58 protein-coding genes, 2 tRNA genes and 1 rRNA gene are annotated in these 57,248 nt (G+C 40.5%); 3 read left to right on the forward strand and 58 right to left on the reverse strand.

Going from position 1 to position 57,248, the window contains the following annotated elements; genetic code table 11:
• Positions 1–424: 424 nt before the first annotated feature.
• From lysS to spoIIE, 16 genes are all read right to left on the reverse strand, one after another.
• On the reverse strand, positions 425–1,924 hold the full coding sequence (gene lysS, locus ACQKKK_RS23825; RefSeq protein WP_427619630.1) for a lysine--tRNA ligase: 1,500 nt from the start codon (positions 1,922–1,924) through the stop codon (positions 425–427).
• Positions 1,925–2,111: 187 nt separating this feature from the next.
• A complete protein-coding gene (gene dusB / locus ACQKKK_RS23830; protein WP_427619631.1) occupies positions 2,112–3,110 on the reverse strand; it encodes a tRNA dihydrouridine synthase DusB in 999 nt (332 codons plus the stop codon).
• A gap of 23 nt (positions 3,111–3,133) precedes the next feature.
• Positions 3,134–3,346 (reverse strand): helix-turn-helix domain-containing protein, encoded by a 213-nt coding sequence (locus ACQKKK_RS23835; protein WP_285769338.1) that lies wholly within the window; start codon positions 3,344–3,346, stop codon positions 3,134–3,136.
• Positions 3,298–3,825, reverse strand: a complete 528-nt coding sequence (folK, locus tag ACQKKK_RS23840) for a 2-amino-4-hydroxy-6-hydroxymethyldihydropteridine diphosphokinase (protein WP_427619632.1) — start codon at positions 3,823–3,825, stop codon at positions 3,298–3,300. Before folK ends, ACQKKK_RS23835 begins: the two co-directional genes overlap by 49 nt.
• A 2-nt stretch (positions 3,826–3,827) precedes the next feature.
• Positions 3,828–4,187, reverse strand: coding sequence for a dihydroneopterin aldolase (folB, locus tag ACQKKK_RS23845; RefSeq protein WP_230301900.1), 360 nt, complete (start codon positions 4,185–4,187; stop codon positions 3,828–3,830).
• A gap of 1 nt (position 4,188) precedes the next feature.
• Positions 4,189–5,025 (reverse strand): dihydropteroate synthase, encoded by an 837-nt coding sequence (gene folP / locus ACQKKK_RS23850; protein WP_427619633.1) that lies wholly within the window; start codon positions 5,023–5,025, stop codon positions 4,189–4,191.
• Positions 5,026–5,186: 161 nt separating this feature from the next.
• Positions 5,187–6,113: a cysteine synthase A gene (cysK, locus tag ACQKKK_RS23855; protein WP_061440348.1), complete on the reverse strand. Its 927-nt coding sequence runs from the start codon at positions 6,111–6,113 to the stop codon at positions 5,187–5,189.
• Between the two features lie 128 nt (positions 6,114–6,241).
• Complete coding sequence (locus ACQKKK_RS23860) at positions 6,242–7,138, reverse strand: peptidyl-prolyl cis-trans isomerase (protein ID WP_427619634.1); 897 nt, start codon at positions 7,136–7,138, stop codon at positions 6,242–6,244.
• Between the two features lie 19 nt (positions 7,139–7,157).
• Entirely contained in the window at positions 7,158–8,039 is an 882-nt protein-coding gene (gene hslO / locus ACQKKK_RS23865; protein WP_427619635.1) for an Hsp33 family molecular chaperone HslO, read from the reverse strand.
• A gap of 27 nt (positions 8,040–8,066) precedes the next feature.
• Positions 8,067–8,846 carry a type III pantothenate kinase gene (locus ACQKKK_RS23870; RefSeq protein WP_061440345.1) on the reverse strand — a complete coding sequence of 260 codons (780 nt, stop codon included), beginning with the start codon at positions 8,844–8,846 and terminating at the stop codon, positions 8,067–8,069.
• A gap of 179 nt (positions 8,847–9,025) precedes the next feature.
• Entirely contained in the window at positions 9,026–11,086 is a 2,061-nt protein-coding gene (gene ftsH / locus ACQKKK_RS23875) for an ATP-dependent zinc metalloprotease FtsH (RefSeq protein ID WP_427619636.1), read from the reverse strand.
• A 117-nt stretch (positions 11,087–11,203) separates the two neighbouring features.
• Entirely contained in the window at positions 11,204–11,743 is a 540-nt protein-coding gene (gene hpt, locus ACQKKK_RS23880; RefSeq protein WP_061465930.1) for a hypoxanthine phosphoribosyltransferase, read from the reverse strand.
• A 32-nt stretch (positions 11,744–11,775) separates the two neighbouring features.
• Complete coding sequence (gene tilS, locus ACQKKK_RS23885) at positions 11,776–13,170, reverse strand: tRNA lysidine(34) synthetase TilS (RefSeq protein ID WP_427619637.1); 1,395 nt, start codon at positions 13,168–13,170, stop codon at positions 11,776–11,778.
• Positions 13,171–13,261: 91 nt separating this feature from the next.
• On the reverse strand, positions 13,262–14,260 hold the full coding sequence (locus ACQKKK_RS23890; protein ID WP_427619638.1) for a protein kinase domain-containing protein: 999 nt from the start codon (positions 14,258–14,260) through the stop codon (positions 13,262–13,264).
• Entirely contained in the window at positions 14,226–14,963 is a 738-nt protein-coding gene (locus ACQKKK_RS23895; protein WP_377401794.1) for a VWA domain-containing protein, read from the reverse strand. The genes ACQKKK_RS23890 and ACQKKK_RS23895 overlap by 35 nt, the downstream gene beginning before the upstream one ends.
• A 191-nt stretch (positions 14,964–15,154) precedes the next feature.
• Positions 15,155–17,629: a stage II sporulation protein E gene (spoIIE, locus tag ACQKKK_RS23900; RefSeq protein ID WP_427619639.1), complete on the reverse strand. Its 2,475-nt coding sequence runs from the start codon at positions 17,627–17,629 to the stop codon at positions 15,155–15,157.
• A 326-nt stretch (positions 17,630–17,955) separates the two neighbouring features.
• Between spoIIE and ACQKKK_RS23905 the strand changes: the two genes are divergently transcribed.
• Both ACQKKK_RS23905 and ACQKKK_RS23910 read left to right on the forward strand, forming a co-directional pair.
• Positions 17,956–18,029: transfer RNA gene (locus ACQKKK_RS23905), tRNA-Met, on the forward strand.
• A 20-nt stretch (positions 18,030–18,049) separates the two neighbouring features.
• Positions 18,050–18,121 (forward strand) — tRNA-Glu (locus ACQKKK_RS23910).
• A 199-nt stretch (positions 18,122–18,320) separates the two neighbouring features.
• On the opposite strand, the gene ACQKKK_RS23915 is transcribed toward ACQKKK_RS23910, so the two are convergent.
• The 30 genes from ACQKKK_RS23915 to metG form a co-directional block, all read right to left on the reverse strand.
• On the reverse strand, positions 18,321–18,776 hold the full coding sequence (locus ACQKKK_RS23915; protein ID WP_427619640.1) for a S1 domain-containing RNA-binding protein: 456 nt from the start codon (positions 18,774–18,776) through the stop codon (positions 18,321–18,323).
• Positions 18,777–18,856: 80 nt separating this feature from the next.
• The gene (locus tag ACQKKK_RS23920) at positions 18,857–19,243 is read right to left on the reverse strand and encodes an FtsB family cell division protein (RefSeq protein WP_427619641.1); all 387 of its coding nucleotides are present in this window, start codon (positions 19,241–19,243) and stop codon (positions 18,857–18,859) included.
• Between the two features lie 13 nt (positions 19,244–19,256).
• A complete protein-coding gene (yabQ, locus tag ACQKKK_RS23925) occupies positions 19,257–19,889 on the reverse strand; it encodes a spore cortex biosynthesis protein YabQ (RefSeq protein WP_427619642.1) in 633 nt (210 codons plus the stop codon).
• Positions 19,886–20,194, reverse strand: a complete 309-nt coding sequence (yabP, locus tag ACQKKK_RS23930) for a sporulation protein YabP (protein WP_053348985.1) — start codon at positions 20,192–20,194, stop codon at positions 19,886–19,888. The genes yabQ and yabP overlap by 4 nt, the downstream gene beginning before the upstream one ends.
• 76 nt (positions 20,195–20,270) lie before the next feature.
• The gene (locus ACQKKK_RS23935) at positions 20,271–20,534 is read right to left on the reverse strand and encodes an RNA-binding S4 domain-containing protein (protein ID WP_061465928.1); all 264 of its coding nucleotides are present in this window, start codon (positions 20,532–20,534) and stop codon (positions 20,271–20,273) included.
• A gap of 23 nt (positions 20,535–20,557) precedes the next feature.
• Positions 20,558–22,030: a nucleoside triphosphate pyrophosphohydrolase gene (mazG, locus tag ACQKKK_RS23940; protein ID WP_427619643.1), complete on the reverse strand. Its 1,473-nt coding sequence runs from the start codon at positions 22,028–22,030 to the stop codon at positions 20,558–20,560.
• Positions 22,023–23,642, reverse strand: coding sequence for a putative polysaccharide biosynthesis protein (locus ACQKKK_RS23945; RefSeq protein ID WP_427619644.1), 1,620 nt, complete (start codon positions 23,640–23,642; stop codon positions 22,023–22,025). The genes mazG and ACQKKK_RS23945 overlap by 8 nt, the downstream gene beginning before the upstream one ends.
• Positions 23,643–23,857: 215 nt before the next feature.
• The gene (gene spoVT, locus ACQKKK_RS23950) at positions 23,858–24,394 is read right to left on the reverse strand and encodes a stage V sporulation protein T (RefSeq protein ID WP_061144055.1); all 537 of its coding nucleotides are present in this window, start codon (positions 24,392–24,394) and stop codon (positions 23,858–23,860) included.
• 190 nt (positions 24,395–24,584) lie between these two features.
• Positions 24,585–28,121 (reverse strand): transcription-repair coupling factor, encoded by a 3,537-nt coding sequence (gene mfd / locus ACQKKK_RS23955; protein WP_427619645.1) that lies wholly within the window; start codon positions 28,119–28,121, stop codon positions 24,585–24,587.
• Between the two features lie 168 nt (positions 28,122–28,289).
• Positions 28,290–28,520 carry an anti-sigma-F factor Fin family protein gene (locus ACQKKK_RS23960; protein ID WP_061440335.1) on the reverse strand — a complete coding sequence of 77 codons (231 nt, stop codon included), beginning with the start codon at positions 28,518–28,520 and terminating at the stop codon, positions 28,290–28,292.
• A 103-nt stretch (positions 28,521–28,623) separates the two neighbouring features.
• Positions 28,624–29,184 carry an aminoacyl-tRNA hydrolase gene (pth, locus tag ACQKKK_RS23965; protein ID WP_427619646.1) on the reverse strand — a complete coding sequence of 187 codons (561 nt, stop codon included), beginning with the start codon at positions 29,182–29,184 and terminating at the stop codon, positions 28,624–28,626.
• 260 nt (positions 29,185–29,444) lie between these two features.
• Positions 29,445–30,083, reverse strand: coding sequence for a 50S ribosomal protein L25/general stress protein Ctc (locus tag ACQKKK_RS23970; RefSeq protein WP_427619647.1), 639 nt, complete (start codon positions 30,081–30,083; stop codon positions 29,445–29,447).
• Between the two features lie 173 nt (positions 30,084–30,256).
• On the reverse strand, positions 30,257–31,009 hold the full coding sequence (locus ACQKKK_RS23975; RefSeq protein ID WP_427619648.1) for an ATP-binding cassette domain-containing protein: 753 nt from the start codon (positions 31,007–31,009) through the stop codon (positions 30,257–30,259).
• A gap of 13 nt (positions 31,010–31,022) precedes the next feature.
• Positions 31,023–31,802 (reverse strand): aliphatic sulfonate ABC transporter permease SsuC, encoded by a 780-nt coding sequence (ssuC, locus tag ACQKKK_RS23980; RefSeq protein ID WP_427619649.1) that lies wholly within the window; start codon positions 31,800–31,802, stop codon positions 31,023–31,025.
• The gene (gene ssuD / locus ACQKKK_RS23985; protein WP_427619650.1) at positions 31,771–32,943 is read right to left on the reverse strand and encodes an FMNH2-dependent alkanesulfonate monooxygenase; all 1,173 of its coding nucleotides are present in this window, start codon (positions 32,941–32,943) and stop codon (positions 31,771–31,773) included. The genes ssuC and ssuD overlap by 32 nt, the downstream gene beginning before the upstream one ends.
• Positions 32,944–32,956: 13 nt before the next feature.
• Positions 32,957–33,934 (reverse strand): sulfonate ABC transporter substrate-binding protein, encoded by a 978-nt coding sequence (locus tag ACQKKK_RS23990; RefSeq protein ID WP_427619651.1) that lies wholly within the window; start codon positions 33,932–33,934, stop codon positions 32,957–32,959.
• Between the two features lie 309 nt (positions 33,935–34,243).
• On the reverse strand, positions 34,244–35,197 hold the full coding sequence (locus ACQKKK_RS23995; protein ID WP_057276495.1) for a ribose-phosphate diphosphokinase: 954 nt from the start codon (positions 35,195–35,197) through the stop codon (positions 34,244–34,246).
• A gap of 15 nt (positions 35,198–35,212) precedes the next feature.
• On the reverse strand, positions 35,213–36,586 hold the full coding sequence (glmU, locus tag ACQKKK_RS24000) for a bifunctional UDP-N-acetylglucosamine diphosphorylase/glucosamine-1-phosphate N-acetyltransferase GlmU (RefSeq protein ID WP_427619652.1): 1,374 nt from the start codon (positions 36,584–36,586) through the stop codon (positions 35,213–35,215).
• Between the two features lie 634 nt (positions 36,587–37,220).
• Entirely contained in the window at positions 37,221–37,517 is a 297-nt protein-coding gene (spoVG, locus tag ACQKKK_RS24005) for a septation regulator SpoVG (protein WP_034316332.1), read from the reverse strand.
• 197 nt (positions 37,518–37,714) lie between these two features.
• A complete protein-coding gene (locus ACQKKK_RS24010) occupies positions 37,715–38,089 on the reverse strand; it encodes a RidA family protein (protein WP_061440329.1) in 375 nt (124 codons plus the stop codon).
• 13 nt (positions 38,090–38,102) lie between these two features.
• A complete protein-coding gene (gene purR, locus ACQKKK_RS24015; RefSeq protein ID WP_427619653.1) occupies positions 38,103–38,924 on the reverse strand; it encodes a pur operon repressor in 822 nt (273 codons plus the stop codon).
• Between the two features lie 61 nt (positions 38,925–38,985).
• Positions 38,986–39,855, reverse strand: a complete 870-nt coding sequence (ispE, locus tag ACQKKK_RS24020) for a 4-(cytidine 5'-diphospho)-2-C-methyl-D-erythritol kinase (RefSeq protein WP_427619654.1) — start codon at positions 39,853–39,855, stop codon at positions 38,986–38,988.
• Positions 39,856–40,174: 319 nt separating this feature from the next.
• Complete coding sequence (locus ACQKKK_RS24025; RefSeq protein ID WP_034316340.1) at positions 40,175–40,351, reverse strand: small, acid-soluble spore protein, alpha/beta type; 177 nt, start codon at positions 40,349–40,351, stop codon at positions 40,175–40,177.
• 151 nt (positions 40,352–40,502) lie between these two features.
• Positions 40,503–40,754 (reverse strand): biofilm formation stimulator Veg, encoded by a 252-nt coding sequence (veg, locus tag ACQKKK_RS24030; protein ID WP_034316343.1) that lies wholly within the window; start codon positions 40,752–40,754, stop codon positions 40,503–40,505.
• Between the two features lie 313 nt (positions 40,755–41,067).
• A complete protein-coding gene (yabG, locus tag ACQKKK_RS24035) occupies positions 41,068–41,946 on the reverse strand; it encodes a sporulation peptidase YabG (RefSeq protein ID WP_427619655.1) in 879 nt (292 codons plus the stop codon).
• Between the two features lie 200 nt (positions 41,947–42,146).
• On the reverse strand, positions 42,147–43,025 hold the full coding sequence (rsmA, locus tag ACQKKK_RS24040) for a 16S rRNA (adenine(1518)-N(6)/adenine(1519)-N(6))-dimethyltransferase RsmA (protein ID WP_427619656.1): 879 nt from the start codon (positions 43,023–43,025) through the stop codon (positions 42,147–42,149).
• Entirely contained in the window at positions 43,018–43,581 is a 564-nt protein-coding gene (rnmV, locus tag ACQKKK_RS24045) for a ribonuclease M5 (RefSeq protein ID WP_427619657.1), read from the reverse strand. Before rnmV ends, rsmA begins: the two co-directional genes overlap by 8 nt.
• A gap of 256 nt (positions 43,582–43,837) precedes the next feature.
• Positions 43,838–44,992, reverse strand: coding sequence for a ubiquitin-like domain-containing protein (locus ACQKKK_RS24050; RefSeq protein ID WP_427619658.1), 1,155 nt, complete (start codon positions 44,990–44,992; stop codon positions 43,838–43,840).
• 278 nt (positions 44,993–45,270) lie between these two features.
• Positions 45,271–46,038: a TatD family hydrolase gene (locus ACQKKK_RS24055; protein WP_427619659.1), complete on the reverse strand. Its 768-nt coding sequence runs from the start codon at positions 46,036–46,038 to the stop codon at positions 45,271–45,273.
• A 210-nt stretch (positions 46,039–46,248) separates the two neighbouring features.
• Positions 46,249–48,210: a methionine--tRNA ligase gene (metG, locus tag ACQKKK_RS24060; RefSeq protein ID WP_427619660.1), complete on the reverse strand. Its 1,962-nt coding sequence runs from the start codon at positions 48,208–48,210 to the stop codon at positions 46,249–46,251.
• A gap of 635 nt (positions 48,211–48,845) precedes the next feature.
• Between metG and ACQKKK_RS24065 the strand changes: the two genes are divergently transcribed.
• On the forward strand, positions 48,846–49,130 hold the full coding sequence (locus tag ACQKKK_RS24065) for an AbrB/MazE/SpoVT family DNA-binding domain-containing protein (protein ID WP_427619661.1): 285 nt from the start codon (positions 48,846–48,848) through the stop codon (positions 49,128–49,130).
• Between the two features lie 62 nt (positions 49,131–49,192).
• Here the strand turns inward: ACQKKK_RS24065 and rsmI are convergent, their stop codons facing one another.
• From rsmI to rrf, 12 genes are all read right to left on the reverse strand, one after another.
• Complete coding sequence (gene rsmI, locus ACQKKK_RS24070) at positions 49,193–50,074, reverse strand: 16S rRNA (cytidine(1402)-2'-O)-methyltransferase (protein ID WP_427619662.1); 882 nt, start codon at positions 50,072–50,074, stop codon at positions 49,193–49,195.
• A 1-nt stretch (position 50,075) separates the two neighbouring features.
• Positions 50,076–50,336: a GIY-YIG nuclease family protein gene (locus ACQKKK_RS24075; protein WP_251436717.1), complete on the reverse strand. Its 261-nt coding sequence runs from the start codon at positions 50,334–50,336 to the stop codon at positions 50,076–50,078.
• Positions 50,323–51,066, reverse strand: a complete 744-nt coding sequence (locus ACQKKK_RS24080; RefSeq protein WP_427619663.1) for a tRNA1(Val) (adenine(37)-N6)-methyltransferase — start codon at positions 51,064–51,066, stop codon at positions 50,323–50,325. The genes ACQKKK_RS24075 and ACQKKK_RS24080 overlap by 14 nt, the downstream gene beginning before the upstream one ends.
• Positions 51,067–51,244: 178 nt before the next feature.
• A complete protein-coding gene (yabA, locus tag ACQKKK_RS24085) occupies positions 51,245–51,619 on the reverse strand; it encodes a DNA replication initiation control protein YabA (protein ID WP_427619664.1) in 375 nt (124 codons plus the stop codon).
• 14 nt (positions 51,620–51,633) lie between these two features.
• On the reverse strand, positions 51,634–52,464 hold the full coding sequence (locus tag ACQKKK_RS24090; protein WP_061440314.1) for a PSP1 domain-containing protein: 831 nt from the start codon (positions 52,462–52,464) through the stop codon (positions 51,634–51,636).
• A gap of 1 nt (position 52,465) precedes the next feature.
• Entirely contained in the window at positions 52,466–53,470 is a 1,005-nt protein-coding gene (gene holB, locus ACQKKK_RS24095) for a DNA polymerase III subunit delta' (protein ID WP_427619665.1), read from the reverse strand.
• An 8-nt stretch (positions 53,471–53,478) separates the two neighbouring features.
• Complete coding sequence (locus ACQKKK_RS24100; RefSeq protein WP_318686181.1) at positions 53,479–53,919, reverse strand: YaaR family protein; 441 nt, start codon at positions 53,917–53,919, stop codon at positions 53,479–53,481.
• Between the two features lie 24 nt (positions 53,920–53,943).
• On the reverse strand, positions 53,944–54,273 hold the full coding sequence (locus tag ACQKKK_RS24105) for a cyclic-di-AMP receptor (RefSeq protein WP_061440312.1): 330 nt from the start codon (positions 54,271–54,273) through the stop codon (positions 53,944–53,946).
• Between the two features lie 101 nt (positions 54,274–54,374).
• Positions 54,375–55,016, reverse strand: coding sequence for a dTMP kinase (tmk, locus tag ACQKKK_RS24110; RefSeq protein WP_427619666.1), 642 nt, complete (start codon positions 55,014–55,016; stop codon positions 54,375–54,377).
• Positions 55,017–55,055: 39 nt separating this feature from the next.
• The gene (locus ACQKKK_RS24115; RefSeq protein WP_427619667.1) at positions 55,056–56,510 is read right to left on the reverse strand and encodes an aminotransferase class I/II-fold pyridoxal phosphate-dependent enzyme; all 1,455 of its coding nucleotides are present in this window, start codon (positions 56,508–56,510) and stop codon (positions 55,056–55,058) included.
• 236 nt (positions 56,511–56,746) lie between these two features.
• Complete coding sequence (locus ACQKKK_RS24120; RefSeq protein WP_427619668.1) at positions 56,747–56,965, reverse strand: sigma factor G inhibitor Gin; 219 nt, start codon at positions 56,963–56,965, stop codon at positions 56,747–56,749.
• A 207-nt stretch (positions 56,966–57,172) separates the two neighbouring features.
• Positions 57,173–57,248: ribosomal RNA gene (gene rrf, locus ACQKKK_RS24125) — 5S ribosomal RNA — on the reverse strand; the annotation flags it as partial.

Raw genomic sequence — 57,248 nt, forward strand, 5'->3', positions numbered from 1 at the left:
AAATGTTTGACTTGCTCATTTTGCTTTTTTAATAGTGTGTGCTCACTTAAAATTTAACGTTGGCGCTTTGTTTTGTTCAGTTTTCAAAGAGCAATGTCTTTCGGAACAGCTTATTAATAATAACATCTTCATCACTCTGAGTCAACAACTTTTTAAAACTTTTTTTAAGTTTGTAATCCGTTTGCAACTCGTTCGTAACGACAGATATAAATATAACACCATTACGTTAACTGCGCAATACCTTTTATAAAGTTTTTTTGAGATAATGTTGTTTTTCTTTCCAACCCTAGAATCCAATCAATTAAAAGACATGAAATTATAATAAAAAAACAAAAACCGAATTGAACTTACCGGGATCATGAGCTACGCTCCAGAATCCCAGCCGTCCGAATTCGGCCCTGTAATCATTAATTACCTTATATTATTAGCGATGTCTCATTAACGGGAATAACAGCACATCACGTATAGAAGGAGAATTGGTCAATAGCATAACCAAACGGTCAACACCAATTCCCAATCCGCCAGTTGGCGGCATTCCGTATTCTAAAGCCTCCAAGAAATCTTCATCCATTTCGTGAGCCTCATCATTACCTTGCTCTCGCTCTTTTAATTGTGCTTCAAAGCGTTGACGTTGATCAATAGGGTCATTAAGTTCAGTGAAGGCATTTGCATGCTCCCTACCCACAATGAATAACTCAAAACGATCGGTAAAACGGGAATCTTCCGGATTTTTCTTTGCTAACGGAGAGATTTCCACTGGATGTCCATAAATGAATGTAGGTTGAATTAACCTTTCTTCAACCTTCTGTTCAAAGAACTCATTCACAATATGACCAAATTCCATGGATTCCTTAACTTCAATTCCGTTTTCTTTAGCAAGCTGTTGGGCTTCTTCTTTACTCATTTCAGTCCAGAAGTCCACACCTGTATATTCTTTTACAGCATCAACCATGTGAAGTCGTTTCCATTCCGGTTTTAACTCTATTTCATACTCCCCATACTGGATGGAAGTCGTCCCCAGAACTTCTTGAGCTATATGGGCAATCAGATTTTCCGTTAAACTCATGATATCTTGGTAATCCGCATATGCCTCGTATAATTCAATCAATGTGAATTCCGGATTGTGTCTTGTAGATACTCCTTCATTCCTGAAAACCCGGCCTATTTCATAAACTTTCTCTAATCCGCCAACGATTAAGCGTTTTAGATGAAGCTCGATGGCAATCCTTAAATTCAAAGACATATCCAATGCATTATGATGAGTAAGGAAAGGGCGTGCAGCAGCTCCACCAGCAACAGAGTGTAATAGAGGCGTCTCTACTTCAAGGTATCCATGATCATCAAGATATCGTCTCATGGCCTGTACAATACGACTGCGCATGATCAACGTGTTTTTACTTTCCTCATTTGTAATTAAATCAACGTAACGTTTCCGATAACGCTCTTCAACATCCTTTAAACCATGAAATTTATCAGGTAATGGGCGAAGCGCTTTAGCAAGGAACACATATTCTTTAGCTTTAATGGAAAGTTCCCCGACTTTCGTTTTGAAAATTACACCAGTGACCCCTACGATATCACCCAGATCCGTTTGGTTGAAAATTTGGTAAGCATCTTCACCTATTTTATCTAAACGGACGTAGATTTGGATTTGACCGCTTATATCCTGAATATGGGCAAATCCCGCTTTCCCTTTTCCACGCTTAGTCATTACCCGGCCAGCGATCGTAACTTCAATTTCTTTTTCTTCAAGATCTTCTTTTTCTAATTCCCCATAAGCACTAACTATCTCTTGAGTGTTATGTGTGCGCTCGAATCTGCTTCCAAATGGGTCTTGTCCATTATCAATCATGGCCTGCATTTTATCGCGTCTCACTTGCAGTTGGTCATTCAATTCTTCATGACTCACGAAAATCATCTCCATCTTTATTAATAAAAGCTTTATATAATTTATCAGAAATTCTTTTGCATACGTATTTATTCTTACATAAAGTACAGGAATTCAACAGCTTTTTATCTTAAAAACTTCTTTATGTATATATAAAAACTGCCAGGTTTAATGGCAGTTTAAGATATGCGTATTATAGGAAAATAGGAAGGCGAAGTCAACATCAGACCATTTGAATGTTCATTTCCTTCGCTTCAATATCATCGACCATCCCATAAAGAAGGCTCACGACATCTTCCCTTGTTTCACAATCGTTAATCCCTTTACGTGCCTTGGCATTCCCTTTAACACCTTTTAGGTACCAAGAAGCATGCTTACGCATTTCACGGACAGCGACGTTTTCGTTTTTCAGTGCAATCAGGCGATCCATGTGAAGTACGCAAACATCCATCTTTTCACGAACTGTAGGTTCATCCATTAATTGACCGGTCTCCAAATACTTCACCGTCCGGTAAATCATCCACGGGTTACCTAGAGCTGCACGGCCGATCATGACACCGTCGACTCCGGTTTCCTTCAACATACGTTCAGCATCCTGTGGCGTTTCCACATCTCCATTCCCGATAAGGGGAATATTGAGCGATTTCTTTACTTCACGAATGATGTCCCAATTAGCTTTTCCTTCATACATTTGAACCCGGGTTCTCCCATGCATGGAAACGGCTTTACCACCCGCGCGTTCAACTGCCTGAGCATTTTCAATCGCAAACACATGCTCTTCATCCCAGCCAATGCGCATTTTCACGGTTACAGGCTTTTCGACAGCATCAACAACCGAGGCGACCATCTCATAAATTTTATTCGGGTCGAGAAGCCATTTCGCCCCTGCATCACATTTCGTGATTTTCGGGACAGGGCAGCCCATGTTGATATCAATGATGTCGGCATTTGTATTCTTATCTACAAATTGAGCAGCTTCGACCAAAGATTTCTTTTCACTGCCAAATATTTGCAAACTTAACGGTTTTTCTCTTTCATCTATATAAAGCATATTCATCGTTTTGGCATTTTGAAGAACGATTCCCTTGTCGCTGACCATCTCCGCACAAACCAGGCCAGCACCAAACTCCTTGACCGTCAAGCGGAATGCCGAGTTACAGACTCCCGCCATCGGTGCTAGCACTACCGGATTCTTCATTGCTATATCGCCTATTTTTAGCACGTGTGACCTCCTATAACATTCTTTCATTTATCCTCAGGTGGTTGAAGTTCCTCAATGGACACATGAAGGATATCCGCCACTTCCATTAAAAATGCCTCTGAAGGGTTTCGGTTCCCTCTTTCAACTTCCCCCAACAAGGAAACGGAAACGCCTATTTCTTTCGCAAAACCTTCCTGTGTATAACCCTTTAACTTTCGAAAAGCGCGAATACGCCTTCCCCATTTTTCACCTTCCATAATCGAACTCCTTCTTTATCCGGAATCTGTTCAAGCAAGTCGCTCAAAGGTGCATGCATTTGCGGAAGCCTAATATCAGGGTCCACTTCCATTAAAGGCACGATAACAAAAGCCCTCTCGTGCATACGAGGGTGCGGGATTGAAAGAATCTTTGTCTCAATATTTTCATGATTATATAACAAAATGTCAAGGTCTAAAGTACGGGGACCCCACCTGATTTCCCTTTTTCTCCCTAAATCTTGTTCAATTTTCATACAAGCGTGAAGTAACTTTTCGGGTGCCAAATCGGTTTTCACTTTAACGACAGCATTTAAAAAACAGTCCTGGTCTTCATATCCTATCGGGTCTGTTTCATATAAAGAAGAGCAGGCCACCAACTTGATATGCGGATTCTCAGACAATAATTGGAAAGCCATTCGGAAAGTACCAAGTCGGTCCCCTAAGTTCGATCCTATAGAAAGGTAAGCAATATTTACCACAATCAGCGTCCCCTTACAATCTCTATAGCAACCGAATCATAGTGACCTGCTATAGGAGGATCTGGTTTATATACCTTCACGGTGCATGTCTCAATGGAAGAATATTCATTAAGTAGTTCAGAGGCAATTTTTTCTGCAACAGCTTCTACTAACTTAAAAGGTTCTCCCTCAACAACACTTTTACACACTTCATATAACTCGCCATAGTTAATTGAGTCCTCAAGGTTGTCACTCTTTCCAGCCTTGGCTAAATCAGTCTGGACGATTAAATCCACTTTAAACCGCTGACCAAGCTTCGTTTCTTCCGGAAAAACTCCATGATAACCGTAAAACTCCATTTTATTCACATATATCTTATCCATTTCATTCACCTTTTCCTAATAGAGCATCCATCATCTTTGCAGTCCGTGCCATTTCCTTCACATCATGTACACGAACCATTTGGCAGCCTTGTTGAATGCCATGGCAGATTGTGGCGGCTGTCCCTTCCATCCGCTCACTAGGCGGCAGATCCAGAACATGTCCAATCATGGACTTTCTCGATGTCGCAAGAAGCACAGGATAACCTAATGATACCAGCTTATCAAGATTCCTCATCATTTCCAAATTAAACTTTAAATCTTTCGCAAATCCAATGCCTGGATCAAGAATGATGTTTTCATCCTTGACTCCCGCATCCTTTACCAACATGATGCTTTCGAATAAATCTTGAAGTACATCCCGAACAAAATGTCCATAACCCATATTATCCCTGTTATGCATCAAGATAATCGGCACCTTATACTCCGCCGCAACCTTCGCCATCAAGGAATCGGCTTTCCCCCCCCAAATATCATTTAATATATGGGCTCCTGCTTTTACTGCCTCTTCCGCAACTCTTGATTTATACGTATCTACCGATATTGGTATCTCAATATTACGGGTAATGGCCTCAATAATCGGGGCTACTCTCTCAATCTCCTCCTCATCCGATATCCTCTCATAGTTAGGACGGGTGGACTCTCCGCCTACGTCCAAAATATCCGCTCCGTCGTTGACCATCTGTTCGGCATGCTTCAAAGCAGCATCTACCCGATTATATTTCCCGCCATCCGAAAAGGAGTCCGGCGTAACATTCAAAATCCCCATAATTAAGGTTTTCTTGCTATAATCCAAATCAAATGAACCGCATGTTATTTTTGATACTTCAGCTAATGACATCCAACGTTCTCCTTCGCCTAAAGAAATCTATATATACGAGTTTACCCATTTACATAGGTATAGCGCAACCCTCCATGGAGATTAGAAACACTTCGCAGACTTTTCTACAAAAAGAAAAGCAAAGCCCATAAGGAACTTTGCTTCTCATTTAGTATCTGGTCTCACTCAAAGTTATATAACGGTGTACTCAAGTAACGTTCACCATTACTTGGTATGATAGCAAGGACCTTTTTGCCTTTTCCCAGTTTTTCAGCCACTTTAATAGCCGCCGCAATTGCGCCTCCAGAAGAAATTCCGCCAAGGATTCCTTCCTCTTTTGCTGCTCTACGGGCGTAATCGAATGATTCCTCTGTATTGACTTGAATGATTTCGTCATAGAGATCGGTATTTAAAATACTTGGGACGAAGCCTGCACCGATTCCTTGGATTTTATGGGGTCCTGGGGTCCCACCTGATAATACAGGAGAATCCGCAGGCTCAACAGCGTAAATTTTAATGTCAGGATATTTTTCACGCAGAACTTCACCAGCACCAGTAATGGTTCCGCCAGTACCGATTCCGGCAACGAATGCATCTAGACCTTCATCCCCAAAGGCTTCAACGATTTCAGGGCCAGTAGTGTTACGATGAACTTCAGGGTTGGCTTCATTCTCGAATTGCTGCGGAATAAAGTAACCTTTTTCTTTAGACAGCTCAGTTGCCTTAGCGATTGCGCCCTTCATTCCTTCAGGCCCAGGTGTAAGAACTAACTCTGCCCCATAAGCGCGAAGCAAGTTACGGCGTTCCAGGCTCATTGTCTCCGGCATGACCAGAATTGATTTATAGCCTTTAGCTGCCGCTACCATCGCTAGTCCTATTCCAGTATTTCCGCTTGTAGGTTCAATGATCGTATCACCTGGCTTAAGGTTACCGTTTTTTTCTGCCGCTTCGATCATCGCAAGGGCGATACGGTCTTTTACACTACTGCCTGGGTTAAAATACTCAAGTTTCAAATAAATATCTGCACTGTTTTCATTTTGAAGCTTGTTTAACTTCACAATAGGTGTTTGTCCAATTAAATCGATTACAGAATTAGCTATACGTGCCATTTTCTCCACTCCTTATCATTTCAATACCGAGTATGTTTGTTGGTTTTATTAATTAAAGTTACCAGTTTTAATAGTTCATTGTCAATGATTATATATTATATTCTAAATTTTCTCACAAAACCATTGGCCTACTTTTGTTCTTTCAATCCATAAAACCATTCTACATCAAATTCATCCCAGAAAATTTTCCCGGAGACCGGTGCCTGAATCTGTTCAAGAGCTATTTGGCGGCGAATCTTATCTTTAACTTCTTCATATTTATACTGCTTACCCTCTATTTTTTCATGCAGATAGATAACGGCCCAACCATCTTCCGTTTGTATTGCATCACTCCACTTTTTAGCCTTCAATCTCTCGGCAGCGGTAATGTATTCCTTGGAGACTTGCTCATTATCCTGCGATATATAACCCATGTCGCCTCCCTGATTGGCAGTGAATTCATCAAGGGACTTTTCCATCGCTAAGACATCAAAGGAGACACCTTTCTCCAGTTCATGTATGATTTGGTCCGCCTGCTTTTTTGTAGACAAGGTAATATGGGAAATATGGAAAGTAGTAGGGATTCGGTAAATATCCTTATTATTATCATAATAATTGTGCATTGCCGTTTCGGAAACCGAAACGTCCTTTGTGAGGAGCTTCTCAAGGAGTAGACTAGACTGAATTTCCTGCCTCAATTGATCCGTACTTTTATTAAGAGTCTGACCGGCAGTTCCATACATCGTTTTCATCATTTTAAGTTCCCGATCGAGCTCTTCATCCGAAGTTTTCACTTTGTATTTTTCCGCTGCCTGTTTCACTACCTCTTTATCGACCATTTCCTCAAGTACATCTTCCCCATACCTTTTTTCGAGTTCATTAATCCATGCTTCCCGGGAAATATCCTTGGAACCAACCTTTGCGGCCGTTTCTGGCCCAATGACGGATTTTGAAATGATCAACGGTTTTATGACAAAGATTATGATCGTCAAAAGGTTCAACAATGCAAGGCCGGCAATAATCGCCCGAAGCTTTTGTTTAGGCAAAACCCTTATCCCCCGTAAATTATTTTTTGGTTTCTGCTTCTAGTTCCTCGAGGTCTTCCTTCGAGAATTGGTAAGTCTGATTACAAAAATGGCATTGTGCCTCCGCTTGTCCATCTGTCTCAATAATATCCCGGATCTCATCTTGTCCAAGGCTAATCAATGCATTGGCAATTCTTTCTCTTGAACATTGACAGGAAAACGCGACATCCATTTTCTCTAAAATATTCACATTGCCCTCACCCAAAATCTCGGTTAGGATTTCTTCAGGGGTCAGGCCTTTCTGAATCATCTTAGAGACAGGAGCTATTGTGCTTAGACGACTCTCGATTTTGGTAATCGTATCATCGGATGTACCTGGCATCAATTGGATGATAAATCCACCTGCTGCAAGTATCGAATTATCCGGATTCACCAGGACCCCCACTCCCACAGAAGAAGGAACCTGTTCGGAAGTAGCGAAGTAATAAGTGAAATCTTCACCTAATTCCCCCGACACAAGCGGTACTTGCCCTGAAAAGTGATCACGGAGACCAATATCTTTCACTACAGTCAACAGTCCATCTGTCCCCACCGCTTTCCTGACATCCAGCTTTCCTTGTTCATTCAAATCAAAATGGGTTTGCGGGTGAGTCACATATCCGCGGACTTCTCCCTTCGCATTGCTGTCGACCAGGATGGACCCAATCGGGCCACCGCCCTCGATTTTAATCGTCAGTTTTTCTTCACCTTTTAACATTCCGCCCATCATCACACCTGCCGTCATTGCACGCCCAAGGGCAGCGGAAGCAGTAGGCCATGTATAATGACGCCGCTGTGCTTCTCCTACGGTATCAGTTGTTGAAACAGCATATGCCCGAACCTGTCCTTCATAGCCTAACGCCTTTATTAGATAATCCTTCATTTGTTATGCTCCTTCCATGCTGTATAATTACTTCTTCACTTGTTCACGATTACGTTTATAAATCAGCTGCAATCCCTTTAATGTTAAAAATGGCTCAACAACGTCAATCACAGTAGACTCATTAGCAATTAAAGTAGCCAGCCCGCCTGTCGCTATTACCGTTGGCTCTAGATTACTTTGCGCCTTTATTCGATTAACGATTCCTTCAACCTGTCCAACATACCCAAACAAAATACCAGCCTGCATGGCGGATACCGTATTTTTGCCAATGATTCCTTCAGGTCGGCTGATTTCTATCCTTGGAAGTTTGGCAGCTTTTGAATAAAGTGCTTCTGTAGAAATATTTATGCCCGGAGCAATGGCTCCGCCCATATATTGTTTATCCTCATTTATGTAGCAATATGTCGTTGCCGTGCCAAAATCCACGATAATGAGAGGGCTTCCATATTCCTGTATGCCCGCAACAGCATTAACGATCCGGTCCGCTCCCACCTCACGGGGATTTTCGTATTTAATATTCAATCCAGTTTTTATTCCAGGTCCCACTATAAGCGGCTTAATTCCAAAGTATTTTTTACACATACGTTCAAGCGCAAACATAATCGGCGGAACTACCGAAGAAATAATGATTCCATCAAATTGATCAAACGAAAGACCCTCATGTTGCAGTAAAGACTTTATGACCATTCCATACTCATCTTCTGTTTTATGACGGCTAGTCTCAATTCGCCAATGATATTTTAAAATATCTTCATCGTATACGCCTAATACAGTATTCGTATTCCCAACATCCAATACAAAAATCATCGTTTCATCACTCCGGTAAATTATTCTCCAACATCATACCACACTGTTATTTCCCACGCTATTAGTCGCACTTTTCGTAGGTAAAAAAATTCCAGCATCTTTTTCTTACGTTCCCAAAGTCATTTTAAGAGTTAGAAAAGGGTATTTCCGAGGCGGAAATACCCTTTTCTTATAGTCACTTAAGACTTTTTATTGTCATCTTCGTTCGGGAAGGAAGGCGGCTGATCTTGAGGTGTGCCTTCTTTGATTGGAGGAGTATTCAATCCTTCCTCCGTTATTTCAAGGTCCTCAGGTCCTCTCTTATCCAATGGATCTAATAGGGCCTCTTTTTCTTCCTTCTTCGTATTGATGTTCACCTTGACATTCTCATCAGTAGTTAAATTACCATTCAGAGCAGTATAATCCCGTTCTGGCAACTTACCGTTATGGAATAAACTTTTGATTTGTTCAGCATCAAGTGTTTCCACTTCAAGCAAGGTTTTTGCAACCAAATCAAGTTTTTCACGATTTTCAGTAAGAATCTTCTTACATCTTTCGTAAGCTTCCCTAATGATACGTTGAATTTCAAGATCAATTTCATATGCTATTGCATCTGAGTAATTTTGATCATTGTTAAAATCGCGGCCTAGGAAGACCTGACCTTGAGAATTACCGAATTGAAGAGGTCCGAGCTTACTCATACCATATTCCATAACCATGCTTCGAGCTATGCCAGTTGCACGCTGGAAGTCATTATGCGCTCCGGTACTCACTTCTCCGAATGTAACTTCTTCGGATACACGGCCACCCAAAAGTCCTACGATTTTATCTTTCAGTTCAGGCTCCGTCATGAAGAAACGATCTTCTTTCGGCAGCATAACTGCATAACCGCCAGCTTGACCACGAGGGACAATCGTAACTTTATGAACGACTTCGGCATCATCAAGAACCAATCCAATAATGGTATGGCCCGCTTCATGCCATGCTACAATATTCCGTTCCTTTTTGGAAATGACACGATTCTTCTTAGCAGGTCCCGCAATAACGCGATCCGAAGCTTCATCCAAATCGGACATGTCGATCTTCTTCTTATCTTGACGGGCAGCTACAAGCGCCGCTTCATTCAGTAAGTTTTCAAGATCTGCACCAGAAAATCCTGGTGTACGCTGAGCGATTGCTTTCAAATCAACCGTTTCAGCTAAAGGTTTATTACGTGCATGCACTTTCAGTACTTCTTCACGGCCTTTAACATCTGGGCGGCCTACCGTAATTTGACGGTCAAAACGTCCCGGACGCAATAATGCCGGATCCAATACATCAGCACGGTTAGTCGCAGCGATGATAATGATTCCTTCATTCCCACCGAAACCATCCATTTCTACAAGTAGTTGGTTCAGGGTTTGTTCACGTTCATCGTGACCGCCACCTAGACCTGCGCCACGTTGACGACCGACTGCATCAATTTCATCGATAAAGATGATACATGGTGCATTCTTCTTAGCATTTTCAAACAAATCACGAACACGGGATGCACCGACACCTACAAACATTTCAACAAAATCAGAACCACTGATTGAGAAGAAAGGAGTACCGGCTTCACCAGCTACTGCCCGTGCAAGTAAAGTTTTACCTGTACCAGGAGGCCCGACTAAAAGTACTCCTTTAGGAATACGGGCTCCAAGCTCGGCAAATTTGCGAGGATCTTTTAAGAATTCAACGACCTCGACAAGTTCCTGCTTTTCTTCGTCCGCTCCGGCAACATCATTGAAGCGTACTTTTTTCTTATCATCATTATACAATTTCGCCTTACTTTTCCCGAAATTCATGACACGGCCACCACCGCCGCCTTGAGCTTGGTTAAGTAAAAAGAAGAATAGGATAAAAATGATTACAAATGGAATAATGGAAGTGAAAAATGTCACCCAGCCACTTGTCTTTTCTGGAGGTTCAACATTAATGATGTCTTTACCCAACTTAGTTACGGCATCATTAATTCGACTCTGCGAATATTCACTGAAAGGTACGTACGTCACAAAGTATTTGTTTTCCTCATAACCTTTGAGCTTCCCTGTGATTTCAAATACACTGCTTTCGGGCTGCATCGTTAGTGCTGTAACGTCCCCACTCTCCAAATGCTTATAGAATTCATCTTGGGTCATTTTCTCTGTTGGTTCATTGTTATTATTAAAGATGCTTACAATCCCAATGATGACCAAAAAGATCAGTAAATAAAATATGGTATTACGGAAGATCCGATTCATCCCTTACCTCCTCCCACGGGTAAACAAACTATAGTAAATACTATCATACAAAATTAATGAATTACAATAATTTAACACCGCTGTTTTTATCTGGTCTTCTCTTTCGAACAGGTACGATTAATTCGAGTAAATTTCTGGCTTCAATATGCCAATATACGGGAGATTACGATACTTTTCTGCAAAATCAAGACCATATCCGACAACAAATGCATCTGGAACGATAAATCCGGCATAGTCAGGAGTGATATCAGCTTTCCTGCCTGTTGGTTTATCCAATAGGGTAACGATCTTAATTGATTTTGCTTTTCTATACCGGAAAAGTTCCGCAAGATAGCTAAGGGTTAAACCGCTGTCGATAATATCTTCGATGATTAAAATATCCCGGCCTTCAACCGATGTATTAAGATCTTTGATGATTTTCACTTCACCGGAAGATACAGTAGAGCTACCATAGCTTGAAACATCCATAAAGTCCATTTCAAGATGTGTATCCACGCGTTTCAGTAAATCTGACATAAATGGCATGGCGCCTTTCAGCACTCCGATAGCCAGCGGGAACTTACCTTGGTAATCAGCTTCAAGCTGCGCACCCAATTCCCTGATTTTTTTTTGTAGTTCTTCCTCAGTTATTAACACTTTTTCAATGTCGTTTTGCATGGTCATAGTAATTAATTGCCCCCCATGAAGAATTAAGCTTTTTTATATTCTAAGTAGATTAAAGATTTTTCATCAGAAATTATATCCGGCTCAACATTCGATTTCTTTAAACCAGGAAGCCAAATGGCCGTTCCAGCTTGATCGATGATGACCGGCCACACATTTCTTTCTAGCATCGGGATCTTCTCATTAATAAAAATCTCCTTCAACTTTTTAGTTCCACCTAATCCCTTGACTGCCATCCGTTCGCCTTCATTCCTTGTTCGGACTGTAAGCGGAAACTGAACAGCTGATTCGGGAAGTATAAAAGAATGATTTCCTTTAAGGACGGGAATTTCTTCTTTTATATAGTGCGCTTTAATCTTGTATCCATTCGGAAGAATAGTCTCACCGGGAATTTGTAATTTAAGGGAATATTTATGGCTTTTTTGCCGAAAAAATCTAAAAGTGCAAGTTTGATATGATTTTTCAGCAATAAGGCCCTCCGGAAGATGCAATTCTGCAGATGGTTGAGGATTTAAAAACAAAACTAAAAGTTGATCAATATGTAATGCCGAAAGCGATGAAGGTCTCTCCAAATAAAGATAGTTTAATATTAGTTGAATCGCTCTTCTTTGTAAAGGTTTAGGCATCGCGAGAACCTTATCAATCTGAATAACCGCTTGATCCTTATCCTGATGGATCCAAACCTCGGTCATTTTGCTTGAAACCAGGTTCTGAAAAAACTCTTCATCTTCATAAAGTTCTTCACTGAATCGTTGAAAATGCTCATGAACCTTTCTATTTTCTTTCTTTAAAAATGGAAGAACTTCATGTCTAAAGCGATTTCTTACATAGTCATCTTTATCATTGCTCGGATCAAACCTTGGTTCAATATTATGATGACCCGCATATTCGATAATTTGGCCTTTCGTGATTTCAAGAAATGGCCTGATTAAATGACCCGTGTGAAAACGTCTCTTTATAGGAATACCTGCTCTTGCCTTACCTGTCGCCCCTCTTGTTAAACGCATGAGCATCGTTTCGATTTGATCATCTCCATGATGTCCCAGGACAAGAGTGGAGGCTTGATGCTTATCCATCATTTCTTCATAGAAAGCAAAACGTGCCTTTCTTGACGTTATTTGTGAACTTTCCCCCGTCTGTTCCATCCGGGCAGGAACATCAATCCTTTTTCCTTCAAATGCGATGCCCCACTGTTCACATATATGCTCGACATATTTATAATCTTCATATGATTCCTCACCACGAAACATATGGTCAACACTTGCAACGATCATCTCGTAATGAAAAAGAGATTGAATTTCCTTAAGGATATGGAGAAGCACCAACGAGTCCGGTCCCCCTGAAACCCCTATGAGCAACTTCGAGTTTTCCTGAATCAATTCGTTTCTATAAATGGTATTCAGAACTTTATCCTTTAACATACAATCTTCCTTCTTTATGAACAGGTATTAGTTTATACGATTCTAACATGAAATGGTTTCAATTATTCCATGCATCCATCCATTAACTATATCATAACAACTGTTCATATATGTAAAGAACATAGAGCATTGATATTATGGCAACCAGTAAAAAGGTTTCAAAAACCCCCCCCCTCTTATTGTTGGAATGGTTTTGGGACCTTCTGGCCTGCCTTGTTGCAGGTTGCTTTGTTGAAGGCTGCCTCGTCGCTGCCTGGCTCGGGCCCTTTGTCTTCAAATGATTTTGCTTACTTAACACAGTGACTAAATCCTCACGCATTTGGAGGGCTGAATCATACTGCCCACGGAGTGCTTTATCCAACATCTTTCTATATGGGTGCAATTCCTTTTTCTGTTTAATCATGTCGTTAAGCTGTCTATACCCCTCCCCGTTCTTGTGGAAACGTTTAGGGTAGGAAGAATTGATGATAATCATCGCCACAGCGAACAAGTCATACTGCGGATCAGCCTTTCTTGATCCAAGTCCCCAGTAACCTCTGTCGAAGAACTCGGTGAATTCTTTAACAGATCGGCCAATTAAGGTGGTTCCGCCTACATCGACGCACCGCACTTTGTATGCTGGTGAAGTCACTATCAAATTCTCAGGTTTTAAATCCCCGAACACCCAGCCATTTGTATGAAGGGCAGATAAACTGGTTAAAAGCTGAAGCATTAAAACCCCGATCCACGATGGCCCTTTCTTTTCAATGAAACGCAAAAAATCGTGTCCATGGATATATTCCATGACATAAAACGGGAGCTGCTTTCCTGTTTTGATGAAATCATCCGCTTCCAAAAAGGAAGGTCCAAGGGTAGACCCCTGGACCTTTGAGAAGGATTTTAGGATATTCATCTCCGAAATAATGGACGTCCCATTATCACTGAGTTTTAAAGCATAATGACGATTTTCACTTTCAACCAAATAGACGATCCCGTTCGCTCCACACCCCAATTCCTTAATTATTCTGTACTCGTTTTTATTCCATTTTCCAGTGACCAAACCGCCAGGGAGGAGGTTACATTGATTCCTCAAAGTATTGTTCATCATCATGTGATAACAATCCCCTCAATGAACGTTTTTTATTGAAATATGTCAAAGCTTCACGAATGGCTGGACCTGTCGGAGTAAGTCCCCCTGTACTAAGCTTAGGAAAAGTTGCCGTCAAGGCTTCAAGGTTCGGCGTCCAATCCAGCAACTTTTCCACATCATTTCTTTTCCCAGGAAATACGAATACGGAAAAACGGCTGTCACCCATTCTTGCATTCATACTAAGGGAGAGATCTAATAAGGAATCTTTTACTGTAGGCAGTTTATGTTTCATGCTTGCACTTGTATCAACAAGAATCAGTACTTCGAGCTTGCTTGTTTCCCCAAGCTCATCGACCACCTCCATTACCTCTCCACGTTTATCAGGCGGAAGATCCTCCATCGTTTTTGAATCTCCCAATATTTGTTGAAGTTCACGATTGATAACTCCCTGTATAGTTTGAGTCATTGCCTTTTGGGTCACCATTTGGACGGTTTGGGACAACTGCTGAGAATAGACTATTTGACTTACGCCACCCCCAGAACCAGCAATCTTCTCAATTTCCTTAAGCCCCTTTTCATCTATCACATCATTTTCCATGACACCTATGACATTGATGGTTATGCCTTGCTCCCTTGCTAATTCAGCCATGGCAGACGGTTCTTCACCATGATTTGAACATCCGTCGGTTATAAGCAAAATCTGTCTTAATGTTCCTGCTTTCATGTTTTGCTCTCCCTTCCTATCAATTTGTTACCATAATTGACTAAAAAGGGGGAAATTATACGCAGAAGACATCGCATCAAATCACATCATGGAGGGAAGTGATTGAAAAGAGTTCAACCCTCTACCTTTCAACCGTCTTCCATTTTTCCACCTCATTTTGGTTTTATTTATTTTATATATATGAACGGCCCCTACTGGGCCTTTTTACGTTTTGGAGAAACGGGAATGGAAGCCCATTTCGGTGTGTTATGCTTAATTTTCGATGTAACCACTGTCATATCATCATCTATGATCCCTTTTGTTCGGATGACCTCTTCCAATATTAAATCCGAAATTTCCTGCGGATCTTCTGTCTCCATTTCCTTGATCTTTCGTTTAAGCCAGAACTCGATATTTTCGACATGGGAGGGACCATCGAACACTCCATCGCTCATCATGATTAATATATCCCCTGCCTTCAGCTCTTCTGATACAACATCAACATCGAAATCCTGGATGATTCCCATAGGCAGGTTACTCGATTCAATTTTTATTATCCTATCCCCCCTTTTAATGAAACTCGGTATCGAACAGATTTTTAAAAACTTAGCCCTTGCGTCCTGAAGATCAATCATTGCCAAATCAAGAGTTGAAAATATTTCATCGGTAGTGCGTAGAGATAATACGGAGTTTACGGATTTAATGGCTATTTTTTCTTCTATTCCCGATTGTAAAAATTTTTGAAGCAGCTTTAATGTCTCTGTACTTTCAAAATGGGCCCTTTCCCCATTTCCCATACCATCACTAATGGCTATTGCGAATTTACCGCAACCAATTTCCATGGTCGTATAACTATCTCCTGAAACAAGCCCTCCCCCCTTGGCAGCATGAGCCACACCCGTTTCGACCGTGAATTTTTTTGCTGACCTAAATATCACCTCACATTGCCCGTTTGGATACGTTGCACACTCTTCTGAATGAACGACTATCGTTTCCCCTAAAATGTCCGAAAGCATAGGGGCTATCAACTTTTCACATTCCCCTCTGCCCTGGCAGTATGGGACACTCATTTCTATATCGACACTTCCTTGTTCTAGACTGTATATTTCCACATAGCCTATATGGAGGCCAAAATCCTGGATGGCTTCCATGATGGATTCTTCATGTACATGATGATTTTTCCTTTCCCTTTGTATTTCTTTCGCAAAATCATCCATTACTGCAGAAACGCCCCTCAGCTGGTCTGCCACTAGTTTCCGGCTTTCTTTCACCTGCCTTTTTAACTTTTGGTTTGCTTCAAAATAAGTAAGTTCCTGTGATATCGCCCCAATGACCTGTGGTCCGCGGCTGCAATATTTCCCCCATTCTTTCGAAGTCTTTTGTGGGAGCTGTCCACCATTTTCACTTAATTGAATCATAATTTCCTGCATACCGTCATAGGTTGTATTGAAGTTCTTGGACCAGCATTGTTCCTTTTTAAAACAGAGCTGGCACGTCTTTTCCGTTACATTACTCAAGAAGTAATCGAATTCTTTCTCATCTTCCTCCAATCTCCCCCTTTCATCCACTTGGGAAAAGCTATTTGAAAGCGCCTCAAATACATGTGAGAATTGCTCCACCCTTTGAGCCGTAACATCCCTCACTTTCCGGGCATACTGCTGCTGTTCATCAGAACTCTCGACGGTTCCCGGTATGTGTTTCGCTATTTTATTGATTATGGATGACGGTGTTAATATAAATAAAGCCACAGCTACAAGTGATTCATAAAGGGTCACCATAATATTATTGGTGCCCTCACCATATAAACCTATCAGTAACGTAGCAATTAAGAGGCCTACGGCGACCCCTATCTTCCTTCCCTCCTTCAACAACCCGCCCAGAAGTCCAGAAAAAGCGAGAAGGCTCATTTGATAAAGACTTGCAATACTTGCCAAGCTGAATATCAATCCAGTAACTACACCTACAGTGGAGCCTATGGCGGCCCCTCCCGCCAGCCCAAAGAGGAGGACCAGGTATCGTGAGAATATATGGTCGAGTGACAAATCGTATATCATCCAGCCTATGGTTCCAGTCATCACCGAAGCCAGTAAGATAATGAGGCTGACGATTTCCTCCGTCTTTAATGATTGGGATTTTGTCCGTATGGTTAGCAGCGGGATGGACTGTATGAAGATTAAGGTTAAAATCATGGCGAGTCCCGCCTCTACTCCTATCATCATTAAGTCGTACAGCTGAATCGTTCGAAATACCAGATATTGCTCGGCCAGGTTGACCAGGAATAGTGAAGCAAAGACGTACATTGACATCGTTTTGAATTGTCCTTCAACGGCGGGCTTCTTGATCTTATGAAATAACAGAAGCAGGAACGCCGATGAAAAGATAACCAAACTATTGGAATAGTGAACGGTGAGCCCACCTGCAATCAATCCGAATAAAGCTAGTGGAGCCCTGTCACGCCTCATGAGAAAAACTGCTGCGAAAAACGGAAGTCCAAATGGTGCCAACTGAGAAAGAATTAATGCCCGTCCTAATAAAAAACCGATAATGGCTAAAGAGATACCTTTCTTTATGAATATATCTTCCGTCTTCATTTGCAGTTGTTGGATCCAGTTGATGGCCCCTGCCTTCGCTTCTTTTAACTGAACGTCTCCAAGAGGTTCCATCATAGGTCTTTCCACTTTTTCCATTTCAACACCCCATTCGTATTAGTGATTTTTATTATAAAGAGAGCTTGTTTATTTTTTTGTCAGAATTTTATAAGCAGATAAGAAAAACGTTCGACGAAATTCTTCTTGAACAATCATTTGTATACAGGTTTTTATACCTTTTATTTCAATACAGAAACAGGCGTTCTTTTTTTTTTGAAGAAAAGCAAAGTTTTTAGGTTATTTTTGCGGAAAATAACATGAATAAAAAATAAGGAAATGGAAACCGACAAACTTTATTTTTTTGTTGACATTTTTTCTTCACGAATGTAAGATATAACTTGTGCTTCAGTAGCACTTACCATTATGGCGGCGTAGCTCAGCTGGCTAGAGCGTACGGTTCATACCCGTGAGGTCGGGGGTTCGATCCCCTCTGCCGCTATCCTTTTTTATTAAAATCACGGCCCGTTGGTCAAGCGGTTAAGACACCGCCCTTTCACGGCGGTAACACGGGTTCGAATCCCGTACGGGTCATCATATACATCGAAAGCGCCTCTGTACACTTATCCGAATAAGTGTACAGAGGCGCTTTTTATTGTCGTTGAAAGTTTTATTACCATAAGTAAAGCGTTTTATAATTAAAAGAAGACAAGCCAGCAAGCTTGCCTTTATCTACACTATGAATAATTTCACAGGAAAAGTTGCTAAACTATTATTTTTTCAGCAGCAGTTTTTATCCGCGTCTTCCGCCTCGACCTCCCCGTTTCGTTTCGGTGCTACGTTTAAGGGTCGTTAAGCGGTCTTCACTATCTTTTAAGAATTTAGCCATTTTTTGCTCAAAGTTTTCCTTGGGTTGGAAACTATTACCTTTCGAGCGGAAGTCTTTGGAACGGCTGTCATTCCCTCTTCCTTGGCGCGGACGTGGTGTGTATGCAGGTTTTTGCTCAGTTTCAGGACGGTCTATCGCTTTTTTTATGGACAAGCCAATCTTGCCATCTTTCACATTGATGACTTTCACCTCGACTGTATCGCCCACTTTTAAATGATCATTGATATCTTTGACATAGTTATCAGCCACTTCACTGATATGGACAAGACCGGTTGAACCTTGAGGGAGCTCTACAAATGCACCAAAATTAGTTATGCCTGTTACTTTACCTTGTAACTTGCTGCCTACTTCGATTGACATAAAAAAAATGTTCCTCCTTAGAAATGTTAAAAAATCTCTTCACTCTATATTATAACGAAAGTAAAAAAACAGTGTCAATATTAGTCACTATCTTCCTTCCCTTTTGGAAGGGTAAAAATGATTTCACCTTTTTCAGATAAGAAATAATCCCGTCTGGCTATTTTCGCTATATAGTCATCGTCATTAAGCTTTACGATTTCTTCTTTAAGAAGGGTCTCGTCCTTTTCCAATTTAGCTAACTTACCCTTCAATTCTTCCCTCTGTTGAACTTTCTCATCAAGTGCAACATTTTGCGTTATAAGGGTGGAAACAGCCAAAATCAAAAAGACAGCGGCGAAAACTGAGTAAAGCGTTAATCTACGCATTAGACCACGCTTCTTTTTTTCTACTGTTTGTACTTTTTTCTCTTGTTGAGCGACGTAGGGATTATCTATTTTTGCCACTTTCCTTTTACCAAGGCTACTCATGTATTATCGCTCCTCATTTCTTTTTAGTTCTCCATCTATTTAGCGTTCTACTTATAGAATTCTTTATTTTCAATAAAATCCCTTTTCCCTTATTATAAAACTTCCCGACGTTTTTTGTAACAAAAACCGGCAACAAATTCCATATTTGGGTCAGAATCCATTTTAGTGGTCTCCAGAAAATATTTAAAATAAAGAGCAGTATTTTCCCCGCCCATTTTAGTAATGCTAAAACGAACTTACCTATCCCGATGATGATGGCTATTACAGATACTATTACCCATTTTATCGGAAGAAATATCAGCATGTGAACAGAATCAGCTATAAATCTCGCCAACTTTATCACCAGTATTATCAAAAGCTCTAAAAAACGTTGATATAACCCTTTGAAAAGTGCTTGATAAGCTGAAAAACCGCATAATAAGGCCAAAAATAAATAGAGGCGAAACTCTCCCTCATTCACTAAAAACAAAACATAAAAAATAAGGAGACCCTGAATGATCCAGAAAAGGAAATCATGGATGAATACAATCCACCTTTTCCTTTCTGAACGCTTCAGGAACCGGCTATACGTATCCAGGGCAGCCCCAAAAGCACTGCCCATGCCTATCATCGCAAGCAACGTATAAAATTGGGTCGTTAAGGTCATTTGAATAATTTGCCAAAGAAGCCTTTAGCTTTCTCCCCTGATTGTTCATCTAAATAAACAAGGTCGAAAATCTTTCCCTTAATGGAAACGATGCCTTTATCAACGTCTAAATTCTTCATTTGCAAGTTTTGACCCCGGATAGATAAGAATCCCATTGACGTTTCTAGCAAAAACTCTTCATTATCAAAGCTCTCCACTTGTTTGACACCGGTAATATCAAGTAAACGGCGGCCTTTCATCGTTACATCATGCTCTTGGATCGTTCCCTTTGTGTAACCAGCATTCGGATCAATATATTGGCTCATTTTTTCATCCCTCACAGTACCACTGATTTTGTACAAGTGTATGTCTGTAAGAAGGGAATTAGAACCAAGCCTGTCCTCACTCCTCTGCTAGCTTCTCTTCCTTTATGATGGAATACATATCTGCAGCCGCTTCTTTTTTCGTCGTTTCTTGAATTTTATCGACTCGCACTGTAACCAGCTTTTGACCGAATCGTACAGTTAATTCATCGCCATCTTTAACACTCGAACTTGCTTTTGCCTGTTGTCCGTTAATCGTGATTCTCCCTTTATCCGCAACTTCTTTCGCAAGTGTGCGGCGCTTGATCAACCTTGAAACTTTTAGGAATTTATCTAACCTCATCGACATTCAAATCTCTCCCTTAATTAAAGTCCTTTAGCTTTTGCCTCATCCCAATATGAATCCAGTTCTTCTAATGTATAATCCTCAAACTTTTTGTCTGCCCTTTGAATGCTCTTTTCTATATATGTAAAACGCTGGTGAAATTTCTGGTTTGCTTTGTAGACGGCTTCTTCTGCTTGTATGTCATAATAACGTGAAATGTTGACAAGCGCAAAAAAGAGGTCGCCCAGCTCTGATTTAATTCTTTCGACATCCCGATTTGGGCTTAATATTTCCTCTTCTAATTCCTGCACTTCTTCTATAACCTTTTTCCACGCTTCGGAAACCTCATCCCAATCAAAGCCAACCTTCGCAGCCCTTTTTTGGTACTCTTCTGCCCGAAGTAAGTTTGGCAGCGATTTCTCAATACCATCCAGAATGGAAATTGAAGCCTTTGTTTCGCTCCCTTTCTCATCTTCTTTGATTTTCTGCCAGTTCACTAAAACATCTTCCTCGCCATTCACCTCAACATCCCCGAATACATGAGGGTGGCGCCGAATCATTTTTGCAGTAATACCTTCAATCACATCATCTACCGTGAACATTCCCTCATCTTCGCCAATTTGAGAATGAAGCATCACCTGAAGGAGTACATCCCCAAGTTCACCAACCATGCCCTCATCGTCCTCTTCATCGATGGAATCAATAAGCTCGTATGCCTCTTCTATTAGATATTTCTTCAAGCTTTCATGAGTCTGTTTCTTATCCCAAGGGCATCCGCCAGGACCTCTAAGTTCTGCAATGACCTGCCGCAGCTTAGAAAACTCCCGATACCGTAACGCTTCTTCTCTAACAGGCGGGACATAAACACTCGTCAAGTTACTTAACTCCATCTGACGGTCGAGTTCGAACAGAGCGCACTTTGTCACTTTCTCCTGACTGCTGCCTGCCGCTGTAACGATATATACCTCGTAGTCATCCGGAAGCTTTTCCATTAAGGTCAACTTCACATTAGACGCACTGAAAGCATCATACACCTGCCCGATTATCATGTGCTGGGTAATGTGTAAATCATCCGGAGAAAGATCTGTACCATCCAAAAGCTGGAACCCTTCAATCGGATCGATTTGAACAGCCTGAAACAAGGGATCAAGAAAACTTTGACCGCCTTCTAACTTAATGGCTATTCCTAGAGACGGACCCTTTTCGAGCAAAAGCTGAACCGTTTTTTCTGCAACCATCGGATGCCCTGGAACCGCGTAAAGAACGGAACGGCTTGAAGCCTCCTGTAATAGTGTTTCAGCAATCTCTTCATATACCGCTTCAAATTGGTCGTGCTTTTCATATATCCCGTCAAAAGCCGTGAAATTGATTCCTTCCCTTTTCAAATCCCCGATTACAGGATGATCTATCGTTCTGACGAAGCATTGTTCAGTTTGTGTCAATTTTTTATAAATCCCTAGTGGAAGCTGATCTAAATCCCCTGCACCAAGGCCTATTATCGTAATCTCATTCATCTCGTATACTCCTATTCGTTATTATAAATCGTTTAAGCTTTGATCCAGCAGGTATAAGTGAAAGCTCTTCTTCGCCAAATAAACCTGCACGAATGGCGGTCATCACAAAAACGGCCGCACCGATCCCTACACCTATCAGCGCTTGGATTGTAGCTAACATTCGGCTCTCACCTGGAAACATCAATTGGAATAAGGCATTGAATAAAAGAACCACCGTACCCATGTAAACCGTACTCTTCAAAATTATTAACAGGTACTTCTTTTCAATTAATGTCTTTTTAATATGTACTCTCAATACCGTATAAAATAATGCAGTCATGATCATAAATGCAAGTACGGTTGCCGAGGCTGCTCCAGCGGTTTTGTAATGGGGCACAAGAACAAGATTTAAAGCCCACTTGCTACCCACCCCTATAATCGTAATGATCACCGGCACAAACGAATAACCTAAACTTTGAAGCACTGCCGCTTCTGCCATTATGATGGATGTGAATAAAATCGATAAGGAGAAAATTGCTAAAGTAATTGTCCCTTTGGCATCCGTGAACAGCATTTGATTGACCGGCTTAATCGTTACTAACAGTCCAATCGCAGCAGCAAGTCCAATTGTCGTACTTACACGCAGCGCCAATTTAATTTTATTGAGTAATTCTTGTTCACTTTTCTTCTTAACAAAGCCAGATATTACAGGTACAAGCGCCAATGCAAAAGAATTTGCCACGACTGTCCCTAGCTGAAGCAAAGGCTGTCCACGGTCATATACCCCTTTCCATTCTTTAGCTTCCCTTTCCCCCATCCCCGTATCCCTTAACAGCGAATACAGGTGCAGTGAATCAACAAACTGAAACAAGATAAGGATCAAGCCAGTTATGCAAAACGCCAACCCTTGGAAAACCAGGACTTTGGAAATCTTGATGAAACTAACCGGTTTGATTTTCATTCGTAAAAAAAGCTTCCATTCTTCTTTTAAAATAACGAAAGCAATAAGAAGTACCAGTCCAGTTATGCCGCCAGTAATCGAACCGAAGACCGCCCCCTTACCGACCACATAATGAGAGTAGCCCTGATACACGAATATTGTAGAAAGCACCAGTATCGTCAATACACGGATACATTGTTCAGCGACCTGCGAACTCGCCGTAGGTATCATGTCGTTTATTCCTTGAAAATAGCCTCTTAATACAGATGAAATCGGCATTAATAAATAGGAATAGGCAATGATTCTTAGCAGGCTGGCTAAATTCGGATCCTTCATCCATCCGGCAATCCAATCTGCGCCAAGGAACAGTGCAGCAAACATCATGATTCCTATCGAACTTAAGACGACGAATGAGGTGACTAAAATGTCCTTGACCGCAAAATTATTTTTTGAAGACTCCCGCTCTGCGATCAATTTGGATATGACAACAGGGAAACCAAGTGTTGATAATGTAAAAGCAACACCGTAGAAGGGATATACCTGCTGATAGATATAAAATCCGATGTCGCCTGCTATGTTCTGGTAAGGTATGCGATATGCCGCACTCAAAACTTTAACGATAATCGCTGCTGCGCTCAGGATCAGCGCACCTCGAAAAAGTTCATTTGAAGTTTTATAAGGCTTTTCAGCCATTCTTTTTCCCCTTTTCACTCATATGTGGTAGTTATTATAGCATAATTCAAGTGGTTAATTTTCATTTGTAACCATACTGTTAATTAATTTCCATATTCACCTCAAAGAAAATACTCCTCCTTTTTTATTGTCCTCCCCAATCCGTTTAATAAAAAGCAAAAAGGGCAGCGGTTGCTGCCCTTTCCACATCTAAAAATATAATGGCATGTCCAAGCTTACTGTTCCATTTGTCTAGCTAGGAAACTTGCTGCTGTTTCAACCGATTTCTGTTCCACTTCTCCAATGGTACCTTCTTTAGAGAAAATCAAGACGGCACCAATCGGGTCGCCACTCGCAATGATCGGAGCTGCAGTATATGATTGGACCTCTTCGTCATTTGAATCAACGAAGGAAATTTGTCCATTTGGAGATTCCAAGACAGGATTTCTTTCTTCCATGATTTTTTCCACTAGTTCACTAACGCTTTTATTTAAGTATTCTTTTTTGGAGCCACCTGCCACCGCAATGTAAGTATCCCTGTCACAAATCATAACTGGGTTTCCAAGGCTATCATAAAGTGCTTCTGCATATTCTCTTGCAAAATCGCCTAATTCACTAATAGGAGAATATTTCTTTAAGATGACTTCTCCATCTCTGTCTACAAAGATTTCCAATGGATCCCCTTCACGAATACGGAGGGTCCTTCGAATTTCTTTCGGGATGACGACTCTTCCTAAATCATCAATTCGGCGAACGATACCAGTTGCTTTCATCTAATGTTGCCTCACTTTCATCTAATTGATTTGATAAATCCTCTTTTTGTAGCAAAATCATCACCAGCTATTGTACTTAGTATTTTTCTAATGGTAAGTTCTATGCACTTTGAAAAAATTTTTCTTTTCGTTGCATTCTTTTACCATGGTATCTTAAAAAACATTTCTTCAAGAGGACAATCATTCACTTTTAGTTTTTTGTGGTTTGAGTCTCTTTTTTTACATGCTGTAGGCCCTTGGCCATCTCAAATAGGATATTAAGCCATTTGCTTTGTTCTACGCCTTTTATGTGCAGGACTAGCTTCATTCGGTTGCCATCCATGCCAAAACCCACCATACGGCCATACTTCGATCCCAACTCAAACACCTTTTGTCCATCCACATCGCTGCTTACCTTTTCCCTAATAAGAATGCTGATTTCCTGCTTCAATTGTTTAATGCTTTCAATTCCAGCTTTTTCAGCATATACCTTCATCTCGGCGATCATGAATAAATAGGCAACTTCTTCGGGATACTCTCCGAAACGATCGAGCATTTCATCTTGTAATTCTTCCACTTCTTCAAGTGAGGTAATGCCCCTGAACCTTTTATACATTTCTATTTTCTGATGTCCATCCATTATGTAGGCATCAGGTATATATGCATCCACTTCAACGTCAATTTCAAGGGTGTTCTTTTCTTCGATTGGTTGGTCATTACGTTTTGCATCCACTGCTTCTTTCAACATTTGTGAGTACAAATCAAAACCAACTGAATCGATGAAGCCATGTTGTTGAGCCCCTAGAATATTTCCAGCTCCCCTGATGGATAAATCACGCATCGCAATTTTGAACCCTGAACCCAATTCTGTAAACTCCTTAATGGATTGGAGACGTTTTTCTGCGACTTCCGTCAATACTTTATCTTTCCTATAAGTAAAGAACGCATATGCCACCCGATTGGATCGCCCTACACGGCCACGTAGCTGATAGAGCTGTGAAAGTCCCATTCTATCTGCTTCATTCACTATTAGCGTATTGACATTCGGGATATCGACACCTGTCTCTATAATGGTTGTACTTACCAAAACATCATATTCACCCTCTAAAAAGCCAAACATGACTGCTTCCAGCTCTTGCTCTGACATTTGCCCATGAGCAAATGTCACACGGGCATCGGGTACCAACATGGAAATTTCTTCTGCTTTTCTTGCTATATCCTCTACCCGATTGTATAGGAAATAAACCTGGCCATCCCTGGCCAATTCCCGTTCTATCGCTTCCGTTACCAACGAGCCATTATACTCCATCACATAAGTTTGAATCGGGAAGCGATTCTCAGGAGGTGTTTCGATAACGGACAAGTCCCTCACGCCCAGCATGGACATATGAAGGGTCCTTGGAATCGGCGTCGCAGTCAAAGTCAGTACATCCACATTTGTTTTTAACCGTTTGATCTTCTCCTTATGTGTAACGCCAAAACGCTGTTCTTCATCTATGATAAGCAAACCCAAATCGCGATAAACTAGATCTTTGGATAAAATCCTGTGTGTGCCTACCACAATATCCACTGTGCCGGCCTTCAATCCTTTAATCGTTTCCGTTTGCTGTTTTTTCGTCCGGAAACGGCTCATAAGACCAATCGAAATCGGATATTCCTGAAAGCGTTCCCTTAGTGTTTCAAAATGCTGCTGGGCGAGGATGGTGGTCGGAACAAGAAATGCAACTTGCTTGCCATCCATAATGGCTTTAAAAGCGGCACGGATGGCCACCTCTGTCTTCCCATATCCGACATCGCCGCATAATAAACGATCCATCGGCCGTTCCCGTTCCATATCCTTTTTGATTTCGACTATAGAGCGTAATTGATCTTCCGTTTCATTATAAGCGAATGAAGTTTCGAACTCTCTCTGCATATCACCATCAGGTGAAAAAGCATAGCCCTTTGCCGCTTCCCTTTCTGCATATAACTTGATTAAATCATCAGCAATGTTTTCAACTGATGATTGAACCTTGCTTTTGACACGTTTCCATTCCGTTCCGCCTAGCTTATAAAGCTTCGGTTCTTTCCCTTCTGAACCGACATATTTTTGGACAAGATCAATTTGGTCAACAGGAACATACAATTTGTCATCAGCTTGATAACGAATATGTAGATAATCTTTATGGACCCCATTTATCGTAAGTGTTTCAATTCCTAAATATTTCCCGATACCATGGTTAACATGAACGACATAGTCACCGATCTTTAGTTCGGAATAACTCTTGATTCGCTCTGCATTCGATAGTTTCTGTCTCCGTGTCGATTTCTTTGACTTCTTATTAAACAATTCCGTTTCCGTAATGATACTGAATTTCTGCATGGGCAATTCAAAGCCGCTATTTAGACTGCCGCGTAAAATCTGTACTTTACCTGGAAGAATGCTGTTCGCATCAAACAGTTCTGCGGCCTCTATATCGTAATCGGCTAAAACCGAATGCAGTTTTTTTACCCGTTCATCATCCTGTCCAAGTATGACGACTGTAAATTTCCCTTTTTTCCAACGTTCCAGTTCAGCTTTGAACACATTCATCTGGCCGTGGAAATTTTGCATTTGTTTACTGGCAAAATTCAGGATATTCTGAGGATTCGTATGCGGTACATGCCGTAAAAATAATGAAAGGTAAACAAACGGCCTGCTGGATTTCATTATTAATTCCTGCATGGGATGAGCCAATTTTATGTCATGGATAATCTGTCCCTGACTTAAAAGATCCGTGTACCAACCAGCCTCTTCCTTTTCCAAAGAATCATTGATTTCCTGGATTCTACTGATTTCGTCTAAGAAAACCAAACCATTTACAGGTAAATAATCTATTAAACTAGCTGGATTTTCATAAGCTAAACTTAAGTATTTAAAGATTTGGTCTGGTTTATTTCCCATTTTCAGCTGTTCAAGTTCATAGCTGATCGTTTGAACCAGTTGTTCCTTGGTTTTTTCATCTTTAAGCTTCTTCAAACTTTTACTTAATCCGCTCTCAAGCCTTGTTATGATTCTTTCGATGTGCTCTGTCTCTAGCAAAGCCTCACTGACGGGACCGATCGTCACTTTCTTGAGTTTCTCGATGGATCGCTGATCTTCGCTTGAAAAAGTCCTTATTGAATCTATTTCGGTATCGAATAATTCAATTCGTATTGGATTAGGTTCCGTGATTGGATAAATATCGATTATACCGCCCCGGATACTGAATTCACCTGGAGAAGCAACCATTTCAGACCGGTTATAACCCATAGCAATGAATTTATTAAGCGTTGGTTCAAGCTCGATGTCTTCCCCTAAATTAAACGTAAGCTGATGCCTCTTCCAAATATCCTTTGAAGGAAGCACACGACGGACCCCGGGAATCGGCGCAATGACAATCCCTTTCTTTCCCTCCGCCCAAAAGTTTAATGCCTCTATACGTTGGGCCCTTAATTCCGGACTGGCCACACTCAAATCAGCCGCAATCAATTCATTGGCGGGATATATATATAATTCTTCCTCGGGAATGAAGCTGGATAAGTCCTCATGGAATTTTTGTGCTTGCAATAAATTATGGGTAACTAATAAAATCGGCCTATTCGTCTTTTCATATACGGAAGCCAGCAATAGTGATCTTGAGGAACCTGTCAGACCAGAGACGATTTGTTCCTTAAGTCCTTCATCAATGCCGGCTATTAACGAATGAACATCATCTTGTTTGGAGAACAAGTTTTGCAATCCATTCATTTTATTTCCCCCTCTCTAAACATGCTAAAACCATTTGAAATCCTTGTATTTAAACTTGGCCATTTCAACCAAGCGTCCTCTTTATTAACGGCAATTTCTCATTTTATATGCCCGTGTAAACCAGACAAACGGAAAAATGCTTTGGATTTTGTCCAAAGCCCTCTCCCGCTAATGAATAATATAATCGTTTTCATATAATTCGGGGTTTCTCTGCAGCGATTCATGACAATCTTCACATATCGCCCTTACATGCATATCCCCTTCAGAATCATAAACGATCATCTCTTGTCGCTCTTCATCGGTAAGTTGATTAAAACCTAACTGCTCCGTACTCAGTGAGTGTGCCTCGATTGAGCCCAGTTTAGTTCCGCAATGTCGGCATCGATAATGGAGAGCCATTTCGTAACCCCCTATTTTAGTAATAGTGTTAGTATGTACAAAAGTAGAGGGGATTTATTCAGCGAAACAGGAAGAATTATTCTTTCTTATATCTACTCTTTGCCTATTGGTTATATTCGTTCATGACCTGTATAAATGGTTTTTCTATCCAGGCTTCACAAGAAGCTGCGCTTTTTTCGATTGTTGCCCCTACATGATCCCATTCCTCAGGGGTAAAACGCCCTAATACATAATCAGGTACTGGAATACGGCCTATCGGACGGCCAATGCCTATTCTGATTCGATTGAATTCTTGCGTACCCAAATGGGCAATTGAAGATTTTATCCCATTATGACCGCCTGCACTTCCTTTTTGACGAAGGCGAAGCTTCCCTGGTGGCAAATCAAGGTCATCATATATAATGACTACATCCGCAATATCCACCTTAAAGAAATGCATGACAGCCGAAATGGACTCTCCTGATAAATTCATGTAGGTTAAGGGTTTAAGCAATAAAACTTTCTCTCCCTTTACCATTCCCACACCATAGATCCCCTTATGTTTTGCTTGATCAAGTGGAATCGACCATTTTCTGGATAACTCATCTATTACTTCAAATCCGACGTTATGCCGAGTTTTTTCGTATTGTTTACCTGGGTTCCCTAACCCTACAATAATTTTCATGATTCACACTCCGTCATTACGGTTATTTAGGGAGTTACGTTGGGACGAAGTTTTTCCAAAATCATTGATCTTAGAAAAATAGTACCCTAATTTCAAGGTGGACTGCAAGCGACCGGAGAACTAATTAGAAATAAACCCTAATTAAAGGAATCAATTCCTAAAAATGGAACAGTCTGGATGAACGAATCCAAAGATTGAAAAGACGTAACTCATTAAGAGCTACGTCTATTATATCATGACTCACTTGTTTAATCTCGGCATCATGACTCTGGTGTTGCTTTTGTCTCCCTGCCCTCTGCATTTTCAGGGATACCTCCATCTTGTTGTTCACCCGTACCTATTTCCTCTTCCTGACGAGGAGCCAAAACAGATGCAACAACTTCTTCACCATCGTTGTCGATAGTAACTTGCTGATTCGTTTCGATATCAGATATGTAGATTGTTTCCCCTACCTGAAGTTCGGTAACGTCAACGTCGATGGATTCAGGAATTTCATTAGGTTTAGCCGTCACCGTCACTTCATGAAGAGACTGCTGAAGGACACCACCGTCTTTAACTCCTTTACAAACACCGACAAGGTTAATGCGAACTTGTGCCTGTAATTGAGTGGACATATCCACAATTAAAAAGTCTGCATGATAAATGAAGTTCTTTATAGGATCCTTTTGATAGTCAGAGAGCATGACTTTATAACTCGTTCCTTCCAAGTCCAAAGAAATGATACCATTACGGCCTATTTCCTTTAAAGTCTTTTGAAGTTCAATATTATTGACCGAAATGGCGGTACTGTCATTTTGATTGCCATATACTATCGCCGGGATTTCGCCGCTTTCTCTCAAATTCCTTAAATTGGAGTGTTTTAAATCCGTACGTTCTTTTGCAGCTAATAAATTACTCATACATCCTCCGCCTTCCTAATTCTAAATTACAAGTTTCTCTATATTTAACATTTCCCTAAATAGTGGGGCATTAAACATGAAAGGTAAAATCGGGAGGCTTCACTAAGCGTAAACACATGCCTAAACAAAGGAATTCCCTGTAAAAAAATTTTTTCATTCTTTTCTATTATGGTTTAAGCGTGAATCGCTTTGTTTTCCATTTCGCCCCTGACTTGCAGGACTCGGTTAAGTATTTGGGCAGCTAATGATGAATATTGAAAATTGTCCTTTTGCCGTGGTCTCGGCAAATTGATTTCCTTATTCATGACGATTTTGCCTTCTTCAATTAGTATGACACGGTCAGCAAGCAGTACGGCTTCTTCAACATCATGTGTAACGAGTAAGGCAGTAAAATCCCTTTTCCTCCATAGTTCTTCTATAAGCCTTTGCATGCCAATCCTCGTCAATGCATCCAATGCTCCTAACGGCTCATCCAAGAGAAGAATGTCAGGTTCGTTCACCAATGCCCTCGCTAAGGCTATCCTTTGTTTCTGTCCCCCCGATAAAACGGATGGCCAATCATTTGCTCGATCTGCAAGCCCCACTTGCTCCAGTAACTCCATAGCTTTTGGCTTCCAATCCCCTTTTAAGCCGACACCAATATTTTGAAGGATATTTTTCCAAGGAAAAAGCCTGCCATCCTGGAACATTGTACGTGACGATTTATTCAGTCCATTTAATGGCTTTCCATTCACCAGTATCTTCCCGGCCGTCGGCTTATCCAGACCTGCCACAAGACGTAATAAGGTACTCTTTCCACACCCACTCTTACCGACAATCGCTATGAATTCCCCTTTTTTAAAAGCAAGGTCCATCCCCTTTAAAACCGCAAATCCCCCAAAATCCTTTTTTACACCCTGCAACTCCAATGAATTTCCACTTTTCATAATAAACGCCTCCTCATTGGTACGATGGATGCCATTTTAAGCATCTTTTTTCAACTATTTTGGCAAAAACATCCGATACTTTTCCTAATAAGGCATATAAGAGAATGCTGAGAACAACGATATCCATCCTCATGAATTCCCGTGCATTCATCGCCATATATCCAATTCCAGAATTAGCGGATATTGTTTCTGCAACAATTAATGTGACCCACATGATTCCAAGGGAGAAGCGGACACCCACCAAAATGGATGGAAAGGCAGCAGGGAGAATCACATTCCAGAATAAAGAAAAATCATTTAGCCCATAAACTCTCGCCGCTTCAATTAAACCTTTATCCACCGATTTCACACCATGAAATGTATTTAAATAGATAGGGAATAGGACTCCTAAGGCGACAAGGAATATCTTCGCTTCTTCTTCTATGCCAAACCATAGAATCACAAGTGGTATTAAAGCTAAATGTGGTATATTACGCAACATTTGAAGTGAAGTATCGAATAATGTTTCGGAAATGGATGATAACCCATTTAACAACCCTAGTACAAAACCAATAACTCCGCCGATTAAAAAGCCGATGAAGGCCCGCTGGGCACTGATGCCAATGTAATCTATAAGTTCCCCTGTTTTCAATAAAGCGTAGCCAGCTTGAAAGACCTCAGTCGGGGCAGGTAATATCCGTTCCGACAGAATCCCCCACAAAGACAGCAGCTGCCAAATTACCAAGAGCAGAATGGGTACGATCCAAGATATAAGGGAAAAACTATTGAACTTTTTGTTTAACTTTGCCTGCATCTTCTTTTTCACTTCCTTTTGTAGGGTAGTGGTCATTTGCCAGGATTTCCCCGAATGGACTCGTCGCTTTCGAAACGGGAACTTGCTGCTGTTCGACAGGGAGTAAAGGGAATAATAATTCTGCCACACGGTACGCTTCTTCCAGGTGAGGGTACCCGGATAAAATAAAAGATTCTATTCCAGTTTCTTCATATTCCTTCATTCTGGCGGCAACATTTTCAGCACTTCCGACTAGTGCTGTACCGGCACCACCGCGCACAAGACCTACTCCTGCCCATAAGTTCGGACTGATTTCGAGTGAATCTCTGTTTCCATTATGAAGTTGCGACATCCTCTTCTGACCTACTGAATCAAATCGCTCAAAAATATTTTGTGAATTTTCAATCATTTCATCATCCACATATTTAATAAGTTCCTCCGCTGCCTGCCAGGCTTCTTCTTCCGTTTCTCTTACAATGACATGCATGCGAATGCCAAATCTGACTTTACGTCCATACTCTGCCGCTTTTTTACGTACCTTTTCAATTTTTTCAGCCACTTGCACCGGCGGCTCACCCCAAGTCAAGTAGACATCAATATGTTTTCCTGATATATCGATGGCTGGATCGGACGAACCTCCGAAATAGAGCGGTGGGTATGGTTTTTGTACAGGTGGCAACAGAACATTTCCACCTTCAACCTTTAAGTGCTCCCCTTCAAAGTCCACACTCTTACCAGACATTTCCTTTCTCCAGATATCGAGAAATTCATTTGTTTGCTCATAGCGTTCCTTATGATTTAAAAATACGCCATCACCTGCCAATTCGACTGGGTCCCCCCCAGTTACAACATTGATCAAAAGACGGCCATTCGACAACCGGTCGAAGCTTGAAGCCATACGCGCAGCTAAAGTTGGCGACATTAAACCTGGACGAATCGCAACTAAAAATTTCATTCTTTCCGTTGCAGAAATCAATGAAGAACCCACTACCCATGCATCCTCACAGGAACGGCCCGTTGGAAGCAAAGCCCCTTCAAAACCTAAATGATCGACTGCCTGAGCTATTTGTTTTAAATAAGGAAGTGTAATCGCCCTCCCTCCCTTTGTCGATCCTAAATAGCGACTTTCCCCATGTGATGGCAAAAACCAAAATACTTTCATATTATTTTCCCCCTTATTTTTTTTTAACATCTGCAGATGCGTCTAGAACATTAATCTTGCTTGGAATTAATTTAAGATTAAAAAATGTATCGGCAATCTTTTGTTGATCATCCAAAACCGTACTGGAAATCTCCTCAAGTCCATATTTTTTTCTTTTTAATGTTTTTTCTAATGCCTCCACACTCATTCCAATTTCCGGAGATAAAAACTCAGCGACATCCGTTGGGTTTTCTTCAATCCATTTATCAACTTTCATCAGTTCTTCTTTGATGATCTTCAAAGCCTCTTCGTTCTCGGCAAATGAATCAGTTGCCAAAAAGAACTCACGATTCGCCACTAGTCCTTCTCCATCCTGAATCGTTTTCGTTTTAAGTTCCAATTCCGCCGCCGATAAGAATGGATCCCATATTACCCAGGCATCGATTTGATTTCCTTCAAAAGCAGCCCTCGCATCAGCCGGTGGCAAGTAGACGGGCTGAATGTCATCAAGAGTAAGACCTGCTTCTTCTAACGCTTTGACCAATAGATAATGAACATTTGAACCTTTATTTAAGCCAACCTTCTTACCCTTTAAATCTTTCACATTTTTAATGGGTGAATCCTTTTGTACGACTACAGCCTCTCCTGATGGGTTTTCCGGCTGATTGGCAATATAGACAAGCGGAGCCTTGGCTGCTTGTGCAAATATCGGTGGCGCCTCCCCTGTGTGCCCAAAATCAATGCTATCGACATTCAAGGCTTCAAGCAGTTGAGGCCCTGCAGGGAATTCAGTCCAATCGACTGTATACCCCACTTCCTTTAAATGGCTTTCCAACTCCCCTTTTGATTTTAAAATATTTAATGTCCCGAATTTTTGATAACCGATTCGGATCGTCTTATCCGATTCTTTTGCATCAGCACTTGTGGAACTGTTCTTTTCCTGCCCGCATGCACTCATTATCAGCAAGAAGATGCTGAAAATGGACAGCAGCCATATCTTTCGTTTTTTCATATTCTGCACACCCTTCTTAAACTATTTATAAAAATAAAAGGCTCCTTTTCTTCACCAATAGGACAATAGGGCAAAAAGATGCCTAATGTTCAATGGTAAGTAAAAAGGAGCCTTCGGTAGTCCGATCGGCGTTAACCAATATGCACTTGCGTCAGTATAGGTTTTCATTCCATGAATATGAATTGAATTTGTATAGCCATTTTAATATTAGTATTCATACCTGTCAACTACGAATTTAATGTTTTTTGAAAATTCCAAACAAAAATACAGCGAGCCCGAAGGCTCGCCGCGTTTTGATTAGTTTTGTTATCAATCGAATAATGTGCTGACTGATTGTTCCTCATGGACACGAATAATTGCCTCTGCAATCAACGGTGCAACAGAAAGACCAGTAATTTTATCGATTTTCTTATCTTCAGATAGGGCAATCGAGTTAGTCACGACCAATTCCTTGATCGTTGAATTTTGAATCCTTTCGATGGCAGGGCCTGAAAGGACCGGGTGTGTACAACAAGCATAAACTGCTTTAGCACCATTCTCTACAAGTGCATTGGCCGCTAGTGTAATAGTACCTGCAGTATCGATGATGTCATCAATCAGGATAGCTGTCTTCCCTTCAATATTACCTATGATGTTCATGACTTCAGCCACGTTCGGTCTTGGGCGGCGCTTATCGATAATGGCAATTGGTGCTTTTAGGCGATCTGCCATTTTACGTGCACGTGTTACACCGCCATGATCAGGAGAAACGATGACGATATCACTTAAATCTTTTTCTTTGAAGAAATCCGCTAAGATCGGAACAGCAACAAGGTGATCAATCAGAATATCAAAGAAACCTTGAATTTGTGGCGCGTGAAGATCTAATGTAATTACACGGTGGGCACCAGCTGTTTCTAAAAGATTAGCAACTAGTTTAGCTGTAATTGGTTCACGCGCACGCGCTTTACGATCTTGTCGGGCATAACCGTAATATGGCATTACGATATTGATCGTTTTAGCTGAAGCACGTTTAAGAGCATCGATCATAATTAAAAGTTCCATTAAATTTTCATTGACTGGTTGACTTGTTGATTGGATTACGTAAACGTCACAGCCACGAATACTTTCTTCAATATTAATCTGAACTTCACCGTCACTGAAACTTGTTACGCTACATTTTCCAAGCTCAACACCGATTGCAGCAGCAATTTCTTGAGCTAAATCGAAGTTTGAATTTAAAGAGAATACTTTTAAATTAGGATCTAAATACTGATTTGACATGATGACCTCCGTCGGTTATTTATTAAATTTCATTTTCTTGACATAATCTTCTTTATTAACTTGACGAGCCCGAGCAACGGATAGAGCTTCTTGCGGTACATCTTGAGTGATGGTTGACCCTGCAGCTACATATGCTCCTTCTCCTATCGTCACAGGTGCAACAAGATTTGAATTGCAGCCTATGAAGACATTGTCTTCAATCTTCGTCAAATGTTTATTTTCCCCGTCATAATTCACGGTAATAGATCCGCAGCCTATATTAACATTCTCCCCAACCTCTGCATCGCCGATATAACTCAAATGGGAGGCCTTGCTTCCTTTGCCAAAAACGGTCTTTTTAATTTCTACAAAATTACCGATTTTAACGGAATCCTTAATATCTGATTGAGGTCTAACATGTGCGAAAGGACCGACTTTAACAGAACTTCCAATACTGCTTTCGTGTACAACCGATTGGAGAATTTCCGTTCCATCACCAATTTCACAATTTTTGATTTCTGTATTCGGGCCAATCAAACAATCCTGCCCGATAATACTATTTCCTTTTATGCATGACCCAGGGTTAATGATCGTATCCTGTCCGATCTGCACATCCGCTTCAATGAACGTAGTAAGAGGATCGATGATCGTTACGCCATTTCTCATATGCGATTCATTGATGCGTTTCCGTAAAATTTGCTCAGCCTGCGATAAAGCCACTCGGTCATTTACACCTAATGTCTCCTCGAAGTCACTTGATTGGAAGGCCGTCACCACTTCGCCTTCTTGTTTTAAAATTTCAATAACATCCGGTAAGTAATATTCTCCTTGGACATTGTCATTTGAAACTTTTTTCAGCGCGCTAAATAATGCTTGGTTATCGAAGCAATATGTACCGGTATTTATTTCCTTAACATATCTTTCTTCATCAGTGGCATCCTTATGCTCGACGATTTTTTCTACAAGACCGCCTCCACCGCGAAGGACCCTTCCATAGCCAGCAGGGTTATCTGCATATGCTGTTAAGATTGTTGCTTTCGCCTGATTTTGCTCATGCAATGCTATAAGCGCTTTCATCGTTTCTGCTTTGATCAAAGGCGTGTCACCGCAAATAACAAGGGTCGTTCCACTTTTATCGGATAAAACGCTTTCCGCTTGCATTACAGCATGTGCCGTACCTAATTGCTGATCTTGTAAGGCATACTCGCACGAATCACCAAGTTGTTCTTGAACTTTTTCAGCTCCATGGCCGATGACTGTTACAATATCTTCTATTTGAAGTTGATTGACTTGATCGATGACATGTTGTACCATTGGTTTTCCGCAAACAGGGTGTAAAACCTTATAAAGCTTAGATTTCATCCTAGTACCTTGCCCCGCGGCCAATATTATTGCATAGCGATTACTCATAACAGGCCTCCATTTTACCTTTTTATCCACTAAAAATATTATCTCAAATAGTGATTCTTTTCAAGGTAACAATTAAAAGTACATATAATTGTCAACCGCAAAGGTTAATTTTTGACAGCCTTACAAACGTTATTATCTGCCCTTTTTGTCTTCTTTTAAATCATTCAGGTAATAATAACATGCCTGGTCCATGTTATTTTCATAATGACATAATACAGAAACCATGTCTTCTCCCCTTTATAACACAAGCTACCCCCATTATCCCAAAACACTGCCATAATCGCATTATGCCCTATGTACATGCCATTAGGGACCACTGCATCCTTTGTTAACGCCCATTCCGAAACTCAGTTACCAATCCATTTCATATTCAGGTCATTAGAGGTTATGGTAAACTTCGTAAATGCCATTCCGTCCACCCCACTTTTTTGGAAAAAGGTTTAAAAAATAAAAAGGTCGGGTACTTAAACTTTTGAAGATAGCACCGTGATCATTACACTATTTGCCAAATTAAACAAATACCTGGGGATAAGTTCTAAACTTATCGTTTCCGAATAAAATAAAAAAGAGCACTACTTATGAAGTAGGCTCTAGGTGCACGAATTATAAATTTAAAGTTTAAAGGCAAGGTTAATTAAGAAGCTCCTGCTCCAGCTTCCTCTAATTCAGTTTCAAGTTCTCCCAATCGGTGATATTCTGTCAAGACAGCTTCTTGAATTTTCCCGCGTGTCGAGGAATTGATTGGATGAGCGATATCCCGGAATTCTCCATCTGGAGTTCGTTTACTTGGCATTGCTACAAATAAACCATTGTTTCCGTCGATCACACGAATATCATGAACCACAAATTCATTATCCAGTGTAATTGATGCGATAGCTCTCATACGACCATCCGTATTCACACGGCGTAATCTTACGTCAGTTACTTCCATTTAAGCTCACCATCCCTTTTTGTTGTTGTTAAAACTTAAAGTACATATTCAACAAAAAAACGTGAACTCCTTCTATTATCTGTAAGTTTTTTAGAAAATTCAGCCTAGTTTTCAAAAATGCTAAAAATCACCCTTATATTACAGGAAAATTACCCATTACGAATTCCCCTTAAAAAAATTCACAAAAAAACGCCCGTTTATTTAACGAGCGCAACCACTTCTATTTCCACTAGTGCATCTTTAGGAAGCCGAGCAACCTCTACACAAGAGCGAGCAGGTTTGTGACTTGAAAAATATTCTCCGTATATTTCATTAATCGAACCGAAATCGTCCATGCTTTTAATGAATACCGTAGCTTTAATGACAGTTTCCAATGAGGCCCCCGCTTCTTTCAAAACAGCTTGGAGATTTTTAAAGACCTGGTGTGTCTGTTCCTTAACATTCCCTGTTACCATCTCACCAGAAGCAGTGAGTGGGATTTGTCCTGAACTGAAAAATAACTTATCCACGATCACGCCTTGTGAATATGGGCCGATTGCTGCCGGTGCTTCATCCGTATGTATCGTTTTCATGAAATGATTCCCCCTATTTTTGCGAAAAATAATTCCCACGACTGACATTGATTTTTTTGTCTTTTTCGACCACCTGGGTCAACTTGATCAGTGAAACATAGTCCTCGACAAGACATTCTTCCGTATGTTCGGATTCGACCAGCACCGCAATTCCGGCAACTGTTGCCTTAAATTCATCCAATAAACTGACCATACCATTAATGGTACCCCCAGCTTTCATGAAATCATCTACAATTAATACATTCGAACCCTCAACCAAGCTTCTTTTAGAGAGTACCATCGTCTGAATCCTCTTTGAAGAGCCTGAAACATAATTGATGCTCACTGTAGAACCTTCCGTTACTTTATTATTCCTACTTACAATGACAACTGGAACATTCAAATAATTTGCCACGGCGTATGCTAATGATATCCCTTTAGTTGCCATTGTCATAATGACAGAGACATTTTTCTTGGCATACATTGAAGCGATTATCCTTCCAACCTTATTCACGGTTTGTGGATGCCCTAATATGTCTGTCATATATAGATAGCCGCCAGGAAGTAACCTTTCGGGACTAGCGATCGTATCGCATAATCCGTCAATGAAGGCATTGACTTCAGCTTCCTTGATGGAAACAATATACTTCACTCCACCTGCCGCACCTGGAACAGTCGTTAAAGATCCTATCCCGCGTTGTTCAAAGGTATCTTTGATGATTGTCAAATCTTCACTGATCGAGGATTTTGCCGAACTATACCTTTCAGCAAAATAAGTCAGCGAAACAAGTTCCCCTGGATGTTCTAATAAATAATTGGTCATATCGACTAGCCTCTCGCTGCGACGAAATTTCATTGAGACACCCCCTTTGTGAATTCCGAATATTATATAGAAACTATACCACTAATGTACGTTTCTATTCAAGATTGTTTCGATCACCTAATAAGCGGACCGCATAGACTTGATCACAAAATCCCCGTAGTCCATTATAAATTCTTTGCATGCGCGAATCATGCTCCACCAAACCAAAAACGGTCGGACCACTTCCGCTCATCAAGACCGAATCTGCTCCAAATGTCTTCATTTGATCTTTAATATTTGCAACCTCTGGGTATAACTGCAATGTCACTTGTTCTAGAACATTGCCCAACCCCTGACATACATCGTGATAATTGTTTTCCTTAATAGCCGAAATCATTCCAGGTACATCTGGGTGATCCATTTTAGAAATTTGGAGCCTTTTGTATATATCAGCAGTCGAAACGCCGATTGTCGGTTTGGCCAAGATGACCCAGCATTTTGGCGGTGCAGGAAGATGCGTGATTTTTTCCCCGCGCCCTCTTGCCAATGCCGTTCCTCCATACACACAAAATGAAACATCAGAGCCAATTTCAGCTCCTATTTCCGCAAGTTCATCCATGGAAAGACCAAGCTTCCACAGTCTATTTAAGCCTCTCAAGGTAGCAGCAGCATCACTGCTTCCACCAGCAAGCCCTGCAGCTACAGGTATATTTTTCTCTATGGTTATAGAAACACCTTTATTGATACCAAAACGTTCCTTTAGAATAAATGCGGCTTGATAAGCTAAATTCCGATGATCATCCGGAACAAATCGATTATGGGATAGAATCTGAATACGATTTCCTTTAATTTCCTTCAGCTCAATTCTGTCGGCAAGGTCGACTGTCGTCATGATCATTTCCACCTCATGATACCCATCAGGCCGTTTGAAAAGCACATCCAAAGCCAAATTAATTTTAGCCGGGGCTTTTTCCATAAGCTTCAATATGTCCACCTACTTTAACGTTCTTAAAAGTTCTTGTCCTATTCTATCATATTTGTATATATTCTAAAGGTTTTTTCATCGTAATTTCAATGTAATGAGGCTAAGATGACCTTTAGAGGAGAATAGACACATGTAGGTACATGGGAGATCAACTCATTCCTGCCCCAAAAAGACTTGCTACATATCCATATAGCATTTACCGATACATCAAAAAACCAGACTCCTTATCTACAATGTAAGCAAAAATGAATAGGGCTATACATTGTATAAAGAGTCTGGCTTCTTTCAGTGGACAGCATGATACAATTAAGTGTTTATCTTACTCTTTGTTCACCAATTGACGTTGCGCTTTTTCGATGGCAAGTTTCACCATGTTTCCTGCGTCCCTAGCCCGGATTCCTCCCCAGCCTTCTTTCTGGACAACATCGTAAAATCCAAGTTCTTTTGCCAATTCCTCTTTAAGATCGTTTGACATAATCCCTTTTTTCCTGCTCAAGCGAAACAACCCCTTTCACATGCTGTCACATGCCTAGTGTTTGCATCATACGCTATTTCATTACACCCTTTTTAAGCCTTTATTGGAGCTTACAGGATATTTTTAAAAAACAAAAAGCAGCAAACAAAAATTGTTTGCTGCCTCGTCTAAGTTACATCTCTTGTTGTTTGTTTAAAAATGTTAGTTCTACGGTTTCCGTTAAAACATCCGCATAGCTGTATGATACTCTTTCAAACGCATTTTCGTCTTGGTCGAGCTCAATTACAAAAACAGCCGGATAAGTTTCCGCCAAAGTTCCAAAACGTTCTACAGTCTTTCTTCTTCCACCGTTTGCTTTTAAGAGCAATCTTTTACCTAGGTTTGAATCAAGTGCAGTTTTAATATCAGCTAGAGTTTTTGGCATTTTCGGTCCACCTCACTAAGTTAAGTATATCACAATTTACAAATGTACGCAAACAAAATAATAAATTATATCAGCACTTAAAAATGTAGTCAATATATTTTTATCTAAAATCCGGCAAAATCGCGAACAATTTTATTATATCCTGGGAATTGATAAATTATGTAAACGAACTATTCCATTATTTATTAAGCCGAATTTTCGTAATTAAATCCTCACCTAGCGGCATCACTCAACAAATACCCTGGTTTTTGTTGATGATATCCGAATTCTGACACAATGAAAGCAAGCTGCATTCTTTCAAAATGCAGCCTGTTCATTCTTCCTGAAATGGCCTGAAAGGCAACCCTGTCCGTAAGACCCCTTTTGTCTCAATTCCCCCTAAGCCCTTCTCTCCCGTTAATGTATTCCGAAGGACATCCCATACATGAATATGCTCAGAAAAAGGCGTGAAGCTTATCTTTCCGGCTATATATACTGGATCGAGAGCATGAATATTAACACGGGAAGGGGCACTTGCAAAATTTGCCCCAGCTTGGATCAGCGATTCAAAGTGAGATTGACAAGCCCCGGCAAAGATAATAAGTTGATCTAAATGAGAAACCTTCCTTCTCGCTTCTCTAACTGTCAGTACAAAGTCCCTAGAATGACGATAGGCATTTATATCGGACATTGGTCCTTTTGATTTTGAATAAGCATCATGGCCGGTGACAACAAGGATATCCGGCCGATAATGATCCAGCAACCCCCCGATTCTATGGGGCATCTCCTTTTCATTGCAATAGATACCGTTGACCGGAATACTGAATTTCTGATATAGATCCATGCATTTCCTTAAGTAAGATGCATCCCCATCAACATGGAGGACCCTTCCTGGTATCTGAAAATATTCACCGCTATAACGATAGCCATTACTGGATTGATAGCCGCTTTTTTGTTGTTGCAACTCCAGATCTTGTGTTAATAAGCGGTCTGATTGTTCTTGAAGTACCTCATTCGACCTTTGTCGATCATTTCGTTCATTATCATTTATGATCGTTAAATCTTGAAAAGGTGCATCTGCAATAAGTCGGATATCTTCTCCATAAAGAATTGCTTCACGTCTTCCATCAATATCGCGGATATCTATTACCCGGAACAACACGTCGCATTTATAAGAAACCCGACCAACAATATCGTTTATTTGAATATTCATGGCCTCACCCCATGAGAAGACTAATTTTCAGCCCGCCCTAGTTTATTTTCATTCTTAAGTTATGCGAACCATTCTTGAATGGTGAAAGGTGGGGATTGACTCATTTTTGGGTACGTTGCATTCATGTTAGGCCAATATCAAAAGAAAAAAAGCCGGAAGCTGGGAGTGACCCCATTTCCGACTTGAATTTCCACATTTATTTATTTGAAATTTGGCAATAACGCATCACTCAAGCGGCCAAATTCTTTGATGCTCAGTGTTTCGCCCCGTCTTGACGGATCAACTTCCGAAGCCTCGAGAGCGGCAAGTATTAGTTCTTTTTTCGATTTACCATCTGGAAGCTGACTGGTTAAGTTGTTTAAAATCGTTTTCCGACGCTGTGCAAAGCTCGCCCGGGTTACAATGAAGAAGAAATCTTCATCAAGGACCTCGACGATCGGTTTAACCCGCCTTGTAAGGCGTATTACAGCTGAATCAACATTAGGTTGAGGCATGAATACCGTTTTGGGTACAATCATCACTGTTTCAGCTTCAGTATAATATTGAATCGCTATGGATAAAGAACCGTATTCCTTTGTCCCAGGTCTGGCGGCTATTCGATCAGCCACTTCTTTTTGCAGCATGCATACGATGCCTCTTATGGGCAGGTCCTCAGACAATAGCTTTAAAATGATGGGCGTCGTGACATAATAAGGCAGATTCGCAACAACCATTAGGTCCGAGAAGCCAGCAAATTCTTCTTCGATGACCTTCTTAACATCAGCTTTTAGAACATCCCCGTGAATGATGCTTACATTGTTATAAGGAGACAGTGTATCCGATAGGATGGGCAATAAACGCTGATCAATCTCAAAGGCCGTAACCTTTTTGCTGCTTTTCGCTAGTTGCTCAGTCAAGGCGCCGATCCCTGGTCCAATTTCGATGGCACCGCTTTCCTCTGTTAAATTTGCATGTTCGACAATACGTTTCAGGATATTCGTATCGATTAAAAAGTTTTGACCTAAGCTCTTTTTAAAGGAGAATCCGTACTTCTTCAATATATCTTTCGTTCTGACAGGGGTTGCAATATCCTTATTCATTTTTTTCCTCCTGATTTATCTGTACCATCGCTTCAGCAAAAGCCTCAGTTGATATTTGGAACATTTTTAGCCTTTTATATAACTGTTTACCATTCGTAAACCCGATTTTCAAAATAGATCCAAGTTTTTCCCTTCGTTCCTTTGCACCGGACCCTCCAATTAAACCTGCATCTATTAAATCCTGCTGTGAAATTTCTTCCGAAGCCTCTTCATCCATTAATTGGGCATCCTTTAAAGCATTACGAATTGCCTCAGGAGAAGCATGTTCCACACCTATCCCTCTCCCTGACTTAGGAAGGGCTTCCTTCTTCGTTAAAAAGGCGTGTTTACAGCCTTTTACTTGTTCTGAAATTATGCTCCTGATTTTTTGACCAGGAAAATCGGGGTCTGTGAAAATGATGGCTCCACGTGTCTTTTGTGCCAGCCTCACCTGCTCAATACAGGAATCATTCACCGCGGAACCGTTCGTTTCTATTGTATCAGCATTTACTGCCCTTTTAATCGCTACCGTATCGTCTTTACCCTCTACAACAATAATTTCTTTAATCTTTTTCATGTTTTCCTCCATGCAGAAAAGCGCAAGCGCTTTGCTTAGCTCTTGATAAACGCGTTGGACACCCACCCTTTTTAATTTCCAGGAGGAGTGAATCCAGAACAACATCTTTATGCAAATTTAAACGCTTATAATGAAATCTTATGGAATATTGAGTCGTCTATCTTATTAAAACAGTTTTACATGGGGTTTTTCAAGAAGTGGAAAATAAAACGTCAAAAAACAGGAGACGAATTCATCTCCTGCGAGAGAAACCTTATTAGTCCAATACCCGAATCTTAACTTTCTTTACACCCCAGCGATAGGCATCATTTTTTGAGGAAAAGAAGACATCAATTCTATTTCCCTTTATTGCCCCGCCTTTGTCAGCAGCTACTGCATAGCCATAGCCCTCTACATATACTTTCGACCCCATAGGGATTACGCTTGGATCGACAGCAATGATTTTCGCACCCGGATTACTCTTTAAATCCATGCCTGTTGACGTGACACCGGAACAACCCTTACAACTGGCAGTATAAGCCGTTGATGATACGTATATTTCTTTTCCACTAGTAGAACTAACATTAGTTACTCCGCGTGATGCCTGGGCAACGGTAGTTTGAGTTCCGACCGTTACAACTTTATCCTGCTTTTTAGTAACTACTTCTTCTGAAAGTAATTCTCTTTTGACCTCTTTGCCATTCTCTTTTATAACTTCATATTTCTTAGAAATGAGTCCGTCTTTTCCTTCTTTGACAATTTTCTCTTTCCCTTTTGATAAGGAGTCATCTTTTTTAGTTATGACAGCAAAGTCAACTGGTTCTTCCACTACATCGGTGACTTTTTCAACTCGAATTACGTTTACCGTATTCTCAGCTTCAACTTTTTCGGCTAATTCTGGCTCAACCCGATCCAAATCATTGAGTTTTACTCCTTGTTGCTTTAAAAAGTCAGCGACAGTAGTCGAAGTTGACCATACCTTCTTTTCGTCTCCAGCTACCACTAATTTCAGTGAAAAAGCTTTGTCTATGGAAACTTCCATATTAGCATTCAGCTTCGTATTTTTTGAAGGCGTGATCTTATCCTGTTCTTTCACACTCAGATCTTGTTCTTTTAAAAGTTCGTCTACCGTATCGGCAGTGGACCAAACTTCCTCCGCCTTACCATCTTGTACCAAGACGATTTTTTGTGCAGGCTTCCAAACCACCTCTAAATTATCTTCAACTGCTGTATCTCTTGATGGGTGGACATAATCTGCCGCTTGAACGGTAATCTCTAAATCTTTCAACATATCATTTACAGTAGCAGCGTGTGTCCGCACTACCTCTTTTTTTCCGTCTAGCATTATTGTGACTGTATGCTTTGTTGCTTGATGGATTAGTATTCCCAATGCTGTAGAAACAAGAATCGCACTGCATATGGCAATTGCCATTCTCTTCTTCCCAAAAGGTTTGGGAATAAGGTTTTTCATAGTTTTTAATAGAATGAAAAACTCCTCCTTCCTCCCGGTGATTATATAGACATAGTTATCAAGCTGTCAACCCATTCACTTCTCATTTAGGAAATTACTACCTATTATGCATATCTTATGGTGAAAAGGAAAGGACGAATTCTCGACATAATAAGCCTATCATAGGTGTAAGATTTGTAGAAATCTAAAAAAATGCGATTTTAGCTAGCGAATCCCGGGAGATATTGTAAAAAAAACTGTCAGTTAATGCCGAATAATTTCTTGGCATTTTCCGTTGTTGCCTGGGAAACTTCCTCTATTGTGAGTTGTTTGATTTCTGCGATTTGTTCTGCAACAAGCTTCACATAGGAAGGCTCATTACGCTTCCCTCTATAAGGATGAGGAGCCAAATATGGACAATCGGTTTCAATCAGTAAACAGTCTAAAGGTACGGCTGCTGCCACCTCTTTTGGCTTTTTTGCATTCTTGAAGGTCACAGGGCCACCCAATGAAATATAAAAATTCATATTGATGCATTCCAAAGCTGTTTCTGCACTTCCGCTAAAGCAATGCATGATGCCTCCCACCTCTGATGCTGCTTCCTCCTTTAATATGTTCACGATATCCGCGGTCGCTTCCCGATTATGGATGATGATGGGCAGCCCCACTTTTTTCGCCAATCGGATTTGCTTCCTGAATACCTCCATTTGAACATCTTTAGGTGATTTATCCCAATGATAATCAAGACCCATTTCACCAATAGCCACAACCTTTGGGTGATTGGATAACTCCTCGATCCATTGTAAGTCCTTCTCTGTCATATCTATTGCATCCACTGGATGCCATCCGACTGCGGCATACATGAAATCATAAGTTTCTATTAATTCCATTGCCCTTATTATAGTAGGCTGGTCAAAACCAACGACTACCATATTATTCACTCCTGCTTCCTTAGCTCGTTCTATGACATCCTCGAGATCCTCATTGAATTGTTCAGCATTAACATGTACATGTGTGTCAAATAACATTATTTTTCTTCCTTTCTAGCACTATTTTATAAAAAAATGAAGGTTTTATGTTTCACATTTAGGTAACAAAAAGATTACAAAGGAGCCTATATGCACAACAAGTAAAAATAGACCTAATAAACAAAACCTGCATAATTTACTTTCTCCAAAAACATAAAGAAAAAAACATAAAAATGTTTCATATGAAACACCTTTATGTTTTTCGTGGGTTTATTTTACCTTTGAACCATTTGGAATCGATGAATCTATTGTAGCAACTGAGAGAACACCATCCTGGCTGCCCGCCAAAATCATTCCTTGAGAGAGCTCTCCGCGAAGTTTAACAGGTTTCAAATTCGTTACGCATATCACTTTTTTGCCTACTAAATCTTCAGGTTTATAGTGCTGTGCAATGCCTGATACGACTTGCCGTTTCTCATAACCTAAATCAAGCTGCAGTTTAAGAAGCTTATCCGCTTTCTTTACCGGTTCCACTTCCATGACCTGAGCAACACGAAGCTCTACTTTTGTAAAATCATCAATAGTGATTTCATCAACCTCTTGAATCGTCTCTTCCACTTTTTCCTCGGCCACAGGGGCTCCGCCCTGCATTTGTTCTTTAATATATAAAACTTCCTCTTCCATATCCAAACGAGGGAAAATCGGCTCACCCTTCAAAACTTTTGTTTCAGCAGGAATTTGACCGAACTCCGCTAAGCTATCCCATGATTTTAAAACATCATCTTTGATGCTAAGCTGAGCAAAGATTTTTTCCGGTGTTTGCGTCAAGAAAGGCTTTAAAAGAATTGCCGTCCTGCGTAATGATTCCGCCAAATGGACCATGACACTGGCAAGGTCTTCTTTCCTTGATTCATCTTTAGCAAGAGTCCATGGCTGGGTTTCATCAATGAATTTATTAGTTCTGCTCACAAGTTGCCAAATGGATGTTAGTGCAACTGAAAATTCCATGTTTTCCATGGCTTCCTCATACTTGCCTACCGTGCTTTGGTTCATTTCAAGCAAAGCCTTTTCGAATTCGCCATTTGATCCTTCGTAACTTGGAATAACACCATCAAAGTACTTATTGACCATTGCCACTGTTCTATTTAATAAATTCCCTAAATCATTTGCTAGGTCAAAATTGATCCGTTCTACAAACCCTTCCGGTGTAAATACTCCATCAGAACCAAATGGGACTTCACGCAATAAGTAATAGCGTAAAGAATCCAAACCATATCGATCGATTAATGTAACGGGATCTACTACATTCCCTTTTGATTTGGACATTTTACCTTCTTTCATGAGAAGCCAGCCATGTGCAAAGACTTTCTTAGGAAGCGGTACGTCCAGAGCCATTAACATAATCGGCCAATAAATTGTATGGAAACGGACAATTTCCTTTCCGACAAGATGTACATCCGCAGGCCAATAATTCAAGTATTTAGAGTCATTATCCGTTCCATACCCTAATGCCGTTATATAGTTAGTCAATGCATCAATCCATACATAAATAACATGCTTTGGATCTCCCGGCACCTTGATGCCCCAATCGAAAGTAGTACGTGAAACGGCCAAATCTTCCAATCCTGGTTTGATGAAATTATTGATCATTTCGTTTTTGCGGGATTCCGGTTGAATGAAATCCGGATTTTCCTCATAAAACTTCAATAATCGATCCGCATATTTACTCATCTTAAAGAAATAAGACTCTTCTTTCACCTTTTCAACAGGTCTGCCGCAATCTGGACAATTTCCATTGCTTTCTTCCACCTGACGATCCGTGAAGAAAGATTCACAAGGTGTACAATACCACCCTTCATATTGATCCAAGTATATATCACCCTGGTCCAATAGCCTTTTAAAGATCTTGGCTACAACCTCTTTATGGCGATCTTCCGTTGTCCTAATGAAATCATCATAAGAAATATCAAGTTTTTCCCAGAGCTCTTTAATCCCTGATACGATATTATCTACATATTGCTGTGGAGTGATTCCTTCTTCAGCTGCTTTACGCTGGATTTTTTGACCATGTTCATCAGTGCCTGTTAAATACATGACATCGAAGCCACGCATCCTTTTATAACGAGCCATGGCATCCCCTGCCACTGTCGTATACGCGTGCCCTATATGTAAATTACCACTCGGATAATATATGGGTGTCGTGATATAGAATGTTTTTAATTTTTCTTGCACTTCGTTCCCTCCTCATCTTTTGCAAAACCGCTTTAGGACTGCCCAAAGCCATAAGACTATATATTAAAGCTATTATCTCTATTTTAACGCTATATATGATTCTACGCGACAATAATCACTAATCAAATCCTCATGTTAATAGAATTAAAAATATTATAAGTAAATGTCATTTTAAAAATAAGGATTCATGATGAGCTTTCCTTGTCAGCATTACCTCTTACCTCAACAAAATATACCTAAAATTCTTTTTTTGTGCAACAACTCACATATTTGAGAATTTTTTCAGAAAATTATCCTTAATTCAGAACTTTTGTTTTGAAACTAAATTGCATTTAATCATATAATAAAGATGGAGAAGTATGTTCCTACATGCACACTTTGTCGAATTGTGGTGAATTGAGTAATTCTTTGCAGCCTATTATTTCTTGAATTATAAAAACATAAACATTTTTTTCTCTTTAAAAGTCTTTTTTTCATCGGAATGCAGCCACTTTCTTTTTTACAAAAAAATGAAAATAAATCATTGACGAATTTGGGAATGGCTGGTATTATAAATCTATAAAAAAATTTGTCGAATAATGGCGAAAAAAATAGAAATAGGGTACTAGATTGTAACTGAGAGGAGAATTTTTTAAATGAAATCTACAGGTATTGTTCGTAAAGTTGATGAGTTAGGCCGGGTGGTTATTCCAATCGAACTTCGTCGTACATTGGGTATCGCTGAGAAAGACGCTCTTGAAATCTATGTTGATGATGAGCGCATTATCTTGAAAAAATACAAACCAAACATGACTTGCCAAGTTACAGGTGAAGTTTCCGATAATAACCTTACACTTGCTAATGGTAAATTGATTCTTAGTCGTGAAGGTGCTGAATTACTTATCCAAGAAATTCAACAAAACTTCACTACTGCTAAATAAATAAGCATAAAAAAACTTCCGATCTTCGGAAGTTTTTTTATGCTTATTTATCGTTATAATTATTATTGTATATCAATGTGATACGCTTGATATACATCGCGTTTTTGTATATTGCGATCTTTTGCGACCTGCTTGATTGCATCCTTTGAATTGAGCTGCTTGTTTTCTATATAATGATTAACATGACCGACTAAATCAAGTGCCGCCCACCAAGCTTCCTCAGATTCATCCTCAGTCAATTGTCCACCTTCTATTATTAAACAGAACTCACCGCGAATCTCGGATTCCATCGCCCACGTCAATGCTTCACCTACCGTCCCGCGAATGAACTCTTCAAATTTCTTAGTTAATTCGCGGCATAATACTATACGACGGTCACCTAAAATTTCATGCATATGTTTCAATGTTTCTTTTAATCGATGTGGCGATTCATAAACGATCCATGTGGATTCCATTTTTTTTAACTTTTCCAACTCCTGCTTTTTTTCTTTTGCTCCCCGTTGTAAAAAGCCATAAAAGTAAAAAGGCTGTGGAATGAGTCCAGATGCAATCAATGCAGTTAATGCAGCATTGGCACCCGGCAACGGTATGACTTTGAACTGTTCAGCAATGGCATCTTTGACCAGTTCATATCCCGGATCGGATATCGTTGGCAAGCCAGCATCACTTACCAATGCGATGACCTCTCCTGATCGAAGCCTGTCAAGTATCTGCTTCCCGCTATACTCCTTATTATGTTCATGGTAACTGACGATAGGTGTCGAAATTTCAAAGTAGTTGCATAATTTCTTCGTATTTCGCGTATCCTCAGCAGCAATGACATCCGCTTCCTTTAAGATTCTTAAAGCCCGGAAACTCATATCCTCAAGGTTTCCTATCGGTGTAGGAACCAGATATAGAGCTGGCTCCAATCCTTCTTTTTCAAAACTCTTTTGCTGCCACATATCATGTATCCTCCTTTGCCATCCACTTTTGCTTTTGTTTTCTTGTTAATTGCTTAAATTTATATTCAGCCTGCATGGCCAATGTCTGTGTTTCGAATATTTCATGATAAATCAGTTCAACCGGGGTTCTGCCTCGTGTATACTTTGCACCCCTGCCTTGATTATGAGCATCAATCCTACGGGCCAAATTATTTGTATACCCAGCATAATAGCTGCCATCTCTGCATTTTAAAACATAAAAATAATGCTTATTCCTCTCCATATAAAATCCTTCTGATTTCCGGATTATACTCATTTTGATCATTATATACAACAAGCGGAGGAAGAATCTTCAAATCAGGGTTGCCGTCCTTTATCCCTTCTATAAGAATCGTATTCGCTTCTTTTGAACTCTTTGGATAAACGAATTGCAGTCGCTTCGGTTCAATTCTGTACATCCTCATGAAACGCAGGATATCCATCAGACGGCCCGGTCTATGAACGAATGCCGCTTTCCCACCTTGACGCAGCAATTGACTTGAAACACGCATGACGTCCTCGAGATTACACATTATTTCATGTCGGGCAATTGCAAAATGCTCATTTTTGTTCATTTCCTCGATAGATGGCGTCGGGAAATAGGGTGGATTGCAAGTAACCACGTCATACTTACTATACCCTATCTGTTTTGGAATTTCTTTTATATCCCCATGAATCATCTCGATCCGGGAGGATACGCCATTATAGTCCATGCTCCTCTGAGCCATGTCATATAACCTTTCTTGAATTTCAACACCGGTAATTGTCCCTTTCGTTCTTGTACTCAGCAGCAAAGGTATGACCCCATTCCCTGAGCAAAGATCTACGATTTTACCTTTTTGGATCGGTACATTTACGAACCTTGATAATAAAACGGCATCTAATGAAAAAGAGAATACTGATGGGCTCTGGATGATCCTTAAATTCTCAGCCAATAGATAATCCAGGCGTTCATCTCCTTTAAGTTCTACCATTGCTGTTACCCTCCTAATTATCTATGGAAAACGCATGTTTAGGGTCCATGCTTCGACATTCGTATCGTACAAAAAGGGGTCTGACTCATAGTATGCGTCAGACCCCGAATCACTATATATTGTAAACGGTCTATCTATCACGTAAAAGAGATGGAACATCTTTTATATTATTCCATTATCACTTCTTGTTTAAAAAAGATAAACAGAACAGGCAATCTCCTTCTTTTCGTAAACTGCCAAAATGCAGATTGCAAATATGGAAGCCTTCTTGATAGATACGGGCTAGATTATCATAGCCTTCCCCGATATCCATAACCTTGTCCGTACTAGCAGTACGATTTTTCACTTTTTGTTTAACCTTTACTGCAGCAGGCGCACTTTCGACTTCCACAAGGCCTAACCGATTACGCAAGTGCTCGTTCTCTAGCTTGAGCGACTGATTTTCCTCAAGGATCTCAGCTAAGTTCTGCTTCAATTCTCCAAGCTGCTTATATAATTGGCCTATCTGGGTTTCCATATTGGTCACTGACTCAAAAATATCTTTCTTATCCACGCTCTCCCACCACCTTAATAATCTGTGGCTTGAATAGAAACGGCTCCCTCTTTTAGAATCTCATCAAGAGTATACTCTAATACTCTTTCCTGCTCGATTAGTTCAATCTGAAGTACGCGTTCTAGAATATTAAGCCCCACTACCTTGCCTTTGCCACCAGGCGTATTAATCATTTCACCTAAATCAGGAAGCATTTCCTTCGCACTTTCATACTCGTCATTTTCATATTTCAGACAGCACATCAATCGACCGCATAATCCTGAGATTTTTGTAGGGTTTAATGATAAATTCTGATCCTTCGCCATTTTGATGGAAACCGGTTCAAAATCTCCAAGAAATGTGGAGCAACAAAGCATTCTGCCACAAGGTCCAATGCCACCAAGCATCTTGGCCTCATCCCTTACCCCAATTTGGCGCAGTTCTATCCGAGTTCTGAATATGGCAGCTAAATCTTTGACTAAATCACGGAAATCCACGCGACCATCCGCTGTAAAATAAAACACGACCTTATTTCTGTCGAAAGTATATGACACATCAACCAGCTTCATATCCAGCTTATGCTCAACAACCTTTTGGCAACATATAGAGTAGGCCTCTTCTGCAGCCGCCTTGTTCTCATCAACAATCAGCTTATCCTTTGCATCAGCGACCCGAAGTACTTTTTTTAATGGCAGGACAACATCGTTTTCATCTACTTGTTTACGGGCTGTAACAACTTTACCGAATTCAACACCGCGGACAGTCTCCACTATTACAAAATCGTCCTTAGGAATAGCGAATTCACCCGGATCAAAGTAGTATATTTTGCCCGCCTTTTTAAAACGGACACCTACAACATCATACAAATCATGATCCCTCCTGCAAATTCAGCACAAGCTGTTCCATCAACAGCTGTGGATTCGTGTTGGACATCAACTTCCTTTTTGCTTCCAAAATACAACTCATATGTTCAGCAAGGCGTCTTGGGGAAAGATGAAGAGCGTGAGTTTCAAATTCCTTCAGTTTATTTTGGAATACAACGAAGTCCTTTTTGTCCAACTGAATGTATAATAAATCCTTATATATAAGAAGTAACAAATCAAGACCTCTGTCAACCTGTTCTCTTTCTTTAAAGTGTGCAAACCAATCTGTCTGAAGGTACAACAATGCCTTCAAGGAATTAAGTTTTAACACTTCATATAATTTTACCACTATTTTTTGAGCTTGTACAAACCATTCATCATTGCTAAGCTCGATTCCAGCTTCCACATTCTGTGTTATATTTGCAATAACCGAGGCAAGCTGCGGTTCTAAATCCTGTTCTATCAGCTTCCGTTTCACATTCTCCGGGGATAATGGTTTGAACGAAATCACTTGGCATCTTGATAATATGGTCGGTAGAATCCTCTGAAGCTGTTCGGTCATCAATATTGCTACGGTATCGGCCGAAGGTTCTTCTAAAAATTTCAATAGACTGTTGGCTGCCCCCACTGACATTTTGTCCGCATCAGCAATCATATAAACCTTTCGATCCGCCTCTACGCTTTTTTTCGAAAATTCTTCTTGGAGCCCCTTTATTTGTTCTTTCTTTATTGAAAGACCGTCTCTTTCTATCAAATGGACATCAGGATGGTTCCCACTGGAAATCCGTTTGCAATTCCGGCAAAGTTCGCATGGTTTATAACCCGCTTTAGGTGCTTCACATAGTAAGCTTTTGGCAAAGGTTTTGCTTATATCTTGCTTACCCGTCCCTTTTTCCCCTTCAAATAAATACGCATGAGCCACCCTGTTCTTCATTATGCTATTTTGCAGCATCATCATTACCTGCGGCTGAATTTGACTCATGTCCTGCCATGTTTTATCCAAAACCATCAACTCACTTAAGTATATAAATTAATCAGAAGACCTTTAATTTCACCTATCATTTCTAATATTTCAAGCGAGCTTTTCTCTTTATTTAGAATTTCCTCGCTTAACTCCACTAATCTTGCATCTATCGTTTCCACGGTTTTCAACGGCCGGCTCTGTCCATATTGGTTCCAGCTAGTGGATTGCTTCAGTTCCAGTCCATATTCAACCGCTTCTTTAACAAACCGTTTCACTAATGCTTTATATTTTGCCAGTTCCCTAAAAGTACGTGACCTTACTAAACGCTGTCCCGCCCCTTCTATATCGCCTATCAAACGGTTTAATGTTTGGATTTGCATTTTTTGATCCTGTGTCTGGACCATTTGTTGAAATCTTCCATTACCGATTTGAAACTGTTTGGCATCCTGTCGCGATTTATCCAGCTTAATAGGGGTATCATGGTTGATTTTCATAATGAACCTCCCTGTAACTAACCGTTAAAATTGTAAAAAGTTTTCAACCGGCAGAACAAAAATGGTCGCACCGCCTACTTGAATCTCCACTGGGTAAGGTACATAGGACTCGGCATTCCCGCCCATCGGAGAGACCGGTGATACTAACTGGGATCGTGACTGACAATTCTGTTTGATGATCTGGATAGCTTGGTCAACACGTTCATCCTCTGTGCCAATCATAAAAGTCGTATTACCTGATTTTAAAAACCCGCCAGTGCTGGCTAGCTTGGTAGTTCCGAAATTATTTTCCACTAATTCATTTAGCAGGCGATGACTATCCTTATCTTGAACGACAGCAATGATCATTTTCATTCTCATCATCCTCCAGTTACTCTGAATTTTTCCTAACTCCATTATAGCAACTAGTCTTTGCCTGGAATAGTATTCGGCTGAATAATATGGAAACCTAATATTTAATTCCTTGTTTTTTCTAAAAAATTAAACAAACCGGCTTTCGTTTCTTCAAAAACTTCATCAACTGCCCGTCCTGCATCAACGATAATGAAACGGTCTTCCCATCTACTTATAATGGACTGATACCCCTCACAAACTTTTTTATGAAAGTCCAGTGCTTCTAGATCCAGCCGGTTCACTTCCCGTTCCCCATTGGACTGGATACGTCTCAATCCTTCTTCTGGATCTATATCAAAAAAGAAAGTGGCATCGGGCATCATATCTCCAATTGCGAACTTATTGATACTGTAAACCTCTTCAATATCCAAGCCTCTTGCATGACCTTGATAGGCTAACGAGCTATCTATAAATCGGTCACAGAGGACAATTCCCCCTCGTTCCAACTCCGGCATGACCACTTCCACCAAATGCTGACGTCTTGCCGCTGCGTATAATAAGGCCTCTGTTCTCGAGTCCATAGCTGTATTATCTTTATTAAGGATCACTTCCCTAATCTGCTCCGAAATGGGGACTCCCCCTGGCTCACGCGTTAATAGGACTTGGTAGCCTTCTTGTTGCAGAGCCTTGCCAAGCATTTGGGTAATTGTTGTTTTCCCAGCACCCTCGGGCCCTTCCATTGTTATAAAAATACCACGTTTCATCGATGTACCTCCAAGGTTCTTTGTTTGTAGTATATCATTTTAACCAGCATGCCTGCTTTCATAAACGATCAACTCTCCGTTTGAAAGGGAGGAACCGCCATGAAACCTTGATCCCAGTTCAAGCAGCCTCTTCAAATTGGTAATATGATCCGGCGTAATCATTTCCCCGGACATAATTAAAGGGATTCCTGGCGGATAAGGGATGACCATCTCGGCAGACACCTCTCCTACAGCTTTTCTTAATACAACCGGTCTCGATTTGCTATGCTTCATGACGGAGTAAGGCATTTCTAGACCAGTCATCGAATTTCCATCAAACCAGCTACCCACTTGATTCGCTTCCCCGTTTCCAGTTCTGTCTTTAGTCGCACTTTTTATATTTTGAACGATTTCTTGAAAGGGAAAATCGTTACTCATTTTCAATAAGGGCAAAATCATTAATAAATTCTTAGGGTCAGCTAATTCAGTAAAAATGCCTTCGGCTTCACATAGCTGCTGTAACTCAAACCCGCTTAAACCATTTGTTGATTGAATGACTACTTTCAACGGGTCTGCTGAAGTACCTGGTGGCGCCTCTAACACCCTTACTGTTTGTAGGGCGCCCAATTCCCGTCTGAAATCTGATATCATTTTAATAAGGGATCTTTTATCCTCTAATGTAAAAGCGGCTAAGTACGCTCTGGCTAAGTCGAGCGATCCCATAATTGGGTAAGACGGGCTGCTAGACTGAAGCATTTGTAAATAGAATGATACTTGACCCATATCAACTAAGGATGAATTGACATGAAGATATGACCCCATCGTCATAGCCGGCAGTGTTTTATGTGCTGAATGGACAACGGCATCTGCCCCTGCGAAAATAGCTGTTTTAGGAAACGGACTTCCTAACTGAAAGTGAGCGCCATGTGCCTCGTCCACCAGTACCGGGATTCCCTTTTGATGTGCCAGTCTCACCAATTCCGTCAAGTCTTCACCAAGACCATAATAATTCGGATAGGTTACAACGATGGCTTTAACATCTGGATGGGCGCCCAAAGCTTCTTCAATTAATTTTGACCCTACACCACCAGCAATTCCCCATGTCTCATAAAAGTCCGGTTGTAAAAAAAGCGGCTGTACATTCGCTAACATCAATCCATGTAAAATTGATTTATGGCAATTTCTCTGGACAAGCACTTTATCACCTTCGCGGCAGGTAGCAAGAATCATCGCAATGTTGCCTACCGTTGATCCATTAACCAGAAAGTAACTTTTCTTTACCCCATATAAATCAGCGAGCAGTTGCTCAGACTTTAAAATGGCGCCCTCTGGAGCATGCAGGTCATCTAAACCGCTTATCTCCGTGGCATCTATACCAAGCAGGGGGTTATATATCGCTTCGCCCTTTTTACTAAACACCCATCCATTTTTATGTCCTGGGACATGCAGGGATATTGGTCTTTTTTTATAAAAAGCACTCATTGCATCGAACAATGGTGTCTGTGATTGATTCATTTTTCTCTTCCCTCAAATCATAGTATTTTTTCATTTTATCAAATAAGTCCAAATTTATCTCTTATTGCGTCGACAGAAAGGCAATTATGTATCTTCGACCACTCTGTTTGGAGGGGACATACAGAAACGCAGCTTGTTACCAAGCATTCTTCTAAAGTACCAAAAAAAGAGTCAGAGAATAAAGAAACACTCCTTTCTTCATTCTCTGACTCTTTAACTTTTCACAAACTACTTTTTCATGAAAGTATTTCAGGATTATTGATTTTTCTTAATTGCTTTAAGTAATATTTGTACTTGGGATCGTTCGTATCCGTCCCGATCATATCTCTTTCACATTCCTCACAAATAAAAGTCGTATATAGATGTATTCCCATCCCTTTTATTTGTTCACAAACCACGCACGATTCCCCTGCCGTTGTTTTGGTTGTTGTTGTCCCCAACATCTCCACCTCCATACCTGCATTCTCCCCAAAAACCACTGTTCGCATACATTAATTTAAATAGTTTAAGAGAACCGGGGATGCTTTTAACAATGTATGATGAAGTTTTTCAATACGTGTATGTCTTTATAAAAGTTTCCTTAATTGATAAACCCTTTATATCTAATGATTTTTCTTTTCATTCAACAAAAAAGACCAGCCGGATGGCTGATCTTGTAAATGGCTTGGCGGCGTCCTACTCTCACAGGGGGAAACCCCCAACTACCATCGGCGCTGAAGAGCTTAACTGCCGTGTTCG

It is taken from the genome of Peribacillus sp. NPDC006672 (assembly GCF_050274955.1).
Lineage (GTDB): Bacteria > Bacillota > Bacilli > Bacillales > DSM-1321 > Peribacillus.

Coding starts and splice junctions, on each gene's coding strand:
- spoIIE (WP_427619639.1), bottom strand. CDS start 17,629: ATGGAAAAAGTGGAAAGACCTATGATGGAACCTCTTGGAGACGTTCAG.
- yabQ (WP_427619642.1), bottom strand. CDS start 19,889: ATGACCTTAACGACCCAATTTTATACGTTGCTTGCGATGATAGGCATG.
- mfd (WP_427619645.1), bottom strand. CDS start 28,121: ATGAATGGATTGCAAAACTTGTTCTCCAAACAAGATGATGTTCATTCG.
- ACQKKK_RS23970 (WP_427619647.1), bottom strand. CDS start 30,083: ATGAGTAATTTATTAGCTGCAAAAGAACGTACGGATTTAAAACACTCC.
- purR (WP_427619653.1), bottom strand. CDS start 38,924: ATGAAATTTCGTCGCAGCGAGAGGCTAGTCGATATGACCAATTATTTA.
- ACQKKK_RS23920 (WP_427619641.1), bottom strand. CDS start 19,243: ATGAGTAGCCTTGGTAAAAGGAAAGTGGCAAAAATAGATAATCCCTAC.
- ACQKKK_RS23995 (WP_057276495.1), bottom strand. CDS start 35,197: ATGTCAAATCAGTATTTAGATCCTAATTTAAAAGTATTCTCTTTAAAT.
- ACQKKK_RS24065 (WP_427619661.1), top strand. CDS start 48,846: ATGAAATCTACAGGTATTGTTCGTAAAGTTGATGAGTTAGGCCGGGTG.
- lysS (WP_427619630.1), bottom strand. CDS start 1,924: ATGGAGATGATTTTCGTGAGTCATGAAGAATTGAATGACCAACTGCAA.
- ACQKKK_RS24115 (WP_427619667.1), bottom strand. CDS start 56,510: ATGAATCAATCACAGACACCATTGTTCGATGCAATGAGTGCTTTTTAT.
- ACQKKK_RS23960 (WP_061440335.1), bottom strand. CDS start 28,520: ATGGCTCTCCATTATCGATGCCGACATTGCGGAACTAAACTGGGCTCA.
- yabG (WP_427619655.1), bottom strand. CDS start 41,946: ATGAATATTCAAATAAACGATATTGTTGGTCGGGTTTCTTATAAATGC.
- holB (WP_427619665.1), bottom strand. CDS start 53,470: ATGGTTTTGGATAAAACATGGCAGGACATGAGTCAAATTCAGCCGCAG.
- rnmV (WP_427619657.1), bottom strand. CDS start 43,581: ATGAAAAAGATTAAAGAAATTATTGTTGTAGAGGGTAAAGACGATACG.
- ssuC (WP_427619649.1), bottom strand. CDS start 31,802: ATGCAGGCAAAGTTAAACAAAAAGTTCAATAGTTTTTCCCTTATATCT.
- tilS (WP_427619637.1), bottom strand. CDS start 13,170: ATGTTAAAGGATAAAGTTCTGAATACCATTTATAGAAACGAATTGATT.
- ACQKKK_RS24050 (WP_427619658.1), bottom strand. CDS start 44,992: ATGGCAATTGCCATATGCAGTGCGATTCTTGTTTCTACAGCATTGGGA.
- ACQKKK_RS24080 (WP_427619663.1), bottom strand. CDS start 51,066: ATGGTAGAACTTAAAGGAGATGAACGCCTGGATTATCTATTGGCTGAG.
- pth (WP_427619646.1), bottom strand. CDS start 29,184: ATGAAAATTATTGTAGGGTTAGGGAACCCAGGTAAACAATACGAAAAA.
- spoVG (WP_034316332.1), bottom strand. CDS start 37,517: ATGGAAGTAACTGACGTAAGATTACGCCGTGTGAATACGGATGGTCGT.
- ACQKKK_RS23890 (WP_427619638.1), bottom strand. CDS start 14,260: ATGATGATGAACAATACTTTGAGGAATCAATGTAACCTCCTCCCTGGC.
- hpt (WP_061465930.1), bottom strand. CDS start 11,743: ATGCAAAACGACATTGAAAAAGTGTTAATAACTGAGGAAGAACTACAA.
- rsmA (WP_427619656.1), bottom strand. CDS start 43,025: ATGAATAAGGATATTGCAACCCCTGTCAGAACGAAAGATATATTGAAG.
- ACQKKK_RS23835 (WP_285769338.1), bottom strand. CDS start 3,346: ATGGAAGGTGAAAAATGGGGAAGGCGTATTCGCGCTTTTCGAAAGTTA.
- ACQKKK_RS23895 (WP_377401794.1), bottom strand. CDS start 14,963: ATGAAAGCAGGAACATTAAGACAGATTTTGCTTATAACCGACGGATGT.
- rsmI (WP_427619662.1), bottom strand. CDS start 50,074: ATGTGGCAGCAAAAGAGTTTTGAAAAAGAAGGATTGGAGCCAGCTCTA.
- ACQKKK_RS24100 (WP_318686181.1), bottom strand. CDS start 53,919: ATGAAAATCAACCATGATACCCCTATTAAGCTGGATAAATCGCGACAG.
- ACQKKK_RS24010 (WP_061440329.1), bottom strand. CDS start 38,089: ATGAAAACGATACATACGGATGAAGCACCGGCAGCAATCGGCCCATAT.
- glmU (WP_427619652.1), bottom strand. CDS start 36,586: ATGAGTAATCGCTATGCAATAATATTGGCCGCGGGGCAAGGTACTAGG.
- ftsH (WP_427619636.1), bottom strand. CDS start 11,086: ATGAATCGGATCTTCCGTAATACCATATTTTATTTACTGATCTTTTTG.
- yabP (WP_053348985.1), bottom strand. CDS start 20,194: ATGAGCCAATATATTGATCCGAATGCTGGTTACACAAAGGGAACGATC.
- folB (WP_230301900.1), bottom strand. CDS start 4,187: ATGGATAAGATATATGTGAATAAAATGGAGTTTTACGGTTATCATGGA.
- hslO (WP_427619635.1), bottom strand. CDS start 8,039: ATGAAGGATTATCTAATAAAGGCGTTAGGCTATGAAGGACAGGTTCGG.
- ACQKKK_RS23975 (WP_427619648.1), bottom strand. CDS start 31,009: ATGAAAAGTGGAAATTCATTGGAGTTGCAGGGTGTAAAAAAGGATTTT.
- ACQKKK_RS23990 (WP_427619651.1), bottom strand. CDS start 33,934: ATGAAAAAACGAAAGATATGGCTGCTGTCCATTTTCAGCATCTTCTTG.
- mazG (WP_427619643.1), bottom strand. CDS start 22,030: ATGAATGAGATTACGATAATAGGCCTTGGTGCAGGGGATTTAGATCAG.
- ACQKKK_RS24075 (WP_251436717.1), bottom strand. CDS start 50,336: ATGGAGAGGAATAAGCATTATTTTTATGTTTTAAAATGCAGAGATGGC.
- ACQKKK_RS24120 (WP_427619668.1), bottom strand. CDS start 56,965: ATGGAGGTGGAGATGTTGGGGACAACAACAACCAAAACAACGGCAGGG.
- folP (WP_427619633.1), bottom strand. CDS start 5,025: ATGTCATTAGCTGAAGTATCAAAAATAACATGCGGTTCATTTGATTTG.
- ACQKKK_RS23935 (WP_061465928.1), bottom strand. CDS start 20,534: ATGAGGTTAGATAAATTCCTAAAAGTTTCAAGGTTGATCAAGCGCCGC.
- ACQKKK_RS23870 (WP_061440345.1), bottom strand. CDS start 8,846: ATGATTTTTGTATTGGATGTTGGGAATACGAATACTGTATTAGGCGTA.
- spoVT (WP_061144055.1), bottom strand. CDS start 24,394: ATGAAAGCAACTGGTATCGTTCGCCGAATTGATGATTTAGGAAGAGTC.
- veg (WP_034316343.1), bottom strand. CDS start 40,754: ATGCCAAAAACTCTAGCTGATATTAAAACTGCACTTGATTCAAACCTA.
- ACQKKK_RS24105 (WP_061440312.1), bottom strand. CDS start 54,273: ATGAAAATGATCATTGCTGTCGTTCAAGATAAGGATAGTCATCGCCTG.
- ACQKKK_RS24055 (WP_427619659.1), bottom strand. CDS start 46,038: ATGTTATTTGACACACATGTACATGTTAATGCTGAACAATTCAATGAG.
- ACQKKK_RS23945 (WP_427619644.1), bottom strand. CDS start 23,642: ATGGCTGAAAAGCCTTATAAAACTTCAAATGAACTTTTTCGAGGTGCG.
- tmk (WP_427619666.1), bottom strand. CDS start 55,016: ATGAAACGTGGTATTTTTATAACAATGGAAGGGCCCGAGGGTGCTGGG.
- ssuD (WP_427619650.1), bottom strand. CDS start 32,943: ATGAAAGTATTTTGGTTTTTGCCATCACATGGGGAAAGTCGCTATTTA.
- cysK (WP_061440348.1), bottom strand. CDS start 6,113: ATGGCACGTATAGCTAATTCTGTAATCGATTTAATTGGACAAACACCT.
- ACQKKK_RS23915 (WP_427619640.1), bottom strand. CDS start 18,776: ATGTCAATCGAAGTAGGCAGCAAGTTACAAGGTAAAGTAACAGGCATA.